The following is a 56,317-nucleotide window of genomic DNA, read 5'->3' as shown; positions in this document are numbered from 1 at the left end:
CATGCTGCGTGGCGTGCCCGGCAGGCGGGTCTTGCGACACCAGCCCGTCGGCCGTGGCGGAACCGGACAGGAAAGCTGTGGCGGCGCGGGCGCCGATGGGGTGACGGAACAGGGAGGTGGCGGACGATTTCTGGCCCATGCATGACTCGCGCCGGTTGACATTACCGGCATTCCGCCATGCGGGCGTGACTGTGCCATGACAGTCACGAGACGTTCTTATTACGCCAGCTGCAGGGTGTTTAGCAATGAACGACGGGGCGTTGCGTAACCTGCCGTACGGAACCGCCGACCCTTGTCCGGCAAGGCGGTCGGGCCGGACGGGAGTCGCGGAGGCGAGGTGTTTTCGTCTGGTGAATGCGGCGCGTCAGCGCGGTATCGCGACGACGCGCGTGCGTGCGATCCGGTCGTGCGGAAACTGGCGGTCGGCGTGCAGTCGCGCGGCGCCGGCCCATACGGCGATCCATGCGGCGGTGAGCGCGAGCGTGACGGGTACCGACAGGCCAAGGAGCGGATGCAGCGCGAGCGGCGGCAGGAACCACAGCCAGCCGAGCGCATAGCGGACGAGCGCGTGGCCTGCGCTCAGCGGCCGGCCGCTCGACGATTCGAGCCGCAACCGCCAGGTCTTCATCGGCAGCGTCTGGCCGCCGTGGGTCCAGAACCAGACGAAGTACGCGCCGACCACGAGCGCGATCCACGCGGCGAGCAGGTTGTGATGGACGAGGCCGTTGCGTTCCTGCGTCGCGAGGCTGAACGCGAGCCCGGCGAAGAACACCACGCCGAACAGCAGCACACCTTCGTAGAGCAGCGCGGCGAGACGCCGTCGCACGGACGGCGCGGCGGCCGGGGTTTCAGGTGCGTGGGCGTTCGCCACGGGCGTTCAGGAGCCCTTGAACAGCGAGGGTGCGTCGGCGGGCGACACCGGCGCCACGGCAGCTGGCGCGGATGCGGTGCCGGCCGTCGACGATGCGGGTACCGGCGGCGCGACGGCGGCCGAGACCGGCGCCGGTGCGGTGGCCGGGCCGCTTGCCGGGTGTTCGTGCGAATTGACGAGGCGGCGTACGTCCCGGTCGGCGACGGTCGGCGGCGCGCTGACGACGCTCGGCCGGCGGCGGCGCTCGGCGGCAGCGAGACGTTCCTTCTGCTCTTCCGGGAGTTGCTGGTATGCCTTCCACGCACGCTCGCGCGCCTGCGCGGAAAGCTCCTTCGCACTCTGGTAGTTCTCGCGCGCGACGCGGCGCTGCTCGGGCGTCATCTTCGCCCATTCGGTCATCCGGTCCTGCAGGCGTTTTTGGTCATCGGGCGTCAACTTCGCGAAACGCGATGCGATCTTCAGCCATTTTCGCTTACGGGCGTCGCTGAAGCCGTCCCACTGGTCGGCAAACGGCGCCAGTGCCGCGTGTTGTGCCGGCGTGAGGCGTGCCCACGACAGCGGGCCGGTAGCGGCCGGCAGCGGCAGGGGAAGGGGCAGCGGGGGCAGTTCGGTGGTCAGCCCGGTCGCGGCCGATGCGGGCGCGGCAGGGCTGGTGGCCGCGGCGGTGGTCGTCGCGGGGGCCGGGTGGAATCGTGGGTACGTGGCGACGTAGGAAACGGCGATCGCGATTACGCATCCGAAAAATACGGCCAGGCCGCGCTTCTGACTCACCCGTGCGATCCCCTCGTTATTGTCTGTTAGTGAGCGCGCGACAGATACGCGTTGAACCCGTGATCGAGATACGCGTTGAGCGGCAGGTCGTCGCTGAGCATCGCCGCGTCGATGTCGGCGAGTTCGGCGGTGCGCTGCATGTCTTCCCAGTAGGCGATGCCGACGAGCCCCGCGAGCAGCAGCGCCAACGGCCACGCGCGCAGCAGGCGGCGCGCGAACGACGCCTGCGGGCGGCTCGCGGGCGCCGTGCCGTACGCACCGGCCGCGCCGGCGAAGGCCGGCACGAACACCGGCACGGTCGCTGCTTCGGGCTTCTTGCGCGCGAGCGCAGCCCGGCGGGCGACGGCCAGGCGGTCGGTGGTCGCGGCAGGCAGGTCGGCCGCGCGCTCGTCCAGCGCGCGGCGAACCTTCAACGCGAATTCGTGTTCTCGATTTGCGGGAGCGGAGCTCATAGCGTGATTCCTTTGGCCTTGAGCGCGTGCGCCAGCGTGTGGGTGGCCCGTGAGCAGTGCGTCTTCACGCTGCCCTCGGAGCACCCCATTGCGGCGGCAGTCTCGGCGACATCCATATCTTCCCAATAACGCATCAGGAACGCTTCCCGTTGACGCGCCGGAAGTTTCTGGATTTCTTCGTCGATCAGGGCCAGAACCTGCTCACGTTCGAGGCGGTGCTCGCTGCTTTCGACGCCCGCGTTGTCGTCCGCGGATTCGAGGGTTTCGAGCGGGTCGAAGTCTTCGTCGTCGCTGTTGTTCAGCGACGAGAAGAGCGTGACCCATGTGTTGCGGACTTTCTGCCGGCGGAACCAGTCGTGGATCGCGTTCTGCAGGATCCGCTGAAAAAGCAGCGGGAGCTCGGCCGCCGGCCGGTCGCCGTACTTCTCCGCAAGCTTGATCATCGCGTCCTGCACGATGTCGAGCGACGCATCGTCGTCACGCACGGCGTACGCAGCCTGCTTGAACGCGCGCCTTTCGACGCCCGCCAGAAAGTCGGCGAGTTCCTTGTCTGATGCCATTCCGTGAAGGTATGCGCTGCGGGCCGCTGCGTGGTGTAAAAGGTCGAAAAATTTCGTAAAACCCGCGGATGCTATCAAATTTTCGCGCCGCTTGGCACCGGGTTGGGCGCCGTACGTTGCGCGCGAGCCGCGGCGGCGGGGTGCCGGGCGGCGCGCATGATGCGGTGCGGGATATTTTGCTTGACGGCCCAATCACGACCCGCTATCGTCAATGATTCGCAACATGAAGTGATGGTCTCATTTGAGGCTGGCCCAAGAAGCCTGCCCTTCAAACTGGACGCGCCGCTTGAACCCGAGCCACAAGCCCGGCAGAGAGCACCCGATCAATTTTTTGCCGAAAATTCGAAAGGTCAAAATGAACATGCCCAGCGCGGAATTCTCCACGTCGGAACCCCTTTCCCCTCCCGATAGCGACTCCATCGGCGGTACCGTGCTCATGAAGGCACTGGCCGATGAAAACGTCGAATTCATCTGGGGCTACCCCGGCGGCTCGGTACTCTACATCTACGACGAGCTTTACAAGCAGGACAAGATTCAGCACGTGCTGGTGCGCCACGAACAGGCGGCCGTGCACGCAGCCGATGCGTATGCGCGTTCCACCGGCAATGTCGGCGTCTGTCTCGTGACGTCGGGCCCCGGTGTCACCAACGCGGTGACCGGCATCGCCACGGCGTACATGGATTCGATTCCGATGGTCGTGATCAGCGGCCAGGTGCCCACGGCCGCGATCGGCCAGGATGCCTTCCAGGAGTGCGACACCGTCGGCATCACGCGTCCGTGCGTGAAGCACAACTTCCTCGTGAAGGACGTGCGCGACCTCGCGGAAACCGTCAAGAAGGCGTTTTATATCGCCCGCACCGGCCGTCCGGGCCCGGTGCTGATCGACATCCCGAAGGACATCTCGAAGACGCCGTGCGAATACGAGCCCGTCAAGAGCGTGTCGCTGCGTTCGTACAACCCGGTCACGAAGGGCCATTCGGGCCAGATCCGCAAGGCCGTGTCGCTGCTGTTGACGGCGAAGCGTCCGTACATCTACACGGGTGGCGGCATCATCCTCGCCGACGCATCGCGCGAACTGAACCAGTTCGCGGACCTGCTCGGCTACCCGGTCACGAACACGCTGATGGGCCTCGGCGGCTATCGCGCGTCGGACAAGAAATTCCTCGGCATGCTCGGCATGCACGGCACCTACGAAGCGAACATGGCGATGCAGCACTGCGACGTGCTGATCGCGATCGGTGCCCGCTTCGATGATCGCGTAATCGGCGACCCGGCGCACTTCGCGTCGCGTCCGCGCAAGATCATCCACATCGACATCGACCCGTCGTCGATCTCGAAGCGTGTGAAGGTCGACATCCCGATCGTCGGCGACGTGAAGGAAGTGCTGAAGGAGCTGATCGAGCAGCTGCAGACGGCCGAGCATGGCCCCGACACCGAGGCGCTCGCGCAATGGTGGAAGGACATCGAGGGCTGGCGCGCGAAGGACTGCCTGAAGTACGACCGCGAAAGCGAGATCATCAAGCCGCAGTACGTGGTCGAGAAGGCGTGGGAGCTGACGGACGGCAATGCGTTCGTGTGCTCGGACGTCGGCCAGCACCAGATGTGGGCGGCGCAGTTCTACCGTTTCAACAAGCCGCGTCGCTGGATCAACTCCGGCGGCCTCGGCACGATGGGCTTCGGCCTGCCGGCAGCGATGGGCGTCAAGATGGCGCACCCGGACGACGACGTGCTGTGCATCACGGGCGAAGGCTCGATCCAGATGTGCATCCAGGAACTGTCGACCTGCCTGCAGTACGACACGCCCGTGAAGATCATTTCGCTGAACAACCGCTATCTCGGCATGGTTCGCCAGTGGCAGCAGATCGAATACAGCAAGCGCTATTCGCATTCGTACATGGATGCACTGCCTGATTTCGTGAAGCTCGCCGAAGCGTACGGCCATGTCGGCATGCGGATCGAAAAGACCTCGGATGTGGAGCCGGCGCTGAAGGAAGCGCTGCGCCTGAAGGACCGCACCGTGTTTCTCGACTTCCAGACCGATCCGACCGAAAACGTCTGGCCGATGGTACAGGCCGGCAAGGGCATCACCGAGATGCTGCTCGGATCGGAAGATCTGTAACGGCGCGACGCGCGCCTGAGCCCGCTGCGGCCGCCTTCACGAAGGGCGGCGCGGCACGCGGCAGCGCGCGGCGCGAGGGAATCGACACGGACACATTCTGGAAGAAGCGAACATGAGACACATCATTTCCGTCCTGCTGGAGAACGAACCGGGCGCGCTGTCGCGCGTGGTCGGTCTGTTTTCCGCACGCGGCTACAACATCGAAACCTTGACGGTGGCGCCGACCGAAGACCAATCGCTGTCGCGGCTCACCATCGTTTCCATTGGCTCCGACGACGTGATCGAACAGATCACGAAGCATCTGAACCGCCTGATCGAGGTGGTGAAAGTGGTGGACCTGACCGACGGTGCACACATCGAACGCGAGCTGATGCTGATCAAGGTACGTGCAGTGGGCAAGGAGCGCGAAGAAATGAAGCGGATGGCGGACATTTTCCGCGGCCGCATCATCGACGTGACCGAAAAGACCTACACGATCGAATTGACGGGCGCGAGCGACAAGCTCGACGCATTCATCCAGGGGCTGGACGCGGGCGCGATCCTTGAGACCGTGCGCACCGGCAGCTCCGGCATCGGACGCGGCGAGCGCATCCTGAAGGTGTGATGCCAGACAGGCACGCCGGGTGCGCCGTCATGTCCCGGCCCGCAGTACTCCATCCGAACGAATTGTTGAATTTTTGAATTAGCGAAGGAACCATCATGAACGTTTTCTACGACAAAGACGCTGACCTCTCCCTCATCAAGGGCAAGCAAGTCACGATCATCGGCTACGGCTCGCAAGGCCATGCACACGCGCTGAACCTGAAGGACAGCGGCGTGAACGTGACGGTCGGCCTGCGCAAGGGCGGCGCGTCGTGGAGCAAGGCCGAAAACGCAGGCCTGTCGGTCAAGGAAGTCGCGGAAGCGGTGAAGAGCGCCGACGTCGTGATGATGCTGCTGCCGGACGAGCAGATCGCCGACGTGTACGCGAAGGAAGTCCACGCGAACATCAAGCAGGGCGCGGCGCTGGCATTCGCGCACGGCTTCAACGTCCACTACGGTGCGGTGATCCCGCGCGCCGACCTCGACGTGATCATGATCGCGCCGAAGGCACCGGGCCACACGGTTCGCGGCACGTACTCGCAAGGTGGCGGCGTGCCGCACCTGATCGCGGTTGCGCAGAACAAGTCGGGCGCGGCACGCGACATCGCGCTGTCGTACGCGGCAGCGAACGGCGGCGGCCGTGCAGGCATCATCGAAACCAACTTCCGTGAAGAAACCGAAACCGACCTGTTCGGCGAGCAGGCCGTGCTGTGCGGCGGTACCGTCGAGCTGATCAAGGCGGGTTTCGAGACGCTGGTCGAAGCAGGCTACGCGCCGGAAATGGCGTACTTCGAGTGCCTGCATGAACTGAAGCTGATCGTCGACCTGATCTACGAAGGCGGCATCGCGAACATGAACTACTCGATCTCGAACAACGCCGAGTACGGCGAGTACGTGACGGGCCCGCGCATCGTCACGGAAGAGACGAAGAAGGCGATGAAGCAGTGCCTGACCGACATCCAGACGGGCGAGTACGCGAAGAGCTTCATTCTCGAGAACAAGGCAGGCGCGCCGACGCTGCAGTCGCGCCGCCGCCTGACGGCCGAGCACCAGATCGAGCAGGTCGGCTCGAAGCTGCGCGCGATGATGCCGTGGATCGCGAAGAACAAGCTCGTCGACCAGTCGAAGAACTAAGCACCGCGTGCTGTTCCGGCCCCTCGAATAGAGGGCCGGTACCAAAAAGCCGCCCGAAGGCAGCAGTGCCCCGGGCGGCTTTTGCTATCCTACGGGCTTTGCAATTCACCGAACACAGAACGAATCCATGAACTATCCTCATCCGATCATCGCGCGCGAAGGCTGGCCGTTCATCGCGATTGCAGCCGTCATCGCGCTGTTGATCCATGCTGTCGGGGGCTTCGGCTTCGCGTGGCCGTTCTGGCTGCTGCTCGTCTTCGTCGTCCAGTTCTTCCGCGACCCGCAGCGCCCGATCCCGGCGCAGCCGAACGCGGTGCTGTGCCCGGCGGACGGCCGCATCGTCGCGGTCGAGACCACGCAAGATCCGTACGCGAACCGCGAAGCGCTGAAGATCAGCGTGTTCATGAATGTCTTCAACGTCCATTCGCAGCGTTCGCCGGTCGATGGCGCGATCTCGAAGGTCGAGTACTTCCCGGGCGCGTTCCTGAACGCGGCGATCGACAAGGCGTCGACCGAGAACGAGCGCAATGCGGTCGTGATCCAGACGGCGAGCGGCAAGACCGTGACCGCCGTGCAGATCGCCGGCCTCGTCGCACGCCGGATCCTCTGCTACGTGCGCGCGGGCGAACCGCTGTCGCGCGGTCAGCGCTACGGTTTCATCCGCTTCGGTTCGCGCGTCGACGTGTACCTGCCGCTCGGCAGCCGCGCGAAGGTGTCGATCGGCGAGAAGGTCTACGCGTCGTCGACGATCCTCGCCGAGCTCGAACAGTAAGCGGCGGGGCGCACGATGGCCGCATTCAAACCGCGTCGGCCGCGCAACGGCGCCGGCCAGACGCCACGCCCGTTCCGGCGCAACAAGGTGATGGCGCCCGATGCGGCGCCGCTCGAAAGCCGCCGTGCCGCGCGCCAGCGGTTCCTGAAGACGCGCGGCATCTATCTGTTGCCGAACGCGTTCACGACCGCCGCGCTGTTCTGCGGCTTCTTCGCAGTCGTGCAGGCGATGAACGTGCGCTTCGAGATTGCCGCGATCGCGATTTTCGTCGCGATGGTGCTCGACGGGATGGACGGGCGCGTGGCACGCATGACGCATACGCAGAGCGCGTTCGGCGAGCAGTTCGACAGCCTGTCGGACATGGTGTCGTTCGGCGTCGCGCCGGCGCTCGTGATGTACGAGTGGGTGCTGAAGGATCTGGGCCGCTGGGGCTGGCTCGCCGCGTTCGTGTATTGCTCGGGCGCCGCGCTGCGCCTCGCGCGCTTCAATACGAACATCGGCAGCGTCGACAAGCGTTTCTTCCAGGGGCTGCCGAGCCCGGCCGCCGCCGCACTGATCGCGGGCTTCGTGTGGCTCGCCACCGACAACCGCGTGCCGATGAAGCTCGGCTGGCTGCCGTGGGTCGCGTTCGCGCTGACGATCTATGCGGGCGTGACGATGGTGTCGAACGCGCCGTTCTACAGCGGCAAGGCGCTCGACGTGCGGCACCGCGTGCCGTTCGCGGCGATCCTGCTGGTCGTCGTCGCGTTCGTGCTCGTGTCGTCCGATCCGCCGCTGATGCTGTTCTGCCTGTTCGTGCTGTACGGGCTGTCCGGCTACGTGTTCTGGGGCTACATGGCGATCCGCGGGCGCGCGAATCCGGCGCGCTCGTCGCAGCGCGATCACTGACGCACGCGCATTCCTTGCCCGGAAACGGCGGCCTCGAGGCCGCCGTTTTCATTTGTCCCTCGTTCGACCCGGGCCGCCGGAAACCCCGGGTGCCGTCCGATTGCGCACCCAACGGAATGCCGCTATAGTCTTTGGCATGACTGCATTTTCCCGCCTCTCCCTCCTTCTAGCCGGTGCGCCGCTACGCGCGCTAGCTTTGGCGCGCCTGCCGCGCTGACCGTTCTCGCCCCCCGTCAAGCTTCGTCTGTTGTCGAGCGTCGCCAGCGGTGGCGCGATCTCGTTACGTTTGACTTCCGTATAAAGAGCCCTGGAGCCCCCCATGACAGACAAGCTGATCATTTTCGATACGACGTTGCGTGACGGCGAACAATCGCCCGGTGCGTCGATGACGAAGGAAGAGAAAATCCGCATCGCGAAGCACCTCGAGCGGATGAAGGTGGACGTGATCGAGGCCGGCTTCGCCGCCAGCTCGAACGGCGATTTCGACGCGATCCACACGATCGCCGGTCTCGTGAAGGACAGCACGATCTGCTCGCTGGCGCGCGCCAACGACAAGGACATCCAGCGCGCCGCTGACGCGCTGAAGCCGGCCAACAGCGCGCGGATCCACACGTTCATCGCGACGTCGCCGCTGCACATGGAGAAGAAGCTGCGGATGACGCCGGACCAGGTGTTCGAGCAGGCGCGTCTCGCGGTGCGTTTCGCGCGCAAGTTCACCGACAACGTCGAATTCTCGCCGGAAGACGGCAGCCGCTCGGATCTCGACTTCCTGTGCCGTGTGCTGGAAGCCGTGATCGCGGAAGGTGCGACGACGATCAACATCGCCGACACGGTCGGCTACGGCGTGCCGGAGCTGTACGGCAACCTGGTGAAGACGCTGCGGGAGCGCATTCCGAACTCGGACAAGGCGATCTTCTCGGTGCATTGCCACAACGACCTCGGGATGGCGGTGGCGAACTCGCTCGCCGGCGTGAAGATCGGCGGTGCGCGCCAGATCGAGTGCACGATCAACGGCCTCGGCGAGCGCGCGGGCAACACGTCGCTCGAAGAAATCGTGATGGCCGTGAAGACCCGCAAGGACTACTTCGGCCTCGACGTCGGCATCGACACGACGCAGATCGTGCCGACGTCGAAGCTCGTGTCGCAGATCACCGGCTTCGTCGTGCAGCCGAACAAGGCGGTGGTCGGCGCGAACGCGTTCGCGCATGCGTCGGGCATTCACCAGGACGGCGTGCTGAAGGCGCGCGACACCTACGAGATCATGCGCGCGGAAGACGTGGGCTGGACCGCGAACAAGATCGTGCTCGGCAAGCTGTCGGGCCGCAACGCGTTCAAGCAGCGCCTGCAGGAGCTCGGCGTGGCGCTCGACAGCGAGAGCGAACTCAATGCCGCGTTCATGCGCTTCAAGGATCTGGCCGACCGCAAGGCCGAGATCTTCGACGAAGACATCATCGCGATCGTGTCCGAGGAGTCGGCGCTCGCGCACGAGCAGGAGCACTTCAAGTTCGTGTCGCTGTCGCAGCGTTCGGAGACGGGCGAGCAACCGCAGGCGAAAATCGTGTTCGCGGTCGAAGGCAAGGAAGTGACCGGTGAAGCGCGCGGCAACGGCCCGGTCGACGCGACGTTCAATGCGATCGAGGGCGAAGTCGGCAGCGGGTCGGAGCTGCTGCTGTACTCGGTGAACGCGATCACGACCGGCACGCAGGCGCAGGGCGAAGTGACCGTCCGGCTGTCGAAGAGCGGACGGATCGTCAACGGCGTCGGCACCGATCCGGACATCGTCGCCGCATCCGCGAAGGCGTACATCTCCGCACTGAACAAGCTGCATTCGAAGGATGACAAGGTCAATCCGCAGCGCGCATAAGCGCAGCGCGCTGCGCATCACCGAAACGCCCCGTGCGGCCCTGCGCCGCCGGGGCGTTTTTCATGCGCCGCTCATTGACCGCTCATTCGGCGGCCGGCGCACGGAACAGCCAGCGGCGCGCGGCCGTGCGCGGCGCCGGGCTGCGCCGCCGGAACTCGACCGCGATGCCGCGTCGCGGCGCATCGGCGACGAACGCGTCGAGCAGTTCGAGCACGTCGTGATCGATATAGTCGGCGCGCGTCGCGTCGATGATCACCGCGGCCCGGTCGGGAATGTGTCGCAGGTGATGCTTGACCTGCACCTTGCCGAGAAACGACACATCCTTGCGGAACGACAGCAGGAAGTGGTCGTCGTGCTGCGCGAGCGTGACGGGGCTCTTCAGGTTCGCGACGGCGACCGCCAGCACGCTGCAGGCAAGGCCGAGCGCGATGCCGAACAGCAGGTCGACCGCGAGCACGCCGGCAATCGTCGCGGCGAACGGCACGAACGCGGCTGGCCCCTGTTTCATCACCGAGCGGAACAGAGCCGGTTTCGCGAGCTTGAAGCCGGTGTGGATCAGGATCGCGGCCAGGCTCGCGAGCGGGATCAGGTTGATCAGGCCGGTGAGCGCGAACACGCTCGCGAGCAGCAGCATCCCGTGCACGATCGCCGACATCCGGCTTTGCGCGCCTGCATTGACGTTCACCGAGCTGCGCACGATCACCGACGTAATCGGCAGCCCTCCGACCGCGCCGGCGACGAGATTGCCGACGCCCTGGGCCTTGAGCTCGCGGTCAGGCTGGGTCGGCCGGCGCTTCGGGTCGATCTGCTCGACCGCTTCGAGGCTCAGCAGCGTCTCGAGGCTTGCGACGACCGCAAGCGTGATCGCGACGCGCCACACGTCCGGATTGACCAGCTGCGCGAAGTTCGGGCCGAGCTCCGCATGCTTGAGCGACGCCGCGAAGGCTGCGAACGATCCGAGTTCGGGCAACGTCACGCGGTGGGCGGCGCCCGGTGCAACTGACGGCGCGACGACGCCCAGCACGAGCGTGGCGCCGATGCCGAGCACGACCACGGCGAGCGGGGCCGGCACTGAACGCACGAACGCGAAGCGGCGCAGCGCGGGCGTGTCCCACGCGACCAGCAGCGCGAGCGAGGCGAGCGCGATGGCCGTCGCGGCCCACGCGACAGGCAGGCCCGGCCAATTTGCAAACGATTGCGCAGCCGACCCGCCGATACCGAAGGCGAACGGAATCTGCTTCACGATCAGCAGGAGGCCGATCGCGGCGAGCATGCCCTTGATGACGGGCGACGGCACATAGGCGGCGAAGCGGCCGGCGCGCAGCATGCCGAACCCGAACTGCAGTACGCCGGACAGCAGCACCGCGAGCAGGAACGCGGAGAAGCTGCCGAGTTGCGCGATGCCTTCTACGACGATCACGACGAGACCGGCGGCCGGCCCGCTGACGGACAGCGACGAGCCGCTCAGCAATGCGACGACGATGCCGCCGACGATGCCGGACACGAGCCCGGCGAATGGCTCGACGCCGGACGCATTGGCGATGCCGAGGCACAGTGGCAGCGCGACGAGGAAAACGACGACGCCGGCGACGATGTCGCGCGGCAGGGTGGACAGGCGCTCGTTCAGTTTCATGGTTGGGGCGATTTCATTGGCTTTGGGGGCGGGTAGGTCAGCCGAGCGCATCGGCCGTTGCGGCCTGTACCGGTTCGACGTCGGCGGGCGGAGTCGTATAGCCGGAATCGAGCTCGAGCAGGCGGCCGTCGGCGAGCGAAAAGATCCAGCCATGCACGAGCGGCGGACGTTCGCGGCCCTGCACGATCGGGGACGCGCGCAGCAGCCGCACCTGTTCGAGCACGTTGAGTTCGGCGAGGCGGTCGGCGGCGGCCGTGTCGTCGAGCCCGTCGAGCGTGTCACGATGGCGTCGCGCGAGCGCGCACAACGGTGCGATGCGGCGCGCGACGTGCGGCAGGTCGGACGGCGGCGGCAGCAGCGATGCGCGTACGCCGCCGCAACCGTAGTGCCCGCACACGATCACGTGGTCGACCTGCAGTACGCGTACCGCGTACTCGAGCACGCTGGCGGAATTGTCGTCGTCGGGATGGAACAGGTTCGCGATGTTGCGATGGACGAACAACTCGCCGGGCGCGCTGTGCGTGATGGTCTCGGCCGGCACGCGGCTGTCGGCGCAGCCGATCCACAGCACGCGCGGATTCTGGCCGCGCGCGAGCGCGTCGAAGAAGCCGGGCGTGTGTTCGCGCGTTTCGCGGGCCCAGGCGATGTTGGCAACCAGCATGCTCTTGGGGCGATTCATGAGGACTCCTTTGTGATAAGGGCAAGCGAATATCGGCAAAAATGTCGCAACAGCATTCTTTCTAAATTGAAAGGTTTAGTTTCGACTGATATTAGGGGTATGCCCTAGCACTTCGGGTGTGCTGAAACAATTTGTTTCAAATTGATTTGGCGTAGTGCATTGCGTGCACCAATTCGCCGCATGACATGCACTGCGCGTGCCTGTTTCCCCGTTAAGCCCCGCATGACGGGGATGTCAGCGTATTGCCATCGGTATGTCATCGATCGGAAAAGATTTCCGTCGCATTTTCCGAATTAATGGGGAAGCGGAAAAAAGGAAATGGCCATTCACGCAATGATTCGTGAATGGCCATGGTGAAAATTGCGCTTGAATGTTTAATCGGTCAGAACAGGTTGCGGCGGTCGGGATCGTGCAGCGGGTCGGGTGTTTTCTGCGTCGTGCGCAGGATGCCCTGCGGATCGAAATAGAAGCTGTACATCATGTACCAGACATTGTCTTCGAGATACCGGTAGGTCCATACCTCGCGCTTCATCAGTGGGAAGTAGGACGTCTCGACGGGGCGTCCGAAGTTGACGAGGACGTCGGTCTTCGTCCATTTGCCGATCTCTGCGCGATAGAACTCGTTCGGCTGCAGGACCTGGCGCACGTTGACGATCTTGTGGGCCGCGTCGATGTCGGCCGCGATGGTGATTTCACCCATCGGCTGGGTCGGCCACATCAGGCGCTTGCCGCCGCCGGGCAGGTCGTAGATCTCGCGCGGCGGGCCCATGCGTGCGACGATCGCCGACTCGTCCTGGCCGGCCTGGTATTGCTGCCACGGTTGCGCGCAGCCGGCCAGCAGCGTGGCGGCGCTGGCGACCAGTACCGGCAGGCGCGCGGAAATGCGAATGCGCATGGGGATTCTCCAGAACACGGAAACAGGTGCCGTTTTATCACGGACGGCGCGCGACCGCGCATCGTGCGGAAAAAATCGGTGCGGATCGCCGGGCGCGCCGCGCTTGCGGGCGGCGGGGGCGCCGGCCTATGATCCGCGCTTCTCGGGCAGATTGAAGGGCAGGTGGCCGATGCGGGGATGGAAGCGGGGCGCGCTCGCGTTGAGTGCGGGATGGATGCTGGTGTCGTCGGCGTTTGCCGGCGGCGAGCCGGTGCGGATCGCGCTGATCGAAGGCATGTCGGGCCCGTTCGCGAATGCGGGCGCGGCGGTCGAGCGCAACTTGCGCTTCGGCGTCGAGCAGGTCAACGCGGCGGGCGGCGTGAAGCTGCGCGACGGTGCGCATCCGCTCGAACTCGTCGTGCTCGACAGCAAGGGCAGCCCCGAGGAGGCACTCGTGCAGTTGCGCGCGGCCGCGGACCGCCATATCGGATTCGTCACGCAGGGCAACAGTTCGGCCGTCGCGGCCGCGCTTGTCGCGGCGCTCGACAAGCTGAACGCGCGCGATCCGGACAACCGGATGCTGTTCCTCAACTATTCGGCCGACGACCCGGCGCTGACCGGTGCGCGCTGCAGTTTCTGGCATTTCCGCTTCGATGCGCACGCGGGCATGCGGATGGCCGCGCTCGCGGACGTGATGGCGCGCGACCGCGCGCTCCACAAGGTCTACCTGCTGAACCAGGACTACAGTTTCGGCCGCGACGTCAGCATGCTCGCCCGGCAGGCGCTGGCTGCGCGGCGCCCGGACGTGACGATCGCCGGCGACGAATTCCACCCGATCGGCCGGATCAAGGATTTCTCGCCGTACGTCGCGAAGATCCGTGCGAGCGGCGCCGACGCCGTCGTGACCGGCAACTGGGGCAACGACCTCACGCTGCTCGTGAAGGCGGCGCGCGAGCAGGGGCTGAATGCGAAGTTCTATACCTTCTACGGCAATAGCCTCGGTGCGCCGGCCGCACTCGGCGACGCCGGTGTCGGGCGGGTCGTGGCCGTGGCGGACTGGCACCCGAACGCGGGCGGCGCGAAATCCGACGCGTTCTACCGCGCGTTCCGGAACCGTTTTCCGGCCGCCCAGGACGACTATCCGGTGCGACGAATGAGCCTGATGATCGAGATGCTGGCCGCCGCGATGAACCGCGCGGGTTCGGCCGATCCCGTGGCGGTCGCGCGTGCGCTCGAGGGCTTGTCGTTCGACGACGGCTTCCACGCGTCGCGGATGCGCGCGCAGGATCATCAGTTGATCCAGCCCCTTTACGTGATGGAGATGGACAAGGCGGGCGCGCCGGGCGTGCGCTTCGACAACGAGGGCTCGGGCTACGGCTTCCGGACGGTGCTCGCGGTGCCAGCGCAGCGCACGGAGATGCCGTCTACCTGCTCGATGACGCGTCCGTGACAGGAGGCGGTAAGAACGGCGCGGAGTTGTGCTACAATACGCGCCGGTTGTAAATCACGGCACGGCCATTCTTCCGTGTCCGCCTGTTCAGTTAGAAAGGAAATCACATGTCTGTTGCAGATATCAAGAAGTCGGAAGTTGTTGCTCAGTTCGCCCGCGGTACCAACGACACGGGGTCGCCCGAAGTCCAGGTCGCACTGCTGACCGCACGTATCGTCGAACTGACGGGTCACTTCAAGACCCACGCGAAGGATCACCACAGCCGCCGCGGCCTGCTGCGCATGGTGAGCCGCCGCCGCAAGCTGCTCGACTACCTCAAGGGCAAGGATGCCGACCGTTACCGCGCACTGATCGAGAAGCTGGGTCTGCGTAAGTAATCGAGGCGATTGCCGCCAGCAAGATGCCTGTGTCAGTCCGCTGATACAGGCATTTTGTTTTTGCGCGGTGCGTAGCGTCACGCGCACCGCAGGCTGTTCCGGCACGGTTGTGCCGGGCTGCCGCAACGACTGATACCGGGGCAGGATTTGTGTCATTCCAGCGCGTCGCTGCATGAGCGCCGCGCTGGAATGGCATAAAAAACACACCTTGCTCCGGGTGATTCGGTCGGGACGCCGCCGCGCGGGATGGCCGGCGCGGCGAATGAAATGCATGAATTCAAAGGAGCAACCATGTCCATGTTCAACAAGGTCGTGAAGGAATTCCAGTGGGGCCAGCACAAGGTGCGCCTCGAAACCGGTGAAGTCGCTCGCCAGGCAAGCGGCGCCGTGATCGTCGACGTGGAAGACACCGTCGTGCTGGCAACCGTCGTCGGCGCGAAGTCGGCGAAGCCGGGTCAGGATTTCTTCCCGCTGACCGTCGACTACCTCGAGAAGACCTACTCGGCCGGCAAGATCCCGGGCGGCTTCTTCCGTCGCGAAGGCCGTCCGTCGGAGCACGAGACGCTGACGTCGCGCCTGATCGACCGTCCGCTGCGCCCGCTGTTCCCGGAAGGCTTCTACAACGAAGTCCAGGTCGTGATCCACGTGCTGTCCGTGAACCCGGAAATCCCGGCGGACATCCCCGCGCTGATCGGCGCATCGGCTGCGCTCGCCGTGTCGGGCCTGCCGTTCAACGGCCCGGTCGGTGCCGCACGCGTGGCCTACATCGACAACGCGTACGTGCTGAACCCGACGCGTGACCAGATCAAGGCATCGAGCCTCGACCTCGTCGTCGCAGGTACGGAACGTGCCGTGCTGATGGTCGAATCGGAGGCCGATCAGCTGTCGGAAGACGTGATGCTGGGCGCCGTGGTGTTCGGCCACGAGCAAATGCAGGTCGCGATCGACGCGATCCACGAACTGGTGCGCGAAGGCGGCAAGCCTGAGTGGGACTGGCAGCCGGCGCCGAAGAACGAAGCGCTGATCGCGCGCGTGACCGAGCTGGCACAGAACGACCTGCTCGCTGCTTACCAGCTCCGCGACAAGCAGGCGCGCTCGACGAAGCTGAAGGAAGTCTACGCAGCAACCTCGGCGAAGCTCGAGGAAGACGCGCTGGCGGCCGGTACGGTCGCAGCCGACAAGGCAACGGTCGGCAACGTGCTGTTCGACATCGAAGCCAAGATCGTCCGTTCGCAGATCCTGAACGGCGAGCCGCGCATCGACGGCCGCGACACGCGCACCGTGCGCCCGATCGAAATCCGCACCGGCGTGCTGCCGCGTACCCACGGCTCGGCGCTGTTCACGCGCGGCGAGACGCAGGCGCTGGTCGTCGCGACGCTCGGCACGAAGGGTGACGAGCAGATCATCGACGCGCTCGAAGGCGAGTACCGCGAGCGCTTCATGCTCCACTACAACATGCCCCCGTTCGCGACCGGCGAAACGGGCCGCGTCGGCTCGCCGAAGCGCCGCGAAATCGGCCACGGCCGCCTCGCGAAGCGTGCACTGGTCAAGTGCCTGCCGAGCGCCGACGAATTCGGCTACTCGATCCGCGTCGTGTCGGAAATCACCGAATCGAACGGTTCGTCGTCGATGGCATCGGTGTGCGGCGGCTGCCTCGCGCTGATGGACGCCGGCGTGCCGATGAAGGCGCACGTCGCGGGTATCGCGATGGGCCTGATCCTCGAAGGCAACAAGTTCGCGGTGCTGACCGACATCCTCGGCGACGAAGATCACCTCGGCGACATGGACTTCAAGGTGGCCGGCACGGAACAAGGCGTGACGGCACTGCAGATGGACATCAAGATCCAGGGCATCACGAAGGAAATCATGCAGGTCGCGCTCGCGCAGGCGAAGGAAGGCCGCATGCACATCCTCGGCAAGATGACGTCGGCGGTTTCGGGTGCGAACACGCAACTGTCGGAATTCGCGCCGCGCATGATCACGATCAAGATCAACCCGGAAAAGATCCGCGACGTGATCGGCAAGGGCGGTTCGGTGATCCGCGCGCTGACGGAAGAGACCGGCACGACCATCGACATCTCCGACGACGGCGTCGTGACGATCGCGAGCACGAGCAGCGACGGCATGGCCGAAGCGAAGAAGCGTATCGAGCAGATCACGGCCGAGATCGAAGTGGGTCAGGTGTACGAAGGCACGGTTCTGAAGCTGCTCGATTTCGGTGCGATCGTGAACCTGCTGCCGGGCAAGGATGGCCTGCTGCACATCTCGGAAATCGTCAATGAGCGTGTGAAGGACATCAACGACTACCTGAAGGAAGGCCAGCAAGTGAAGGTCAAGGTCATCCAGACGGACGAAAAGGGTCGTGTGCGTCTGTCGGCGAAGGCGCTGCTGAACGAAGCAGCGGCGGCGTCGCAGTCGGACACGCCGCCGCAGCAGTAAGCGGATAGGCGGACCAACGGCCGGCAGTGCGAAAGCGTGCCGGCCGTTTTTTCTGTAGCATCGTTGTGCGGCGCAGCAGCGCCGGCAAGGCGTCCGTGCCATATGCGGGCGCGCCATCCGATTCCGATCCTGGAGCGACCATCACCATGAAAGCCATCGAAATCACCGAGTTCGGCGCCCCCGACGTGCTGAAGCTTGCGGAGCGTCCGCGCCCCGAACCGAAGCGCGGCGAAGTGCTGATCAAGGTGGCGGCTTCCGGCGTGAACCGGCCTGACGTGTTCCAGCGCAAGGGCGCGTATGCGCCGCCGCCGGGTGCGTCGGATCTGCCGGGCCTCGAGGTCGCGGGCGAGATCGTCGGAGGCGACCTGTCGGACGCCGCGCTGAACCCGTTCGGCCTGAAGCTCGGCGATCGCGTGTGTGCGCTGCTCGCGGGCGGCGGCTATGCGGAATATGCGGTCGCGCCGCTGCCGCAATGCCTGCCGGTGCCCGACGGGCTCACCGATATCGAGGCCGCGTCGCTGCCCGAGACGTTTTTCACCGTGTGGAGCAACGTGTTCGACCGTGCGCAGCTCGGCGCGGGCGAGGGCGGCGAGCAGGAAACGCTCCTCGTGCAGGGCGGCTCGAGCGGCATCGGCGTGACGGCGATCCAGATCGCGCATGCGCTCGGCTTTCGCGTGTTCGCGACGGCCGGCACCGCCGATAAATGCCGCGCGTGCGAGGCGCTCGGCGCGGAACGTGCGATCAACTACAAGACGGAAGACTTCGTCGAGGTCGTGAAGTCGCTGACGCACGATCGCGGCGTCGACGTGATCCTCGACATGGTGGCGGGCTCGTACGTGCCGCGCGAACTGTCCGCGCTCGCGGATGGCGGCCGCCTCGTGCTGATCGCGCTGCTTGGCGGCGCGAAGGCCGACGTCAATCTGAGCGAGATCCTGCGTCGCCGGCTGACCATCACGGGCTCGACGCTGCGCCCGCGTCCGGTCGAGTTCAAGGCGCGGATCGCCGCGCAGCTGAAGTCGCGCGTGTGGCCGCTGCTTGCCGACGGCCGCATCAAGCCGGTGATCTATCGCGTATTGCCTGCTGCGGACGCCGCGCAGGCACATGCGCTGATGGAAAGCAGCGAGCATACCGGCAAGATCGTGCTCGATTGGGGTACGAACGCCTGACGGCCCATGTGGCCGGGCTTGACATGCGCGGTTTGACCGGTTCAAGCCGCGCGCAGTAAAATCGCCGGTTTGCTTCGCCAGATCAAACCTGACGGCCGGTTTCCGGCGCGTTAACGACCAAGCGGTGACGAGACAGACACGATGTCGAAACAGAGAACTAAGCGTGTGATCGGCAACTGGAAGATGCATGGCCGGCTGGCCGGCAACCAGGCATTGCTGAACGAAGTGGTGCAGGGCGCGGGCGCGGTGGCGGCCGAAACGTCGGTCGGCGTGTGCGTGCCGTTCCCGTATCTCGCGCAGGTTCAGGCGCAGCTCGACGGTGGCCGTGTCGCCTGGGGCGCGCAGGACGTGTCGGCGCACGAGCAGGGCGCGTTCACCGGTGAAGTCGCGGCCGCAATGGTGGCGGAGTTCGGCGCACGCTATGCGATCGTCGGTCACTCGGAGCGCCGCGCGTATCACGGCGAACGCAACGAGACGGTCGCGGCGAAGACGCAGCGCGCGCTCGCAGCGGGGCTCACGCCGGTCGTGTGCGTCGGCGAGACGCTCGACGAGCGCGAGTCGGGCGCGACCGAGCAGGTAGTCGGTGCGCAGCTCGACGCAGTGCTGGCCGTGCTGACGGCCGACGAGGCCGCGCGGATCGTCGTCGCGTACGAGCCGGTCTGGGCGATCGGCACGGGCAAGAGCGCGACGTCGGCGCAGGCGCAGGACGTGCACGCGTTCCTGCGTGCGCGTCTCGCGGCAAAGGGCGCGGCGGACGTGTCCGTGCTGTACGGCGGCAGCGTGAAGCCGGACAACGCGGAAGAGCTGTTTGCGCAGCCGGACATCGACGGTGGCCTGATCGGCGGCGCGTCGCTGAAGGCGGAAGATTTCCTGGCGATCTGCCGGGCCGCGCGCTGAGCGGTCCGAGATCGAATTGAACCATGACGGCGGCCGGTCGGTCCGGTCGCCCGATCCATTCGGGTGGGTGTGATGCTGTTATTCAAGACGCTGATTATTGTGGTGCAGGTGTTGTCTGCACTTGGTGTGATTGGTCTCGTGCTGTTGCAGCACGGCAAGGGTGCCGACATGGGCGCCGCGTTCGGCAGCGGCGCGTCGGGCAGCCTGTTCGGTGCAACGGGCTCGGCGAACTTCCTGTCGCGTACGACGGGCATTCTCGCGACGATCTTCTTCGTCGCGACGCTCGCGCTGACGTACCTCGGCTCGTACAAGTCGACGCCGTCGGCGGGCGTGCTGGGTGCGGTGGCGACCGCGCCGGCATCGGCGCCTGCAGCATCGGCGCCGGCTGTCGCGGCATCTGCTGCCGCAGGTTCGGCTGCAAGCGCGCCGGGCCAGGACGTCCCGAAATAAAAAGTTAAATTTTTTGCGGTTGTGCGTTGAACAAATCCCGAAGTCGGGTTAGAATTTAATTCTTGAAGCGATTCGCGGGAAACAAGTAGTTACAACCCCGGTTGCATGCAGTGCCGACGTGGTGAAATTGGTAGACACGCTATCTTGAGGGGGTAGTGGCGAAAGCTGTGCGAGTTCGAGTCTCGCCGTCGGCACCAAAGTTACTCAATGCCAGCCGCTTCTAGTGGCTGGCATTTTTCATTTCTGGGGTGTGCTTGCGGTTGTCTTGCGATCGCATGCACTCCGAAATGATTCCTTCCGCCGGAAGTGGTATTCTCCGGACGCTCAGAACCAACCGATAGAGGATTGCCTTGAACCTCGCAGCCTATTACCCCGTCTTGTTGTTCCTCCTCGTGGGCACTGGTTTAGGTATAGCGCTGGTCAGCATCGGCAAGCTCCTTGGTCCCAACAAGCCGGACGTCGAGAAGAACGCACCGTACGAGTGCGGCTTCGAAGCCTTTGAAGACGCCCGGATGAAATTCGACGTCCGGTACTACCTCGTCGCCATCCTGTTCATCATCTTCGATCTCGAAACCGCATTCCTGTTTCCGTGGGGCGTCGCGCTCCGGGATATCGGCTGGCCGGGTTTCATCGCAATGATGATTTTTCTGCTCGAATTCCTGCTGGGCTTTGCCTATATCTGGAAGAAAGGCGGCCTCGACTGGGAGTGATGGGTTAATCGCCGGTTTGCATGGGCGGCCACGCTCGGTCGCTCGTCTGGAGTGGAAAGCAAATGAGTATCGAAGGGGTCTTGAAGGAAGGGTTTGTCACCACGACGGCTGACAAGCTGATCAACTGGACGCGTACCGGCTCGCTGTGGCCGATGACGTTCGGGCTCGCGTGTTGCGCCGTCGAAATGATGCATGCGGGCGCGGCCCGTTACGACCTGGACCGGTTCGGCGTCGTGTTCCGCCCGAGCCCGCGCCAGTCGGACGTGATGATCGTCGCCGGCACGCTCTGCAACAAGATGGCACCCGCACTGCGCCGCGTGTACGACCAGATGGCGGAGCCGCGCTGGGTGATCTCGATGGGATCGTGCGCGAACGGCGGTGGCTACTACCACTACTCGTACTCGGTGGTCCGCGGCTGCGACCGGATCGTGCCGGTCGACGTCTACGTGCCGGGCTGTCCGCCCACGGCCGAGGCGCTGGTCTACGGCGTGATCCAGCTTCAGGCGAAGATCCGCCGCACCAATACCATCGCCCGTCAATAAAGCCCCGAGCGTCCCCTCAATATGGCAAGCAAAATCGAGACCCTGAAGGCAAACCTCGAAGCCGCGCTCGGCGCGCGCGTGGTGAGCCTCACCGAAGCGATCGGTGAACTGACGCTCGTCGTGAAGGCGAGCGATTACCTCGAAGTCGCAAAGACGCTGCGCGACGATCCGAAGCTCCGTTTCGAGCAGCTGATCGACCTGTGCGGCGTCGACTACCAGACCTTCGGCGACGGCGCCTACGACGGCCCGCGCTTCGCGGCCGTGTCGCACCTGCTGTCGGTCACGAACAACTGGCGCCTGCGCCTGCGCACGTTCGCGCCTGACGACGACCTCCCGATCGTGGCATCGCTGGTCGACATCTGGACCTCCGCGAACTGGTACGAGCGCGAAGCGTTCGACCTGTACGGCATCGTGTTCGAAGGCCACCCCGACCTGCGCCGCATCCTCACCGACTACGGCTTCATCGGCCACCCGTTCCGCAAGGACTTCCCGGTGTCGGGCTATGTCGAAATGCGTTACGACCCGGAAGAGAAGCGGGTCGTGTACCAGCCGGTGACGATCGAGCCGCGCGAAATCACGCCGCGCGTGATCCGCGAGGATCGCTATGGCGGTCTGAAACATTAAGGGGGCGTCATGGCAGAAATCAAGAACTACACGCTCAACTTCGGCCCGCAGCACCCGGCAGCGCACGGCGTGCTGCGTCTCGTGCTGGAGCTCGACGGCGAAGTCATCCAGCGTGCCGATCCGCACATCGGCCTGCTGCACCGCGCGACGGAAAAGCTCGCGGAATCCAAGACGTTCATCCAGTCCGTGCCGTACATGGATCGTCTCGACTACGTGTCGATGATGGTCAACGAACACGGCTACGTGCTCGCGATCGAAAAGCTGCTCGGCATCGAAGTGCCGGAGCGCGCGCAGTACATCCGCGTGCTGTTCGACGAGATCACGCGCGTGCTGAACCACCTGATGTGGATCGGCGCGCACGCACTCGACGTCGGCGCGATGGCCGTGTTCCTGTACGCTTTCCGCGAACGCGAAGACCTGATGGACGTGTACGAAGCGGTGTCCGGTGCCCGGATGCACGCGGCGTACTACCGTCCGGGCGGCGTCTACCGCGACCTGCCTGACGCAATGCCGCAATACAAGGCGTCGAAGATTCGCAACGAGAAGGCGCTCGCGAAGATGAACGAAGCGCGCAGCGGCTCGGTGCTCGACTTCATCGACGACTTCTTCACGCGCTTCCCGAAGTGCGTCGACGAATACGAAACGCTGCTCACCGACAACCGGATCTGGAAACAGCGTCTGGTCGGGATCGGCGTGGTCAGCCCGGAACGTGCGCTGCAGATGGGCCTGACGGGCCCGATGTTGCGCGGCTCGGGCATCGCCTGGGACCTGCGCAAGAAGCAGCCGTACGAAGTGTACGACCGCATGGATTTCGACGTGCCGGTCGGCGTGAACGGCGATTGCTACGACCGCTATCTGGTGCGCGTCGAAGAAATGCGCCAGTCGATCCGCATCGCGAAACAGTGTATTGAGTGGCTCCGCAAGAATCCGGGCCCGGTGATGACGGACAATCACAAGATTGCCCCGCCGTCGCGCGTCGGCATGAAGACCAACATGGAAGACTTGATTCACCACTTCAAGCTCTTCACCGAAGGTTTCCATGTGCCGGAAGGCGAAGCGTACGCGGCGGTCGAGCATCCGAAGGGCGAGTTCGGCATCTACCTCGTGTCGGATGGTGCGAACAAGCCGTATCGCCTCAAGATTCGCGCACCGGGTTTCGCGCACTTGGCGTCGCTCGACGAAATGGCGCGCGGTCACATGATCGCCGACGCCGTCACGATCATCGGTACGCAGGACATCGTGTTCGGCGAAATCGATCGCTAATGGTTAGCGCCGCCCGCGCGAGCGGGCGGCGAGCAGCAAGTCACACGCGATGCGCGCTGAACCGGCGCGGCTTCGCAAGCTGTCAACAGTGAGCGCCAGGTCTGCCGTCCATGCACCCCAGTGTGCGGCAGGTTGTTCGTTCGGTAGGAATTGAAAGAGTCGTGTCTGAAAATGATCTCAGCTGAAGGCCTGAAGGAAATCGATCGAGCGTTGACGAAGTATCCCGCCGATCAGAAACAGTCCGCCGTGATGTCGGCGTTGGCCGTTGCTCAGGAAGAGCACGGCTGGCTGTCGCCCGAACTGATGCAGTTCGTCGCGGACTATCTCGGCATGCCGGCCGTTGCCGTGCAGGAAGTCGCGACGTTCTACACGATGTACGAGCTCAAACCGGTCGGCAAGCACAAGATCACGCTCTGCACGAACCTGCCGTGCCAGCTCGGCCCGGACGGTGGCGCGGAAGCGACTGCCGACTACCTGAAACAGAAGCTCGGCATCGGCTTCGGCGAGACCACGCCCGACGGCAAGTTCACGCTGAAGGAAGGCGAGTGCATGGGCTCGTGCGGCGATGCGCCGGTGCTGCTGGTGAACAATCACAGAATGTGCAGCTTCATGAGCCGCGAGAAGATCGACCAGCTGCTTGAGGAGCTCTCGAAATGACGTCCCTCCACGACCGTCACATCAAACCGCTGATCCTCGCTGGTCTGAACGGCGAGAACTGGCACCTCGAAGATTACGTTGCGCGCGGCGGCTACAAGCAGCTGCGCCGCATTCTCGAAGAAAAGATTCCGCCCGAGCAGGTGATCGCCGACGTCAAGGCGTCGGGCCTGCGTGGCCGTGGCGGTGCGGGCTTCCCGACCGGCCTGAAGTGGAGCTTCATGCCGCGCCAGTTCCCGGGGCAGAAGTACCTCGTCTGCAACTCGGACGAAGGCGAGCCGGGTACGTTCAAGGATCGCGACATCCTGCGCTGGAACCCGCACGCGCTGATCGAAGGCATGGCCATCGGCGCGTACGCGATGGGCATCACCGTCGGCTACAACTACATCCACGGCGAAATCTTCGAAGTGTATCGACGCTTCGAAGCCGCGCTCGATGAGGCGCGCGCTGCCGGGTTCCTCGGCGACAACATCATGGGCTCGGAATTCTCGTTCCAGCTGCACGCGCACCACGGTTACGGCGCGTACATCTGCGGCGAAGAAACGGCGCTGCTCGAGTCGCTCGAAGGCAAGAAGGGCCAGCCGCGCTTCAAGCCGCCGTTCCCGGCGAGCTTCGGCGTGTACGGCAAGCCCACCACGATCAACAACACAGAGACGTTCGCCGCGGTGCCGTTCCTGCTGTCCATCGGGCCGCAGAACTACCTCGAGATCGGCAAGCCGAACAACGGCGGCACGAAGATTTTCTCGGTGTCGGGCGACGTCGAGCGTCCGGGCAACTATGAAGTGCCGCTCGGCACGCCGTTCGCGACGCTGATGGAGCTCGCCGGCGGGATGCGCGGCGGCAAGAAGATCAAGGCCGTGATTCCGGGCGGTTCGTCGGCACCGGTGATCCCGGGCGACATCATGATGCAGACGGATCTCGACTACGATTCGATCGCGAAGGCGGGCTCGATGCTCGGTTCCGGCGCGGTGATCGTGATGGACGAGACGCGCTGCATGGTGCGCTCGCTGCTGCGCCTGTCGTACTTCTACTACGAGGAATCGTGCGGCCAGTGCACGCCGTGCCGTGAAGGCACCGGCTGGCTGTATCGCGTCGTGAACCGTATCGAGCACGGCGAAGGCCGCCAGGAAGATCTGGACCTGCTGAACTCGGTTGCCGAGAACATCATGGGCCGCACGATCTGTGCACTCGGCGATGCGGCGGCGATGCCGGTACGCGGGATGCTCAAGCACTACTGGGACGAATTCGCGTACCACGTCGAGCACAAGCACTGCATGGTCGGCGGCCACGCGCACGCGGCGGCAGCCTGAAGCGAACCCGGTTGCGGAATTTGAGCGCACGGTCGGGCGAAGGCGCGAACGGGCGGAAATAGGTTAAGGACCATTCACCATCATGGTTGAACTTGAAATAGACGGCAAGAAGGTCGAGGTGCCCGAAGGCAGCATGGTGATCCAGGCTGCGCACAAGGCGGACAAGTACATTCCTCACTTCTGCTATCACAAGAAGCTGTCGGTTGCGGCCAACTGCCGGATGTGTCTCGTCGAAGTCGAGAAGATGCCGAAGGCCGTGCCTGCCTGCGCGACCCCCGTGTCGGCCGGCATGATCGTCCATACGCAATCCGACAAGGCCGTGAAGGCGCAGCAGTCGGTGATGGAATTCCTCCTCATCAACCACCCGCTCGACTGCCCGATCTGCGATCAGGGCGGCGAATGCCAGCTGCAGGATCTGGCGGTCGGCTACGGCAAGTCGTCGTCGCGCTACTCGGAAGAGAAGCGCGTGGTGTTCCACAAGAACGTGGGCCCGCTGATCTCGATGGAAGAAATGTCGCGTTGCATCCACTGCACGCGCTGCGTCCGCTTCGGCCAGGAAATTGCCGGCGTGATGGAGTTCGGCATGCTGGGCCGCGGCGAGCACTCGGAAATCACGACGTTCGTCGGCAAGACGGTCGATTCCGAAATGTCGGGCAACATGATCGACCTGTGCCCGGTCGGCGCGCTGACCAGCAAGCCGTTCCGCTACAGCGCCCGTACGTGGGAACTGTCGCGCCGCAAGTCGGTGAGCCCGCACGATTCCGTCGGCGCGAACCTCGTCGTTCAGGTGAAGAACAACCGCGTGATGCGCGTGCTGCCGTTCGAGAACGAAGCCATCAACGAATGCTGGATCTCGGACAAGGATCGCTTCTCGTATGAAGGCCTCAACAGCGAAGAGCGCCTGACGAAGCCGATGCTGAAGCAGGGCGGCCAGTGGATCGAAACCGACTGGCAGACCGCACTCGAATACGTCGCGAAGGGCCTGAAGGGCATCGCCGCGGATCACGGCGCGAACGCGCTGGCGATGCTCGCGAGCGCGCACAGCACGGCCGAAGAGCTGTTCCTCGTGAAGCAGCTCGCCAACGAACTGAAGACGCCGAACGTCGACTTCCGTCTGCGTCAGCAGGATTTCTCGGCGCCGGTCCAGGGCGCACCGTGGCTCGGCATGCCGATCGCCGACCTGTCGAACGTGGACGCCGCGTTCGTCGTCGGTTCGTTCCTGCGCCGCGACCACCCGCTGTTCGCATCGCGCCTGCGTCAGGCCGCGAAGAACGGTGCGAAGCTGCACTTCCTGCACGCGACCGGTGACGACGCACTGATCCCGACTGCGCAGCGCATCGTTGCTGCTCCGTCGGCATGGCTCGACCAGCTGGCCGGTATCGCGGCGGCCGTCGCGCAACTGCGCGGTGTCGCACTGCCCGACACGCTCGCAGGCGTCACGGCATCGCCGGCCGCGCAGGCTGTCGCCCAGTCGCTCGCGAACGGCGAACGCCGCGCGGTGCTGCTCGGCAACGTCGCGGTCCGCCATCCGGAATTCGCCAAGCTGCACGCCGTCGCCAAGTGGATCGCCGACAACACCGGCGCCACGTTCGGCTTCCTGACGGAAGCGGCGAACACGGTCGGCGCGCACGTCGTCGGCGCACTGCCGGGCGAAGGCGGGCTGAACGCGCGCGAAGCATTCGCGCAGCCGCGCAAGGGCTACGTGCTGCTGAACGTCGAACCGGAATTCGATACCGCCGATCCGGCGCAGGCGCTTGCCGCGCTGAACCAGGCCGAGATGGTCGTCGTGATGTCGCCGTTCAAGCACGGCCTCGACTACGCCGACGTGCTGCTGCCGGTTGCGCCGTTCACGGAAACGGCCGGCACGTACGTGAATGCGGAAGGCACCGTGCAGAGCTTCAACGGCGTCGTGCGCCCGCTCGGCGACACGCGTCCGGGCTGGAAGGTGCTGCGCGTGCTCGGCAGCCTGCTCGGCCTGCCGAACTTCGAATACGAGACCGCGGAAGAAGTGCGTCTCGCCGCGCTCGGCGACGCCGGCGTCGCGGGCCGTCTGTCGAACCACACGTCGGTCGCACCGGTTCGCGTCGCGGCGAATGCCGCGAACGGCGGTTTCGAGCGCCTGGCCGATGTGCCGATCTATCACGCCGACGCACTCGTGCGCCGCGCAGGTGCGCTGCACCTGACGGCCGCTGCGAAGGCGGCGAATGCCGCGGCACTGCCGGCTGCGCTGTTCGACAAGCTGGGCTTGAAGGAAGGCGACGCCGTGCGCGTGCGCCAGGGCGAGCGTGCGGTGCAGTTGCCGGCCGTGCGCGACGCGAATCTTGCGGAGACCGTCGTTCGCGTATCGGCGGCGACGCCTGCCGGCGCAGCGCTCGGTGGCCTGTCCGGTGAACTGGTGGTGGAGAAGGCGTAAATGAGCTTGTTCGATACGATCAACGCGGGCGGGTCCCAGCTTCTCGGCTTCGCATGGCCGACGGTGTGGGCAATCGTGCGCATCCTCGTCGTCTCCGTCGTCATCCTGCTGTGCGTCGCGTACCTGATTCTGTGGGAACGCAAGCTGATCGGCTGGATGCACGTGCGTCTCGGTCCGAACCGCGTCGGCCCCGGCGGCCTGCTGCAGCCGATCGCCGACGTGCTGAAGCTGCTGCTGAAGGAAGTCATTCAGCCGAGCGCCGCCAGCCGCTGGCTGTACCTGATCGCGCCGGTGATGACCGTCGTGCCGGCGTTCGCCGTGTGGGCCGTGATCCCGTTCCAGGCCGAAGCGGTCCTCGCGAACGTGAACGCGGGCCTGCTGTACGCGATGGCGATCTCGTCGATCGGCGTGTACGCGGTGATTCTCGCAGGCTGGGCATCGAACTCGAAGTACGCGTTCCTCGGTGCGATGCGCGCCGCGGCACAGATGGTGTCGTACGAAATCTCGATGGGCTTCGCGCTGGTGCTGGTGCTGATGACGGCCGGCAGCCTGAACCTGTCGGAAATCGTCGGTTCGCAGCAGCACGGCTTCTTCGCGGGCCACGGCGTGAACTTCCTGTCGTGGAACTGGCTGCCGCTGCTGCCGGCGTTCGTCGTGTACTTCATCTCGGGCATTGCCGAAACGAACCGCCACCCGTTCGACGTGGTGGAAGGGGAGTCGGAAATCGTTGCCGGCCACATGATCGATTACTCGGGTATGGCGTTCGCGCTGTTCTTCCTCGCCGAGTACATCAACATGATCGTGATCTCGGCGCTGACCGCGACGCTGTTCCTCGGCGGCTGGGATGCACCGTTCGAATTCCTGTCGTTCATTCCGGGCATCTTCTGGCTGGTGCTGAAGATATTCGCGCTGCTGTCGGTGTTCATCTGGGTTCGCGCGACGTTCCCGCGTTTCCGTTACGACCAGATCATGCGCCTGGGCTGGAAGGTATTCCTGCCCGTCACGGTGGTCTGGGTGGTCGTGGTCGGCTTCTGGATGATGTCGCCGCTCAACATCTGGGTGAAGTAATCGGACGAAATCATGAGCGCAATCCAACACTTCTTTAAGACCTTCTTCCTGACCGAGCTCCTGCAGGGGCTCGCGCTGACCGGTCGTTACACGTTCAAGCGCAAGGTCACCGTGCAGTTCCCGGAAGAAAAGACGCCGATTTCGCCGCGTTTCCGCGGGCTGCACGCGCTGCGCCGCTACGAAAACGGCGAAGAGCGCTGCATCGCGTGCAAGCTGTGCGAGGCCGTATGCCCCGCGATGGCGATCACGATCGAATCGGAAACGCGCGCGGACAACACGCGCCGCACGACGCGCTACGACATCGACCTGACGAAGTGCATCTTCTGCGGTTTCTGCGAAGAGAGCTGCCCGGTCGATTCGATCGTCGAGACGCAGATTCTCGAGTACCACGGCGAAAAGCGCGGCGACCTGTATTTCACCAAGGAAATGCTGCTCGCGGTGGGCGATCGCTACGAGAAGGACATCGCCGCGGCGAAGGCTGCCGACGCGCCGTATCGTTGATTGTGTTTGCAGTGCCGGCCCGAAGCCAGGGCCGAGCCGCCGCGACGGGTGCGGCACGCGAGAGCGTCCCGCAAGCCGCGCCTGACTATGGCCTAACGATGAACCGGTAATCATGGAATTCACGACCGTACTGTTCTACATCTTCGCGCTGCTCCTGGTGGTATCAGGGCTGAAGGTGATCACTTCGCGCAACCCGGTGGCGTCTGCGCTTTTCCTTGTGCTGGCGTTCTTCAACGCCGCCGCGATCTGGATGCTGCTGGAAGCGGAGTTCCTCGCGATCCTGCTGGTGCTGGTCTACGTGGGCGCCGTGATGGTGCTGTTCCTGTTCGTCGTGATGATGCTGGACATCAACATCGACTACCTGCGCCGTGACTTCAAGCGCTTTGTGCCGATGGCGACCGTGGTCGGCGCGATCATCGTGATCGAAACGGCGCTGATCCTGTGGCGCGGCTACGGCGACACGCAGACGGTGCACGCGATGGCCACCGGCGAGATGGCCAACTGGTCGAACACGCGCCTGATCGGCAAGGTGATCTACACCGACTACATCTTCGCGTTTGAAATCGCAGGCCTCGTGCTGCTGGTCGCGATCATTGCCGCGATCGGGCTGACCGAGCGCAAGGGCAAGGACAGCAAGCGCCAGCGTGTGTCGGATCAGGTCAAGGTGCGCCGCAACGACCGCGTGCGCCTCGTGAAGATGGAAGCGGACAAGCCGCAGCCGGAAACGGCGCAGAGCGAAGCCGGTTCGGGCACCAACGGCTAAGCGGAGGAAAAGAAAACATGCTGACTCTTGCTCATTACCTCGTGCTCGGCGCGATCCTCTTTGCGATCGCGATCGTCGGGATTTTCCTGAACCGCCGCAACGTCATCATCATCCTGATGTCGATCGAACTGATGCTGCTGGCGGTGAACACCAACTTCGTCGCGTTTTCGCATTACCTCGGCGATGTGCACGGCCAGATTTTCGTGTTCTTCGTGCTGACCGTCGCCGCAGCGGAAGCCGCGATCGGTCTCGCGATTCTGGTGACCCTGTTCCGTAAGCTCGACACGATCAATGTCGAGGATCTCGATCAGCTCAAAGGTTAATTTCAGGCAACGCTGTTATGTCAACGACACTCAATGAAAACCTGCTGCTGGCGATTCCGCTCGCTCCGCTGGCCGGCTCGCTGATTGCGGGGCTGTTCGGGAACGCAGTCGGGCGCAAGGGCGCACACCGGATCACGATCCTCGGCGTAATGATCGCGTTCCTCCTGTCGGCGAAAGTCTTCTTCGACGTGATGGGCGGCGCAAGCTTCAACGCGACCGTCTACGAATGGATGAACGTCGGTTCGCTGAAGCTCGAAGTCGGCTTCCTCGTCGATTCGCTGACCGCGATGATGATGGTCGTCGTGACCTTCGTCTCGCTGATGGTGCACGTGTACACGATCGGCTACATGGCGGAAGAAGACGGCTACCAGCGCTTCTTCTCGTACATTTCGCTGTTCACGTTCTCGATGCTGATGCTCGTGATGAGCAACAACTTCCTGCAGCTGTTCTTCGGCTGGGAAGCGGTGGGTCTGGTGTCGTACCTGCTGATCGGCTTCTACTTCACGCGTGAGAGCGCGATCTACGCGAACATGAAGGCGTTCCTCGTGAACCGCGTGGGCGACTTCGGCTTCCTGCTCGGCATCGGCCTGCTGCTCGCGTTCGCCGGCTCGATGAACTACGGCGAAGTGTTCGCAAAGCGCGCGGAACTCGCGAGCCTGCACTTCCCGGGCACCGACTGGGGCCTGCTGACCGTTGCCTGTATCTGCCTGTTCATCGGCGCGATGGGTAAATCGGCCCAGTTCCCGCTGCACGTGTGGCTGCCGGACTCGATGGAAGGCCCGACCCCGATCTCCGCGCTGATTCACGCGGCGACGATGGTCACCGCCGGCATCTTCATGGTGTCGCGCATGTCGCCGCTGTTCGAGCTGTCGGATACCGCGCTGTCGTTCATCACGGTGATCGGCGCGATCACGGCACTCTTCATGGGCTTCCTCGGGATCGTCCAGAACGACATCAAGCGTGTGGTCGCGTACTCGACGCTGTCGCAGCTCGGCTACATGACCGTCGCGCTCGGCGTGTCCGCTTACCCGGTCGCCGTGTTCCACCTGATGACGCACGCGTTCTTCAAGGCACTGCTGTTCCTCGGCGCCGGCTCGGTCATCATGGGCATGCACCACGACCAGGACATGCGCAACATGGGCGGCCTGCGCAAGTACATGCCGATCACGTGGATCACGTCGCTCGTCGGTTCGCTCGCGCTGATCGGTACGCCGTTCTTCTCGGGCTTCTATTCGAAGGACTCGATCATCGACGCGGTGAAGCTGTCGCACCTGCCGGGTTCGGGCTTCGCGTACTTCGCGGTCGTCGCGAGCGTGTTCGTCACGGCGCTGTACTCGTTCCGCATGTACTTCCTGGTGTTCCACGGCGAAGAGCGCTTCCGCAAGCCGAAGCATCCGGAATCGCCGATGGGCATGGCGGCTGCGCACGGCCACGACGACCACGGCCATGGCCACGGTCATGACGACCACGCGCACGAACCGCACGAGACCCCGTGGGTCGTGTGGGTTCCGCTGGTCCTGCTGGCGATCCCGTCGGTCATCATCGGTGCGATCGCGATCAGCCCGATGCTGTTCGGCGACTTCTTCCAGCACGGCGTTGCATTCGACAAGGTGATCTTCATCGGCGAAAACCATCCGGCCCTGGCCGAGATGGCCGAGGAGTTCCACGGCTGGGTGGGCATGGGCCTGCACTCGGTGTCGGGTCTGCCGGTCTGGCTCGCGCTTGCCGGTGTCGTTGTCGCCTGGTTCCTGTACCTGAAGCGTCCGGAACTGCCGGCGTCGATCCGCCGCGCGTTCGGCCCGATCTACACGCTGCTGGACAACAAGTACTACATGGACAAGATCAACGAAGTGGTGTTCGCCCGTGGTTCGGTGGCGATCGGCCGCGGCCTGTGGAAGGAGGGTGACGTCGTGGTGATCGACGGCCTCGTCAATGGCAGCGCCCGGTTCATCGGCTGGTTCGCCGGCGTGATCCGCTTCCTCCAATCCGGTTACATCTATCACTACGCGTTCGCCATGATCATCGGCATGCTGGGGCTCCTGACCCTGTTTGTAACGCTCGGCGGCAAATAAGGCGGGGGACAACTTAATGCACGCTTTTCCGATTCTCAGTACCGCGATCTGGCTGCCGATCGTTTTCGGCCTCCTCGTGCTTGCGGTGGGTAACGACAAAAATCCGGGGACGGCCCGCTGGATCGCGCTGATCGGTTCGCTGCTCGGCCTGGCGGTCACGATCCCGCTGATCACGGGCTTCGACTCGAGCACGGCTGCGCTGCAGTTCGTCGAGAAGTCGACCTGGATCGAACGCTTCGACATCGCGTATCACCTCGGCGTCGACGGCATCTCGATGTGGTTCGTCGTGCTGACCGCGCTGATCACGGTGATCGTCGTGATCGCCGCATGGGAAGTGATCACCGAGAACGTCGCGCAGTACCTCGCGGCGTTCCTGATCCTGTCCGGGATCATGATCGGCGTCTTCTCGGCGGCCGACGGCCTGCTGTTCTACGTGTTCTTCGAAGCGACCCTGATCCCGATGTACATCATCATCGGCGTGTGGGGCGGCCCGAACCGCGTGTATGCGGCCTTCAAGTTCTTCCTGTACACGCTGGCCGGCTCGCTGCTGATGCTGGTTGCGCTGATCTACCTGTACACGGAAACGCATTCGTTCGACCTCGCGACGTGGCAGAACGCCAAGATCGCGATGACGCCGCAGATACTGTTGTTCATTGCGTTCTTCCTCGCGTTCGCGGTGAAGGTGCCGATGTGGCCGGTCCACACCTGGCTGCCGGACGCGCACGTGGAAGCGCCGACGGGCGGCTCGGTCGTGCTGGCTGCGATCATGCTGAAGCTCGGTGCCTACGGTTTCCTGCGTTTCTCGTTGCCGATCACGCCTGACGCGAGCCATTTCCTGGCGCCCGTCGTGATCACGCTGTCGCTGATCGCGGTGATCTACATCGGCCTCGTCGCGATGGTGCAGGCCGACATGAAGAAGCTGGTCGCGTATTCGTCGATCGCGCACATGGGCTTCGTCACGCTCGGCTTCTTCATCTTCAACCAGCTCGGCGTCGAAGGCGCGATCATCCAGATGATCTCGCACGGCTTCGTGTCGGGCGCGATGTTCCTCTGCATCGGCGTGCTGTACGACCGCGTGCACTCGCGCCAGATCGCCGACTACGGTGGTGTCGTCAACGTGATGCCGAAGTTCGCGGCCTTCGCGATGCTGTTCTCGATGGCCAACTGCGGCCTGCCGGGTACGTCCGGTTTCGTCGGCGAGTTCATGGTGATTCTCGCTGCCGTCCAGTACAACTTCTGGATCGCATTCGGCGCGGCATTCACGCTGATCCTCGGCGCGGCCTACACGCTGTGGATGTACAAGCGCGTGTACTTCGGCGCGGTTGCGAACGATCACGTCGCCAAGCTGAAGGACATCGGCCGTCGCGAATTCCTGATGCTGGCCGTGCTCGCCGCGTTCACGCTGCTGATGGGCCTGTATCCGAAGCCTTTCACCGACGTGATGCACGTTTCCGTGGAAAACCTCCTCTCCCACGTCGCGCAGTCGAAGCTGCCGCTGGCCCAGTAATCGCGAGCGGAGGAACTCAAGATCATGCAAAACGCCCCTATGAATGTTCTGTTGCCTGACGCGCTGGTGCTAGCCGCCATCGTCGTCGCATGGCTGAACGACACCTTTACCGGCGCCTCCGGCCGCCGCCTGACTTATCTGATCGCGGTCGTATCGTCGGTCGTCGCCGGCGTGTGGTTCGCGGTGCAGGCACTCGACCCGCAGCAGTACTACTTCTTCTCGAAGATGGTCGTCGTCGACTCGTTCGCGAGCATGATGAAGGCCGTCGTGTCGTTCGGTTTCGCGGTCTCGCTCGTCTATTCGCGCAAGTACCTCGAAGATCGCGACATGTTCCGGGGTGACGTGTTCCTGCTCGGCATGTTCTCGCTGCTCGGTCAGCTGGTCATGGTGTCGGGCAACAACTTCCTGACGCTGTATCTCGGTCTCGAACTGATGTCGCTGTCGCTGTACGCCGTCATCGCGCTGCGCCGCGATGCCGCACAGTCGAGCGAAGCGGCGATGAAGTACTACGTGCTGGGCGCGCTCGCGTCGGGTTTCGTGCTGTACGGCATCTCGATGCTGTACGGTGCGACCGGCTCGCTCGAGCTGGGCGAGGTGTACAAGGCGGTCGGCGGCAACACCGACGCGGCCGTGCTGATGTTCGGCGTGGTCTTCATCGTCGCCGGTATCGCGTTCAAGCTCGGCGCAGTGCCGTTCCACATGTGGGTGCCGGACGTCTACCAGGGTGCACCGACCGCGATGACGCTGTTCGTCGGCGGCGGCCCGAAGGTTGCCGCGTTCGCGTGGGGCCTGCGCTTCCTGGTGATGGGCCTGCTGCCGCTCGCACAGAACTGGCAGACCGCGCTCGTGATCCTGGCCGCGCTGTCGCTGATCGTCGGCAACATCACGGGTATCGTCCAGCGCAACATCAAGCGGATGCTTGCGTACTCGGCGATCTCGAACATGGGCTTCGTCCTGCTCGGCCTGCTCGCAGGCATCGTGAAGGGCGACGCAACGGCACCGGCGAACGCATACAGCTCGGCGATGTTCTACGCGATCGTCTACCTGATCACGACGCTCGGCTCGTTCGGCGTGGTGATGCTGCTCGCACGCCGCGATTTCGAAGCCGAAACGATCGACGACTTCAAGGGCCTCAACAAGCGCAGCCCGGTGTTCGCGTTCGTGATGATGGTCATGATGTTCTCGCTGGCCGGTATTCCGCCGACCGTCGGCTTCTACGCGAAGCTCGCCGTGCTCGAGGCGACCGTCAATGCGGGCCTCACGTGGCTGGCCGTGCTGGCCGTGATCACGTCGCTGTTCGGCGCGTTCTACTACCTGCGCATCGTGAAGCTGATGTACTTCGATGCACCGCAGGATACGACGCCGATCTCGGGCGATTTCTGCAAGCGCACGATCCTCGTGCTGAACGGCCTCGCGGTCGTCGCGCTCGGCCTGATCCCGAGCCCGCTGCTGACGGCCTGCCTGCAGGCAATTCGTCACACGCTGCCGCTGTAATGTCGGCAGCCGGCTGGTTTATCGTGCTGTTGGCGCTCGTCTGCGCCAACCTGCCGTTCCTGAACCAACGCCTCTTCGCCGTCGTGCCGTTCGGCGCGGCGAAGAAGAGCGGGTGGGTGCGGATCGGCGAGCTGATCGTGCTGTACTTCATCGTCGGCGCGCTCGGCTTCTGGCTCGAGTCGCGCGCCGGTAACCGCTTCGAACAGGGCTGGCAGTTCTACGCGATCACGTTCAGTCTTTTCGTCGTGTTCGCGTTTCCCGGCTTCACGTTCCAGTATCTCGTCAAACGACGCTGACGGCTTCGGCCGTCGCGCTCATTCCCGGAGCCGCCGATGGCCGAACTACCCAATCACGACGCCGCACTGACCGAAACCTGCCTCGAAAGCGAGGCGATTTTCGAAGGCTCGTTCCTCAAGCTCAAGCGCGATACCGTCCGCCTGCCGGATGGCAAGAAAGCCACGCGCGAATACGTCCAGCATCCGGGCGCGGTGATGGTGATCCCGCTGTTCGACGATGGCCGCGTGCTGATGGAAAGCCAGTATCGCTACCCGATCGGCAAGGTGATGGCCGAATTCCCTGCCGGCAAGCTCGATCCGAACGAAGGCGCGCTCGCATGCGCGGTGCGCGAACTGCGCGAAGAAACCGGCTACACGGCACGCGAGTACGTGTTCCTGGCCCGGATTCACCCGATCATTTCCTATTCGACCGAATTCATCGACCTGTACCTGGCGCGCGGGCTGACGGCCGGCGAGCGCAAGCTCGATGAAGGCGAATTCCTCGAGACCTTCACTGCGACGCAGGCCGATCTGCAGGAATGGGTGCGCACGGGCCAGATCTCCGACGTGAAGACGATCATCGGCACGATGTGGCTCGACAAGGTGCTGTCCGGGACGTGGCCGCTCGGGCCGGTCCTGACGCCCTGAGCGCGGCGTCAGCAGCCGGTGGGGCGCCGCGTTACAATCCGGTGACGCGGCGCCCTCGCGTCGCGCGATCGATATTTAGCACGACCGTTCACAAAACCGCTTTTTGCGCTACACTCGCCACACGCCCTGATTCAGCATGAAGGTCCTCGATTTACAGTGCCCGCACGGTCATCGGTTCGAAGGCTGGTTCGCTTCCGCCGATGAATTCGAAGCGCAGTTGTCCCGCAAGCTGGTCGAATGTCCGGTGTGCGGAACGACCGAGGTCAACCGTCTGCCGTCGGCGCCGCGCCTGAACTTGTCGGGCGCGGCGCAGGCCCAGCCGGTCGATTCGCGTGCACTGCAGGCGCAGGTAATGCGTGCGCTGCGCGAGGTGCTGGAGAAAACCGAGAATGTGGGCGAGCGCTTCGCCGAGGAAGCGCGGCGCATCCATTACAACGAGGCGCCGGCACGCAGCATTCGTGGCGTCACGACGCCCGAAGATGCGCAATCCTTGGCCGAAGAAGGCATCGACGTGATGCCGCTGCCGATTCCTGCCGCGCTCAAAGAACCGCTGCAATGAAACATGCAGTGAGTCCTTGCCGGGCCGGACGGCTGCGGACAGGAGACACTGCGCATGGATCTGGATTATTCCCCCTCGGACGACGCGTTCCGCGTCGACGTCCGCGCCTGGCTTGAGGCCAACCTGCCTCACGCACTGCGCGCCAAAGTACTCGATCACAAACGGCTCGATCGCGAGGATTTCGCGAGCTGGCACCGGATTCTCGGCCAGCGTGGCTGGTCTGCGCCCGCGTGGCCGGTCGAATACGGCGGCCCGGGCTGGAACGCGACGCAACGACACATCTGGGACGAGGAGTGCGCGCGGATCGGCGCGCCGACCGTGCTGCCGTTCGGCGTATCGATGGTTGCGCCGGTGTTGATGAAATACGGCAGCGAAGCGCAGAAACGTCATTATCTGCCGCGCATTCTCGACGGGTCGGACTGGTGGTGCCAGGGCTACTCGGAGCCGGGTTCGGGGTCCGACCTCGCATCGTTGCGCACGCGCGCGGAGCGTCAGGGCGACCACTACGTCGTCAATGGCCAGAAGACCTGGACGACGCTCGGCCAGTACGCAGACATGATGTTCTGTCTCGTGCGTACCGATCCCGCAGCGAAGAAACAGGAAGGCATCTCGTTCCTGCTGATCGACATGAAGACGCCCGGCATCACGGTGCGCCCGATCGTCATGCTCGACGAGGACCACGAGGTCAACGAGGTGTTCTTCGAGGACGTGAAGGTGCCGGTCGAGAATCTCGTCGGTGACGAGAACCGCGGCTGGACCTACGCGAAATACCTGCTTGGCCACGAGCGTACCGGCATCGCGCGCGTCGGCGCGTCGAAGCGCGAGCTTGCGTTCCTGAAGCGCGTCGCGTCGAACCAGCGCAAGAACGGCAAGCCGTTGCTCGCCGATCCCGTGTTCGCTGCGAAGGTCGCGGCGCTCGAGGTCGAACTGATTGCGCTCGAGGTGACGGTGCTGCGCGTCGTCAGCCGCGAGACGAGCGGCAAGGGCCCGGGCCCCGAGGCGTCGATGCTGAAGATCAAGGGCACGGAAGTGCAGCAGGCGCTCACCGAGCTGATGGTCGACGCGATCGGCCCGCTCGCCGCACCGTTCGACGTACCGTTCCTCGACGGGCAGCGCGAGCACAGCATCGCCGGCGACGACGATGCGGCACCGCTTGCCGCGTACTACTTCAATTACCGGAAGACGTCGATCTACGGCGGTTCGAACGAGATCCAGAAGAACATCATCGCGCAGATGATTCTGGGGCTGTGATCAGGGAACGGAGACAACCATGGATTTCAGCTTTACCGATGAGCAGCAGCAGTTTGCCGACGCGCTGCGCCGTTATCTCGGCGAGCAATACGGCTTCGAAGCGCGCCAGGCAATCGTGCGCAGCGACGCGGGCGTGTCGGACACACAATGGAGCGCATTTGGCGAACTGGGGTTGACCGCGCTGCCCGTGCCGGACGCGCAGGGTGGCTTTGGCGGCGGCCCGGTCGACATGCTGGTCGTGATGCAGGAACTCGGCCGTGCGCTCGTGATCGAGCCATACTGGGCAACCGTGGTGGGCGTCGAGGCGTTGCGCATCGCCGGTTCCGGCGCTGGCGAGGATGCGGCGCTGCTGGAGGCGATCGCGCAGGGGCAGAAGCGCGTGGCTGTTGCATTCCACGAACCGCATGCGCGCTACGACCTGTTCGAACTCGACACGCATGCACGCGAGCAAAGCGGCACGTATCGGCTGACCGGCACGAAATCGGTCGTTCAGCATGGCGCACAGGCGGATGCGTGGATCGTGCCGGCGCGCGTCGATGGTGGCGGCATCGGCCTCTTCGTCGTCGAACGGGATGCCGCGAACGCGAAGGTGGTCGACTACCGGACGATCGACGGCCAGCGTGCCGCGACGATCGGGTTCGATGAAACGCCGGCGCGACTGCTGACGGGCGGTGCGCGCGACGCTGCGGCCCTCGAGCAGGTTGCCGATTACGCGACGTTCCTGCTGTGCGCGGAGGCGGTCGGCGTGCTCGACGAACTGAATCGAGCGACGGTCGAATACACGAAGACGCGCGAACAGTTCGGCGTGCCGATCGCGCGTTTCCAGGCGCTGCAGCACCGGATGGTCGACATGCTGATCCATGCCGAGCAGGCGCGTTCGCTGACCTACCTGGCAGCCGTACGCTACGCGAGCGGCGATGCCGATGCGCGGCGCAAGGCCGTGTCGGCCGCGAAAGCGCGCGTCGGCGCCGCCGCGCGCTTCGTCGGCCAGCAGGCCGTCCAGCTGCACGGCGGCATGGGCGTGACCAACGAGGTCGCCGCCGCGCACCTGTTCAAGCGGCTGACGATCATCGAGACGACGCTCGGCGACACCGATCATCATCTCGCCCGCATCGCGGCGCTGCCCGATTTCGCGCAGACCGACGCGGCATGACGGCGACGCGAGAGCGCACCAGACAAGGAGACACCTAGTGGGCATCAGTTACGAAGACCTGGTGGTCGGCAGCACCACCGAAGTGGGCCGCTACACGTTCGAACCCGACGACATCAAGGCGTTCGCGCAACGCTACGACCCGCAGCCGTTCCACCTCGACGAAGAAGCCGGGAAAGCATCGCATTTCGGCGGGCTCGTCGCGAGCGGCTGGCATACGTGTTCGGTGTTCATGAGCCTGCTCATCAAGAAGCTCGGGTCGGACTCGACGAGCATGGGCTCGCCCGGCATCGACTCGATCCGCTGGCTCAAGCCGGTGCGCGCCGGCGACACGATCACGATGTACCAGAAGGTCCACGACAAGCGCGTGTCGGAGAGCAAGCCCGACCGCGGCATCGTGTCGACGGAGTGGGTCGGCGTGAACGGCGCCGGCGAGACGGTGATCACCGTGCATACCAAGGTGATCTTCGGGCTGCGCCATCCGGGAGGCACGCACGCATGACCGACGTGACCTTGCCGCTGATCGCATCGGCGCAGGCGCTGCAGGCGCGAGTCGGCGCAGAGCCGCTCGCGAGCGGCTGGATCGCGATCGACCAGCGTCGTGTCGATGGCTTTGCCGATGCGACCGGCGATCATCAATGGATTCACGTCGATCCCGAACGTGCACGGCGCGAGTCGCCATTCGGCGGCCCGATCGCGCACGGGTTCCTGACGCTGTCGCTGATTCCCGCGTTGATGGCCGATGCGATGCGTTTCGAGCAGAAGATGGGGGTGAACTACGGACTGAACCGCGTGCGGTTCCTGAAGCCGGTGCCAGTGGGTGCGCGTGTGCGTGCGTTGTTTGCGGTAAAGGAAACCGCCGAGGCCGCGCGAGACGGTGTGCAGGTGACGTGGTCGGTGACGATGCAGGTCGAGCGTCCCGATGTGCCGCTGCCAGTCTGCGCGGCGGAATTCATCACGCTGCATTACTTCTGAAGCGGGAAGCGGCATGCACGGAAGCCGCTCCGCCCGTCACATGTGTGTCAGTGCTTCGCGTATTGCGTTGCACCGAACAGCACCTCGCGTGCCTTGTCGTCCTGCAGCGCCTTGCGCATCGACGCGAGCACTTCGACACCGCGTTGCACGGCCGGTCGCGCGGCGATCGTGTCGTACCAGCGCTTCACGTTCGGCAATTCGTCGAGCACGATGCCCTGGTTCTGCCACGAGCGCGTCCACGGGAACGTCGCAATGTCCGCGATCGTGTACGCGTCGCCCGCGAGATATTCGGATTCGCCGAGACGCTTGTCCATCACGTTGTACAGGCGCTTTGCCTCGTTCGTGTAGCGGTTGACCGCATACTCGATCTTCTCCGGCGCATACAGGCGGAAATGGTGCGCCTGTCCGAGCATCGGGCCGACGCCGCCCATCTGGAACATCAGCCATTCGAGCGTCGCGTAGCGTGCAGCCGGATCGGTCGGCAGGAACTTGCCGGTCTTCTCCGCGAGGTAGATCAGGATCGCGCCCGATTCGAACAGCGAGATCGGCTGGCCGCCGGGGCCGTCCGGATCGACGATCGCGGGAATCTTGTTGTTCGGGCTGATCTTCAGGAATTCCGGCTTGAACTGGTCGCCCGCGCCGATATCGACCGGATGGGCACGATAAGCGAGGCCCGTTTCCTCGAGCATGATGTGCACCTTGTGACCGTTCGGGGTCGCCCAGCTATAGACGTCGATCATCGTGAACTCCTATGTTGCATGCGCGAAAACGGCGCCGGCAGCGCCGCGACAGGCGGTCATTAGAGCATGGATCGATGTGGGCTGCTGGCGACGGGAATGTGCGTGCCGATGCGTGTGCGCGCGTGGTGCGCTACATGGCGCCGGAGGCGATTGCGTATCGTCCCGAGTCGTCGAGACAGAAGCGTCGCCGCGCCGCATCGGGTCGATGCGGCACGGCGACATGTCGATTCGAACGTGGGCGCGACCGTTCAGCGCTTGTAGCGGGGCGGGCGTTTCTCGAGAAATGCGGTGATGCCTTCGAGCCCGTCCGCATGATGGAGCGACGCGACGAAATGATCGCGCTCCGTGGCGAGATGCGCATCGAGTGGTTGCGTCGTCGCGTCGTCGAGCAGCGACTTGATGCGCGTGAGTGCGTTCGGCGAGATGCCGGCGAGCGCATCGGCCCATGCCAGTGCATCGGTCAGTGCCGCGCCGGGCACGGCGAGCCGGTTGACGACGCCGAGCGTGTGCAGACGTTCGGCTGCGACAGGCTTGCCCTCGAACAGGATCTCGGCCGCGATCGCTCGCGGCAGCGCGCGGGCAATGAACCACGAACCGCCTCCATCGGGCGTCAGGCCGACACGCGCGTACGACATCACGAACTTCGCGTCGTGCGCGGCGACGATCAGGTCGCACGCGAGCGCGAGCGAGAAGCCCGCGCCGGCCGCGGCGCCTTCCACCGCTGCGATCACCGGCTTCGTCGAAGCGTGGATCGCCGTTACCCATGCGCCGAGCTGGTCGATGCTGTCGGCCTGGTAGGACGGATCCTTCGAGCGGTTGTCGAGCAGCCGGTTCAGATTGCCGCCAGCACAGAAAAAGCGATCGGCGCCGGTGAGCACGACCGCGCGGATCCCGGGATCCCGTTCGGCGGTGGCGAGCGCTTCGATGCCGGCCGCGTACATGTCGGGATGCAGCGCGTTGCGTGCGCCGGGATTGGACAGCGTGAGGACGAGCGTCGATTCGCTCTCGGGCGGACGTGAGGCCAGCAGTTCAGCACTCATGCGAGCGTGTCTCCATCGGATGGCAGGGCCGCGGCGCCCCACGCGTTGCGCGTGCTGATGCAGCCGATGCCGAAGCGGATGTAATGTTGTCGTGACGGACGAAAAACTTGCTTTAGACTAGCACGAACGTGCTTTTCAGCGCGATGAATCCGGATGCGGCCGACATCGATGCGGCCGCGCTTCAGCAAGGAAGGAGACTCCGATGCTACAGCTGTGCGGTATTCCGTTGTCCAACTATTACAACAAGGTGAAGTTCGTCCTGCTCGAGCACGACATTCCGTTCGAGGAGTCGGTATGTGGACTGCCGGTCAGCGATCCGGCGCAGCTAGCCGATTCGCCGCTCGGCAAGATTCCCTTTCTGAAGACCGAAGAAGGCGCGCTGTTCGAGTCCCAGGTGATCATCGAGTACCTGGCGGCGCGCTATCCCGAAAAAGGCATTTTCCCGGCGAGCCCGTTTGCGGCCGCGAAGGTGCGCGAACTCATCGAGACGCTCGAACTGTATCTCGAATGGATGTCGCGCGAGGTTTACACCGAAGCGTTTTTCGGCGGCAAGGTCAGCGACGGGATGAAGGCGCACGTCGAGAAGCGCCTGCCGCGCGCGATCGATGCATTCAAGCAGATGACGCAGTTTTCGCCGTATGTGCTCGGCGAGTCGTTCGGCCTCGCGGACATTGCCGCGTGGGTCCATCTGCCGGTTATCGGCATGGCGACGAAAGCCGTATTCGGACGCGATTTCCTGCTCGATGCAGGCATCGACTGGAAGACGCATGCGAAGAAGGTGGGCGAGCGCCCTGCCGCACTGCGCGTGGCGGCCGAGCGCAAGGCGTATATCGACGCGACGAGCGTCGCGCGTTCGTAAGCGCGATTCCCGCAGGGCGGTGTGCGACCGCCCGTGCGGGTCTTACAGGCGTGCGAGCCGTTCGAGCGCGGACGCGAGCGTGCTTTCCTGCTTCGCGAAGCAGAATCGGACGACGCCCGATTCGTGCGGCTCGTGATAGAACGCCGACACCGGAATGGCGGCCACGCCGATCTCCGACGTGAGCCACTTCGAGAATTCCGCTTCCGGCAGGTCGCTGATCGCCGAATAATCGACGCACTGGAAGTACGTGCCCGTGCAGGGCAGCAGCTTGAAGCGCGTGCGCTCGAGGCCGGCCCGGAAGTAGTCGCGCTTCTTCTGGTAGAAGTCGGCAAGCGTCAGGTACGGCGCCGGGTCGCGCAGGTAATCGGCGAGCCCGATCTGCATCGGCGTGTTCACCGTGAACACGTTGAACTGGTGGACCTTGCGGAATTCCGCGGTCAACGAGGCAGGCGCCGCGACATAGCCGACCTTCCAGCCCGTCACGTGATAGGTCTTGCCGAAGCTCGACACGATGAAGCTGCGCGCGGCGAGTTCCGGATAGCGCGCGACGCTCTCGTGGCGCGCGCCGTCATAGACCATGTGCTCGTAGACCTCGTCGGACAGGATCAGCACGTTGGTGCCGCGCACGATCTCCTCGAGCTTGCGCATGTCCGACTCGCGCCACACGGTGCCCGTCGGGTTATGCGGCGTATTGATCAGGATCATGCGCGTTTTCGGCGTGATCGCGGCCGCGAGGCGGTCGAACGGGATCGCGTAGTCGGGTGCTTCCAGCGTGACGAACACGGGCCTGCCGCCCGCGAGTTCGATCGACGGCAGGTAGCTGTCGTAGGTCGGTTCGACGACGATCACTTCATCACCCGGATGCACCGTGCACATGATCGCGGTCAGCAACGCCTGCGTCGCGCCGGCCGTGACGGTGATTTCGGTCGCCGGATCGTAACGCCGGCCGTAGACCTGCGCGATCTTGTCTGCGATCGCGTCGCGCAGCGGCGCGACACCGGCCATCGGCGGATACTGGTTGTGCCCGTTGCGCATCGCGGCGGCAACCGCATCGATGATGCGCGGATCGCAATCGAAATCCGGAAAGCCCTGGCCGAGGTTCACCGCGCCTTTTTCTGCGGCAAGCGCGCTCATGACCGTGAAGATCGTCGTGCCGACGTTCGGCAGGCGCGAGGGGAAAACAGGAGTCGTTGGCATGTCTGAAGGAGCGTTCATCGATACGGTCGAAATCGGGTGGTGCGGCCTAGGTCAGGCCGGCGTGGTCGTCGTGTCCGGCGCGGCGTCGAGCGAGCAGGCCTCGGTAAATGGCGCGGGCTGCGCGATCCGGAAGCCGAAGTCGCGTGCGGTGCGCTTCGCGAGCTTCAGCAGCGCTCGGTCTTTCGACACGAGCCAGTCGGCCTGCGCGGCGCGGGCGAGTTCCAGAAACTTCTGGTCGTCTCGGTCCTTGCACTTCGGCAGCGGCGGCGCGTTGGCGTCGACGGGCGGCGGCTCGACGAGACTCGCGAGCCGGGAGACGGTCGCGAGTGCGGCCGCCTTGTCGATGGCGCGCGACTGGAACTGCGGATAGTCGAGCACGTATTCGAGCTCGGTCAGGCAGCGGCAGTCGATCACGGCGGCCAGCGCGCCGCTTTCCAGCGCGGCCCGGATCGGGCGCGTGGCGGGGTCGTCGAATACGAGGATGTCGATCCAGACGTTCGAGTCGAGCACGACGCGGTGCGCGGCGTGCGGGGCGAGAGAGCGGGTCATTCGTTACAATCGGTGGTTTTCGTCTGACCGCAAGGCACGGCGTGCCAGCGAGCCTCTATGATAATCGTTCTCTCTCCAGCCAAATCCCTCGACTACGATACGCCCGCGCACGTCCAGTCTTACACGAAGCCTGCATTCGTCGACGACGCGTCCGAGCTGATCGACGGCCTGCGCAAGCTGTCGCCGCAGGACATCGCGACGCTGATGGATATTTCCGATCCGCTCGCACGCCTGAATTTCCAGCGCTACGCGGACTGGTCGCGAACCTTTACCCCGGCCAACGCGAAACAGGCTGTGCTCGCGTTCAACGGTGACGTCTATGAAGGATTCGACGCCAAATCGCTGTCGTCCGCCGATCTCGACTATGCGCAGCAGCACGTGCGCGTGCTGTCGGGCCTGTACGGGCTGTTGCGTCCGCTCGACCTGCTGCAGCCGTACCGGCTCGAGATGGGTACGCGCTTCGCGAACGCGCGCGGCAAGGATCTGTACGCGTTCTGGGGCGACCGCATCACGCGGGCGCTGAATGAACAGCTCGAAACGCGCAGCGGCGCGGCGCGCGTGCTGGTCAACTGCGCATCGACCGAATACTTCAAGTCGGTCAAGCCGAAACTGCTGGCCGCGCCCGTCATCACGCCGGTGTTCGAGGACTGGAAGGGCGGCCGCTACAAGATCATCAGCTTCCATGCGAAGCGTGCGCGCGGCCTGATGGCGCGTTTTATCGTCGAGAACCGTATTGCCGACCCGAAGGCGCTGAAGGATTTCACGACGGAAGGCTATGCGTTCGATGCAACCGCGTCGAACGATTCGACGTACGTATTTCGCCGGCGAGTCGGCGAGTGACCCTGTCGGCCGTTCACGAGACGGCCGGTGCATGCATGAGGCCGGACAAGTGCTACACGGCCTGTTCCGGTCGCCAGCTTTACATGGGACCGGCGTAAGCGCTAAAGCGCTAACGCCGGTCGACAAAGGAGAGACAGATGGCCCTTTCGATCACCAGCAATTTCGACGCAGGCGCAATCGACGTCGTGTCGTGCGACAGTCCCGATGCGATTCGGCTGCGCGTGCGCGGCGACACCCGCTCGGAATTCGCGCAATGGTTTTACTACCGCTTGACCGGTGCGCGCGGCCAGCGCTGCGTGATGACGTTCGAGAATGCTGCCGAATGCGCGTATCCGTCGGGCTGGCGCAATTACAGCGCGGTGGCGAGCTATGACCGGGTCGACTGGTTCCGCGTGCCGACGACGTTCGACGGCAAGACGATGACCATCGACCATACGCCGGATTTCGACAGCATCTACTACGCGTATTTCGAACCGTACTCGGAAGAGCGTCACGCGGCGTTTCTCGGCGCGGTCCAGCAGTTGCCGCAGGCGAGCGTCGTCGAACTCGGCCGGACGGTTGAAGATCGCCCGATGTCGCTGCTGACGCTCGGTACGCCGGAAACCGACGGCGCGCCGAAGAAGAAGGTGTGGATCATCGCACGCCAGCATCCCGGCGAGTCGATGGCCGAGTGGTTCGTCGAGGGCCTCGTCAAGCGGCTCGCCGGATGGGGCGACTGGGCTGGCGATCCGGTCGCGCGCAAGCTGTACGATCGTGCGACGTTCTATATCGTCCCGAACATGAACCCCGACGGCAGCGTGCATGGCAACCTGCGCACCAATGCGGCAGGCGCGAACCTGAACCGCGAGTGGATGGCGCCCGATGCCGAGCGCAGCCCCGAGGTGCTGGCCGTGCGCGATGCAATCCATGCGATCGGCTGCGACATGTTCTTCGACATTCATGGCGACGAAGATCTGCCTTATGTGTTCGTTGCCGGCTCCGAGATGCTGCCGAGCTTCACCGAGCAGCAGGGCAAGGAGCAGACCGCGTTCATCGAGGCATTCAAGGTCGCGAGCCCCGACTTCCAGACGGAGCACGGCTACGCCGCAAGCAAGTACAAGGAGGACGCGCTCAAGCTCGCGTCGAAGTACATCGGCCACCAGTTCGGCTGTTTGTCGCTGACGCTCGAGATGCCGTTCAAGGACAACGCGAACCTGCCCGACGAACGCGTCGGCTGGAACGGCGAGCGAAGCGCGGCGCTTGGTGCGGCGATGCTGGCGGCGATCCTGGTGCACGTCGACACGTTCGCGTAAGCGTAGCGCGTCGCCGAATGAAAAAAGCCGGGGCATCTCAGGATGCCCCGGCTTTTTTTGCTTATGTCGATGTCGCTTCGGCGGATCAGGACTTCTTCGCGGTCTTCTTCACGACCTTCTTCTGGCCGCTCGACTTTTTCGTTGCGACGGCCTTCTTGCTGCCGGTACGGCCCGATGCCTTTGCCTTGCCCTTGCCTCGGTGCGACTTGCCCTTGAATTTCTTCGTCGAGGACGAGGAGCGCTCGACGCGCGGCCTAAGCGGCGGAACCGGGTCGTTCCAGCTGAACGCGAGCATCTGCTGACCGACATAGCCGCATCGGAATTTCAGCGGCGTCGGGTCGCTGCCGTCGCTGTGGATGCCGAGGCCGTCGACAGTGACGATATTGTCGACCTTCACGCGCTGCTTGCCCTGGTCGAACGAGTCGTTCCATGGCGTGATCGTCGCGTTGCCGCTGTCGAATGCGTTCGGCGCGAAGTCGACGCGGTCGAAGGCCGACGACGTGCTGGCGATGAAGCTGCCGTGCGCTGCACAATCGGCGGCGAGCGGATCGGCATGCATTTCGTTGACGAATTTGTTGATCAGTTCGGAGCGCTGGTCGAGCAGATCGGCGAATGCCGGTGTCGGAAGCGCAAGCGACAGGCCCGCAATACAGGCTGCCAGCTTGCCGAGCGCCCGGAAAATCCGGAGCGACGCAGGAGAGCTGTCCATCTGGTTATTGGTGAGGAGCGAATGAGACATCGGGCACGTATAGATGCCCAATGAAGAACCGGAGTTCAATCTTAGCGTAAAAAAGTTGTGCGGCAGTAGATGTCGCATTCTGCCGTACTGAACGAGAGACTGTCGGCTCGTGATGACGGCGGCGCCGCCGGAGGGTAATTCAGGCGCGCGGGCCGCCGAGACGGTAGCGCCGAACGTCGAAGGTCGTGACCCATGCGGGACGATAGACGGCGATGAGTGCGGTCGCCATGCCGGTGAACCACGCTTCGCCGAGTGCGAGCAGCGCGGTGTTCAGCAGATAGCCGGCGGGAATCACGACGGGAGCGCCATCCGCGAGTGCGAGCTGAACCCCGGCAGCGGCAGCGGCGACCGTGATGATCGCGATTGCCGGCGACAGGAATCCCTGGCCGGTAATGAACGACGCGAGATTGTGCGGCAACCATGCGAGTGCGGCGCGCTGCAGCAATGCCGACACGGCAACCGGCAGCGCGCCGTAGATCAGATAGGTCAGGCCGATGCCTTGCCAGGGCGCATCGAAGATGATCGCGGCGACCGCCGTGACGGCGCCCATCGCGATCAGTGCGAGTGTCCAGTCGAATAGCGTGACGAGCAGCGTCGCGCCAAGCAGATGCATGACGATGCCATCGTCGAGCCACGCATTCGAGGCCCAGAGGACCGCAATGGCGGTGACGAGCGCGAGCCACACGTGCTGGAGCGTGGCGTCCTGCAGGCGCACGAAGGGACGATTCCAGATCGCGAGCGCGAGCAGGGCCACGGCGGCGATCCAGCCACCGATGCCCACCCAGAGCGGAAGCGGTGTGAAAAGAAAACCCATGCGTCCATATTACTCGTTGAGCATCAAAGGTGGGAATCCGCACACGTCGACCGTCGCAATATCGAGACTGTTTGACTAGCGTCCGCGCCGGAACCGCGCTGGCGGCTCGGCGGCGATCGGCAGGTCCTGCGCGCTATCGATCGGCGCCGGCAACGGGTACGGCCGGTCGCTCCGTTGCATACGCAGCGGAACTGGGCCGTGCTCGCCGATGGGCGGCTTGCGCGCGCGATTGCGGTTCGCCAGCAGCACCTCGAGATGGGGCGACAGCCAGCCGTTGTAGATCGCGACCGCGGCGGCGCGGTTGGCGGCGCCAAGCTGCTGGAAGATGCTGGCTAGGTGGATTTTGACGGTGCCTTCGCTGATGCCGAGTGTACGAGCGATCATCTTGTTGGTGTTGCCCATGTGGACGAAGCGCATGATCTGCGCTTGCCGCGGCGACAGGAGGCCGCTCGCCCGCCGCCGGGGAAGCGACTCGGCGAGCGTCTGGAAATGGGCGTCGTAGCGCGCCGCAGCAGTAGAAGGCAGCAGGCGGAGCGCGATCGGCGGAATGTAATGCCCGCCCAGCAGCACGATCTCGAGCGCACGTACGATCAACTGCGGCCGCGTGGAATGCGGGATCACGCCGGCGACACCGTAGTTGAAGAAGCGCTGGATGGCTTCGGGCGATGTTTCGTCGACCAGGACGGCGACGGGTGTCGGCGAGCACGCGCTGCAAATCGCCTGAAGCTCGCTGAGCCGGCCTACGTCGAGCCAGTCGATCGCGACGAGGTCGAAACGCTGGTTACGCAGCAGCCTGCGCGCCTGAAAACTGTCGTGCGCATCGTTGATGCCGGCGTGACGGTCGATCTGTCGCAACAGGGCCTTCAGTCCGTCACGCCGCTCGGCGTCTGAATTGAGTATCAGGAACCGCATATTCAACCTCCTTGATGTGAGCCATTCATATCTGCCGTCTGGCATGTCTTGGGTCTGATGATGACAAAGACCTTACACGATGTCTGCTTGGCTGAAAGGCTTAGGAAAAGTATGAAATTTCGGGTGGCGGGAGGGCGGACAAGTAAAAAGCCGCTCCGGCGGGAACCGTGAGCGGCTTCAGATGGGCAGGCTGTCAGGGCCTGCTGTGCTGCGAGTTAGTGGAAGTGCGGCTGGGCGGGTGACGCGTCTTCCGGCATTTCGGCGTGGACGATTTCGCCTAGCGGATCTGCGTAGAGCGGCACGCCGCAGTCATCGCAATATTCGGGTTCGAAGCGGCCCGCGTGCCGCCTGACGTCGGTTACGCCGCATTCCTTCAGCAGATTCACGATTTCCTCGACCGGTCCTTCGATCGGCGCTTCGCCTTCGAGCGTCGCCCCGTCGATCGACAGGTCGCCGTTTTCGCGACCGTACAGCGGCCACACGACGCCGTAGATTACGTCGTTGCTGGCACGCCGTGTGAAGCCGACACGGTACTCGTCGATACGGCGTTCGCCGAAGCCGGCGACCACCGCGCGCAGCTCTTGCGGTGCTGCACCAAGTGTGTCGAATAGATAACGAATGGCCGTTCGGACCGTATGTGGACGGATGCGTTCGTCCGCATCCCGGCAAGCCGAATAGTACGCGTCCGGAAGCAGGCATTCGAATTCGCAGCCGGGCAGCGCGATCGACAGGTTCGGGCCGCCCTGGGTCGTCCATTGCTCGAGGCACTGGCCGCGTTCGATCCGGCTGCCGTTTTCTTCTTCCTGCCAGCGGAACAGCGGTGCGCCGGCGGGGGCTGCGACGACGGCGAGCAGGAAGCGCGGGTCGGCCAGGATCGGCGAGGTTTCGGGCAGGTCGCCGAAGCTGAGCTTGGGCGTATGCTGGCTGATCGCCGCGTGCGAGAGCTGCTGGGCAAGCCGGTAGGTCTCGACGTGATGCCGCGGTAGCTGGTCGATGCTGTAGAGGAACGGGGCAAGCCCGACGAGGGTCCCGTTCGCAAGGACGTGTGCCTGCAGGTGCGTTCGCAGCGCGTCGGCAACGTCGCCCTTGAGCGGGCCCGATGGAATCATGTAGCGCGTCCAGGCGAGAACCGGGACGGCGACGAGCAGCGCATCGAACGGTTGGCCGTCATGCTCGATCACCATCGACTCGCTGTGCGTCTCGGCCATGTCGGCGAGCGCGCCATAGGTGTCGGGATGATTCTGCTGCAGATGGTCGAGCGCTGCGTCGAGCGTGGTCTGGTTGCCGTTGCGGACAATCTTGGCGAGCAGCGCGTCGAGCTTCGCTTCCCAGAAGCGGTCCTCGATGCGGCTGCCCGAGGCGAAGAGCGCAAGCGACAGACCGACCAGTTTGTCGGCATCGGGGGGGAGGCGTTTGGCGATTCGCTGGCGCATATTAAAGACGTATATAGAAAGAGGCGAAGAACCTCACATTCTAGTCCGTTCTTTGCACCATAAGCGGTCTCGTGCCGACTCGTGGCCGGCCGGCCAAATTGCAGCTTTTGGAAAAGAATTGCTTCAAACCCCTTGCGCAGATCGAAGCGGGTGCCTACAATCACGCCTCTTTCGCGCTAACGGAAACGCGGCGCGGGAGAGGGAAGCAAGGTTGGTGGAGCGCAGCAGTCTGTAGCGCGCAGCCGGCCTGGAAGTTGAGCCCCGCAGTCGCAACGATGTAGTGTAAAAAGTTGTTGACGAGCTGCGAAACACGGTTCATAATCTCGCTTCTCTGCTGCTGAAAACGCAGCGCTGCCGGGAAACACGAAGTTCCTCGCAGAATGCTCTTTAAAAATTAACAGCCGATAAGTGTGGGCGCTTGATGGCAGCGAGCTGATCCTCGGATCAGATAGCGAAAGTATCAAGAGTCTCACACTAAAGTAAGTCAGGTTTATGAAGTAATTCATTTACCTGTCAGCTTTGAGTGAGCGACCGGTTCTTAACTGAACCGAAAACAGTAACAGGTTTAAACTGAAGAGTTTGATCCTGGCTCAGATTGAACGCTGGCGGCATGCCTTACACATGCAAGTCGAACGGCAGCACGGGTGCTTGCACCTGGTGGCGAGTGGCGAACGGGTGAGTAATACATCGGAACATGTCCTGTAGTGGGGGATAGCCCGGCGAAAGCCGGATTAATACCGCATACGATCTACGGATGAAAGCGGGGGACCTTCGGGCCTCGCGCTATAGGGTTGGCCGATGGCTGATTAGCTAGTTGGTGGGGTAAAGGCCTACCAAGGCGACGATCAGTAGCTGGTCTGAGAGGACGACCAGCCACACTGGGACTGAGACACGGCCCAGACTCCTACGGGAGGCAGCAGTGGGGAATTTTGGACAATGGGCGAAAGCCTGATCCAGCAATGCCGCGTGTGTGAAGAAGGCCTTCGGGTTGTAAAGCACTTTTGTCCGGAAAGAAATCCTTGGCTCTAATACAGTCGGGGGATGACGGTACCGGAAGAATAAGCACCGGCTAACTACGTGCCAGCAGCCGCGGTAATACGTAGGGTGCGAGCGTTAATCGGAATTACTGGGCGTAAAGCGTGCGCAGGCGGTTTGCTAAGACCGATGTGAAATCCCCGGGCTCAACCTGGGAACTGCATTGGTGACTGGCAGGCTAGAGTATGGCAGAGGGGGGTAGAATTCCACGTGTAGCAGTGAAATGCGTAGAGATGTGGAGGAATACCGATGGCGAAGGCAGCCCCCTGGGCCAATACTGACGCTCATGCACGAAAGCGTGGGGAGCAAACAGGATTAGATACCCCGGTAGTCCACGCCCTAAACGATGTCAACTAGTTGTTGGGGATTCATTTCCTTAGTAACGTAGCTAACGCGTGAAGTTGACCGCCCGGGAGTACGGTCGCAAGATTAAAACTCAAAGGAATTGACGGGGACCCGCACAAGCGGTGGATGATGTGGATTAATTCGATGCAACGCGAAAAACCTTACCTACCCTTGACATGGTCGGAATCCCGCTGAGAGGTGGGAGTGCTCGAAAGAGAACCGGCGCACAGGTGCTGCATGGCTGTCGTCAGCTCGTGTCGTGAGATGTTGGGTTAAGTCCCGCAACGAGCGCAACCCTTGTCCTTAGTTGCTACGCAAGAGCACTCTAAGGAGACTGCCGGTGACAAACCGGAGGAAGGTGGGGATGACGTCAAGTCCTCATGGCCCTTATGGGTAGGGCTTCACACGTCATACAATGGTCGGAACAGAGGGTTGCCAACCCGCGAGGGGGAGCTAATCCCAGAAAACCGATCGTAGTCCGGATTGCACTCTGCAACTCGAGTGCATGAAGCTGGAATCGCTAGTAATCGCGGATCAGCATGCCGCGGTGAATACGTTCCCGGGTCTTGTACACACCGCCCGTCACACCATGGGAGTGGGTTTTACCAGAAGTGGCTAGTCTAACCGCAAGGAGGACGGTCACCACGGTAGGATTCATGACTGGGGTGAAGTCGTAACAAGGTAGCCGTATCGGAAGGTGCGGCTGGATCACCTCCTTTCCAGAGCTATCTCGCGAAGTTGAGCGCTCACGCTTATCGGCTGTAAATTTAAAGACAGACTCAGGGGTCTGTAGCTCAGTCGGTTAGAGCACCGTCTTGATAAGGCGGGGGTCGTTGGTTCGAATCCAACCAGACCCACCATTGTCTGGCGGTAGGTACCTGAGGTCATCTGTACTCAATGGGGGCATAGCTCAGCTGGGAGAGCACCTGCTTTGCAAGCAGGGGGTCGTCGGTTCGATCCCGTCTCGCCTCCACCAATCTTCAATGACAAACATTCGAATGACGATTGTTCGAGTCTTTGTCATTGGCGATTGAGCCAGTCAGAGGATATCAAGCATGATATCGGCTGTCGTTCTTTAACAATCTGGAAGAAGTAAGTAATTTGGATAGCGGAAGCGTCTTGAGATGGACGTGAAAGTTATCCGGGTTGTGATTGTATCGATGTATCTCAAGATGATTCGAACTCTATGTTCGACTTAAATTGGAATACGGCACAACGCGAGAACTCAACCTGTAGCGACTGTCGATGAGACAGACTCGTTATAGGGTCAAGCGAACAAGTGCATGTGGTGGATGCCTTGGCGATCACAGGCGATGAAGGACGCGGTAGCCTGCGAAAAGCTACGGGGAGCTGGCAAACGAGCTTTGATCCGTAGATGTCCGAATGGGGAAACCCACTCCTTTTGGAGTATCCATGGCTGAATACATAGGCCATGCGAAGCGAACGCGGTGAACTGAAACATCTAAGTAACCGCAGGAAAAGAAATCAACCGAGATTCCCAAAGTAGTGGCGAGCGAAATGGGATGAGCCTTGCACTCTTTATTTGTATTGTTAGCCGAACGCTCTGGAAAGTGCGGCCATAGCAGGTGATAGCCCTGTAGGCGAAAACAGTATGAAAGAACTAGGTGTGCGACAAGTAGGGCGGGACACGTGAAATCCTGTCTGAAGATGGGGACCATCCTCCAAGGCTAAATACTCGTGATCGACCGATAGTGAACCAGTACCGTGAGGGAAAGGCGAAAAGAACCCCGGGAGGGGAGTGAAATAGATCCTGAAACCGCATGCATACAAACAGTCGGAGCCTCGTAAGGGGTGACGGCGTACCTTTTGTATAATGGGTCAGCGACTTACGTTCAGTAGCAAGCTTAACCGTATAGGGCAGGCGTAGCGAAAGCGAGTCCGAATAGGGCGTTCAGTTGCTGGGCGTAGACCCGAAACCAGGTGATCTATCCATGGCCGGATGAAGGTGCGGTAACACGTACTGGAGGTCCGAACCCACTAACGTTGAAAAGTTAGGGATGAGCTGTGGATAGGGGTGAAAGGCTAAACAAACCTGGAAATAGCTGGTTCTCTCCGAAAACTATTTAGGTAGTGCCTCGTGTCTCACCTTCGGGGGTAGAGCACTGTCATGGTTGGGGGGTCTATTGCAGATTACCCCGCCATAGCAAACTCCGAATACCGAAGAGTGCAATCACGGGAGACAGACATCGGGTGCTAACGTCCGGTGTCAAGAGGGAAACAACCCAGACCGCCAGCTAAGGTCCCCAAATATAGCTAAGTGGGAAACGAAGTGGGAAGGCTAAAACAGTCAGGAGGTTGGCTTAGAAGCAGCCACCCTTTAAAGAAAGCGTAATAGCTCACTGATCGAGTCGTCCTGCGCGGAAGATGTAACGGGGCTAAGCTATATACCGAAGCTGCGGATGCGTGCTTAGCACGCATGGTAGGAGAGCGTTCCGTAAGCCTGCGAAGGTGCCTTGTAAAGGGTGCTGGAGGTATCGGAAGTGCGAATGCTGACATGAGTAGCGATAAAGGGGGTGAAAGGCCCCCTCGCCGTAAGCCCAAGGTTTCCTACGCAACGTTCATCGGCGTAGGGTGAGTCGGCCCCTAAGGCGAGGCAGAAATGCGTAGCTGATGGGAAGCAGGTCAATATTCCTGCACCATTGTTAGATGCGATGGGGGGACGGATCGCGGAAGGTTGTCCGGGTGTTGGAAGTCCCGGTCGCTGCATTGGAGAAGGCGCTTAGGCAAATCCGGGCGCGGAATTCAAGGGTGTGGCGCGAGCTCCTTAGGGAGCGAAGCAATTGGAAGTGGTTCCAAGAAAAGCCTCTAAGCTTCAGTCTAACGATGACCGTACCGCAAACCGACACAGGTGGGCGAGATGAGTATTCTAAGGCGCTTGAGAGAACTCGGGAGAAGGAACTCGGCAAATTGGTACCGTAACTTCGGGATAAGGTACGCCCTTAGCTTGACTGGCTTGCGCCAGAAGGGTGAAGGGGTTGCAATAAACTGGTGGCTGCGACTGTTTAATAAAAACACAGCACTCTGCAAACACGAAAGTGGACGTATAGGGTGTGACGCCTGCCCGGTGCCGGAAGATTAAATGATGGGGTGCAAGCTCTTGATTGAAGTCCCGGTAAACGGCGGCCGTAACTATAACGGTCCTAAGGTAGCGAAATTCCTTGTCGGGTAAGTTCCGACCTGCACGAATGGCGTAACGATGGCCACACTGTCTCCTCCCGAGACTCAGCGAAGTTGAAGTGTTTGTGATGATGCAATCTACCCGCGGCTAGACGGAAAGACCCCATGAACCTTTACTGTAGCTTTGCATTGGACTTTGAACCGATCTGTGTAGGATAGGTGGGAGGCTATGAAACCGGAACGCTAGTTTCGGTGGAGCCGTCCTTGAAATACCACCCTGGTTTGTTTGAGGTTCTAACCTTGGCCCGTGATCCGGGTCGGGGACAGTGCATGGTAGGCAGTTTGACTGGGGCGGTCTCCTCCCAAAGCGTAACGGAGGAGTACGAAGGTACGCTAGGTACGGTCGGAAATCGTGCTGATAGTGCAATGGCATAAGCGTGCTTAACTGCGAGACCGACAAGTCGAGCAGGTGCGAAAGCAGGTCATAGTGATCCGGTGGTTCTGTATGGAAGGGCCATCGCTCAACGGATAAAAGGTACTCTGGGGATAACAGGCTGATACCGCCCAAGAGTTCATATCGACGGCGGTGTTTGGCACCTCGATGTCGGCTCATCTCATCCTGGGGCTGTAGCCGGTCCCAAGGGTATGGCTGTTCGCCATTTAAAGAGGTACGTGAGCTGGGTTTAAAACGTCGTGAGACAGTTTGGTCCCTATTCTGCCGTGGGCGTTGGATATTTGAAGGGGCTGCTCCTAGTACGAGAGGACCGGAGTGGACGAACCTCTGGTGTACCGGTTGTCACGCCAGTGGCATCGCCGGGTAGCTATGTTCGGAAGAGATAACCGCTGAAAGCATCTAAGCGGGAAACTCGCCTTAAGATGAGATATCCCTGGGGACTAGATCCCCTTGAAGGGTCGTTCGAGACCAGGACGTTGATAGGTCAGGTGTGTAAGCGCAGTAATGCGTTCAGCTAACTGATACCAATTGCCCGTAAGGCTTGATCCTATAACAAGTCTGCCTTGTAGATCGGCGCCGTGCGACAGCACTGGCTGCGATCCAAAGCGATAAGTTGATTCTCGTGTGTGATACACACAACTCAAGATTACTGCTTCTTCCAGGATTGGTTGTGCTGCGAAGCCAGCGCAACAACCCCTTTTGCCTGATGACCATAGCGAGTCGGTCCCACCCCTTCCCATCCCGAACAGGACCGTGAAACGACTCTACGCCGATGATAGTGCGGATTCCCGTGTGAAAGTAGGTAATCGTCAGGCTCCCTAAGCCAGAGACCCCCGCCCGAAAGGCGGGG

At 63.2% G+C, this 56,317-nt stretch carries 53 protein-coding genes, 3 tRNA genes and 3 rRNA genes (1 of these 59 cut by a window edge); 42 read left to right on the top strand and 17 right to left on the bottom strand.

From position 1 onward, the window contains the following. The 5 genes from LXE91_RS00295 to LXE91_RS00275 form a co-directional block, all read right to left on the bottom strand. Positions 1-139: the start of a UDP-2,3-diacylglucosamine diphosphatase gene (locus tag LXE91_RS00295; RefSeq protein WP_039370541.1), read on the bottom strand. Its footprint begins 800 nt before the window's first position; 139 of the gene's 939 nt are visible here — the first part of the coding sequence; it begins with the start codon at positions 137-139; its stop codon lies off the left edge, out of view. 225 nt (positions 140-364) lie between these two features. Continuing rightward, entirely contained in the window at positions 365-871 is a 507-nt protein-coding gene (locus LXE91_RS00290; protein WP_039370544.1) for an RDD family protein, read from the bottom strand. A 6-nt stretch (positions 872-877) separates the two neighbouring features. Next, a complete protein-coding gene (locus tag LXE91_RS00285) occupies positions 878-1,642 on the bottom strand; it encodes a DUF3106 domain-containing protein (protein WP_039370548.1) in 765 nt (254 codons plus the stop codon). A gap of 26 nt (positions 1,643-1,668) precedes the next feature. Beyond that, positions 1,669-2,094: a DUF3619 family protein gene (locus LXE91_RS00280; RefSeq protein WP_039370552.1), complete on the bottom strand. Its 426-nt coding sequence runs from the start codon at positions 2,092-2,094 to the stop codon at positions 1,669-1,671. Further along, positions 2,091-2,654: an RNA polymerase sigma factor gene (locus LXE91_RS00275; RefSeq protein WP_039370555.1), complete on the bottom strand. Its 564-nt coding sequence runs from the start codon at positions 2,652-2,654 to the stop codon at positions 2,091-2,093. Before LXE91_RS00275 ends, LXE91_RS00280 begins: the two co-directional genes overlap by 4 nt. 355 nt (positions 2,655-3,009) lie before the next feature. On the opposite strand from LXE91_RS00275, the gene LXE91_RS00270 reads away from it, so the two are divergent. The 6 genes from LXE91_RS00270 (at position 3,010) to LXE91_RS00245 (ending at position 10,013) form a co-directional block, all read left to right on the top strand. Further along, positions 3,010-4,773, top strand: a complete 1,764-nt coding sequence (locus tag LXE91_RS00270; protein WP_039370559.1) for an acetolactate synthase 3 catalytic subunit — start codon at positions 3,010-3,012, stop codon at positions 4,771-4,773. Between the two features lie 112 nt (positions 4,774-4,885). Beyond that, positions 4,886-5,377: an acetolactate synthase small subunit gene (gene ilvN / locus LXE91_RS00265; RefSeq protein ID WP_011352712.1), complete on the top strand. Its 492-nt coding sequence runs from the start codon at positions 4,886-4,888 to the stop codon at positions 5,375-5,377. A gap of 95 nt (positions 5,378-5,472) precedes the next feature. After that, on the top strand, positions 5,473-6,489 hold the full coding sequence (gene ilvC, locus LXE91_RS00260; protein WP_039370562.1) for a ketol-acid reductoisomerase: 1,017 nt from the start codon (positions 5,473-5,475) through the stop codon (positions 6,487-6,489). Positions 6,490-6,616: 127 nt separating this feature from the next. Then, positions 6,617-7,261 (top strand): phosphatidylserine decarboxylase, encoded by a 645-nt coding sequence (locus LXE91_RS00255; protein ID WP_039370565.1) that lies wholly within the window; start codon positions 6,617-6,619, stop codon positions 7,259-7,261. 15 nt (positions 7,262-7,276) lie between these two features. Continuing rightward, positions 7,277-8,149 (top strand): CDP-diacylglycerol--serine O-phosphatidyltransferase, encoded by an 873-nt coding sequence (gene pssA / locus LXE91_RS00250; protein WP_039370569.1) that lies wholly within the window; start codon positions 7,277-7,279, stop codon positions 8,147-8,149. Between the two features lie 319 nt (positions 8,150-8,468). Further along, positions 8,469-10,013, top strand: a complete 1,545-nt coding sequence (locus LXE91_RS00245) for a 2-isopropylmalate synthase (protein WP_039370571.1) — start codon at positions 8,469-8,471, stop codon at positions 10,011-10,013. Positions 10,014-10,095: 82 nt separating this feature from the next. Here LXE91_RS00245 and LXE91_RS00240 read toward each other — a convergent pair whose 3' ends face one another. From LXE91_RS00240 to LXE91_RS00230, 3 genes are all read right to left on the bottom strand, one after another. After that, complete coding sequence (locus LXE91_RS00240; protein ID WP_039370574.1) at positions 10,096-11,646, bottom strand: SulP family inorganic anion transporter; 1,551 nt, start codon at positions 11,644-11,646, stop codon at positions 10,096-10,098. A 37-nt stretch (positions 11,647-11,683) separates the two neighbouring features. Next, entirely contained in the window at positions 11,684-12,325 is a 642-nt protein-coding gene (locus tag LXE91_RS00235; protein WP_039370576.1) for a carbonic anhydrase, read from the bottom strand. A 382-nt stretch (positions 12,326-12,707) separates the two neighbouring features. Continuing rightward, a complete protein-coding gene (locus LXE91_RS00230; protein ID WP_039370580.1) occupies positions 12,708-13,220 on the bottom strand; it encodes a hypothetical protein in 513 nt (170 codons plus the stop codon). A 169-nt stretch (positions 13,221-13,389) separates the two neighbouring features. Here LXE91_RS00230 and LXE91_RS00225 point away from each other — a divergent pair, with 169 nt between their 5' ends. From LXE91_RS00225 to LXE91_RS00090, 28 genes are all read left to right on the top strand, one after another. After that, positions 13,390-14,649: a branched-chain amino acid ABC transporter substrate-binding protein gene (locus tag LXE91_RS00225; RefSeq protein ID WP_039370583.1), complete on the top strand. Its 1,260-nt coding sequence runs from the start codon at positions 13,390-13,392 to the stop codon at positions 14,647-14,649. A gap of 107 nt (positions 14,650-14,756) precedes the next feature. Continuing rightward, the gene (gene rpsO / locus LXE91_RS00220) at positions 14,757-15,026 is read left to right on the top strand and encodes a 30S ribosomal protein S15 (protein WP_006398792.1); all 270 of its coding nucleotides are present in this window, start codon (positions 14,757-14,759) and stop codon (positions 15,024-15,026) included. 291 nt (positions 15,027-15,317) lie between these two features. Then, a complete protein-coding gene (gene pnp, locus LXE91_RS00215; protein WP_039370587.1) occupies positions 15,318-17,465 on the top strand; it encodes a polyribonucleotide nucleotidyltransferase in 2,148 nt (715 codons plus the stop codon). 146 nt (positions 17,466-17,611) lie between these two features. Then, a complete protein-coding gene (locus LXE91_RS00210; protein ID WP_039370590.1) occupies positions 17,612-18,631 on the top strand; it encodes an NAD(P)H-quinone oxidoreductase in 1,020 nt (339 codons plus the stop codon). A 141-nt stretch (positions 18,632-18,772) separates the two neighbouring features. Further along, the gene (gene tpiA, locus LXE91_RS00205) at positions 18,773-19,528 is read left to right on the top strand and encodes a triose-phosphate isomerase (protein WP_034184885.1); all 756 of its coding nucleotides are present in this window, start codon (positions 18,773-18,775) and stop codon (positions 19,526-19,528) included. A 72-nt stretch (positions 19,529-19,600) separates the two neighbouring features. Then, positions 19,601-19,978 (top strand): preprotein translocase subunit SecG, encoded by a 378-nt coding sequence (gene secG / locus LXE91_RS00200; RefSeq protein WP_031401913.1) that lies wholly within the window; start codon positions 19,601-19,603, stop codon positions 19,976-19,978. A gap of 112 nt (positions 19,979-20,090) precedes the next feature. Continuing rightward, positions 20,091-20,175, top strand: a tRNA-Leu gene (locus tag LXE91_RS00195). Positions 20,176-20,328: 153 nt separating this feature from the next. Then, positions 20,329-20,688 (top strand): NADH-quinone oxidoreductase subunit A, encoded by a 360-nt coding sequence (locus LXE91_RS00190; protein WP_006398798.1) that lies wholly within the window; start codon positions 20,329-20,331, stop codon positions 20,686-20,688. Between the two features lie 62 nt (positions 20,689-20,750). After that, entirely contained in the window at positions 20,751-21,230 is a 480-nt protein-coding gene (locus tag LXE91_RS00185; RefSeq protein ID WP_006398799.1) for a NuoB/complex I 20 kDa subunit family protein, read from the top strand. Between the two features lie 21 nt (positions 21,231-21,251). Then, a complete protein-coding gene (locus LXE91_RS00180) occupies positions 21,252-21,854 on the top strand; it encodes an NADH-quinone oxidoreductase subunit C (protein WP_039370593.1) in 603 nt (200 codons plus the stop codon). A gap of 9 nt (positions 21,855-21,863) precedes the next feature. Continuing rightward, positions 21,864-23,117 carry an NADH-quinone oxidoreductase subunit D gene (locus LXE91_RS00175; RefSeq protein WP_039370596.1) on the top strand — a complete coding sequence of 418 codons (1,254 nt, stop codon included), beginning with the start codon at positions 21,864-21,866 and terminating at the stop codon, positions 23,115-23,117. A 171-nt stretch (positions 23,118-23,288) separates the two neighbouring features. Then, a complete protein-coding gene (gene nuoE / locus LXE91_RS00170; protein ID WP_039370599.1) occupies positions 23,289-23,774 on the top strand; it encodes an NADH-quinone oxidoreductase subunit NuoE in 486 nt (161 codons plus the stop codon). Next, complete coding sequence (gene nuoF, locus LXE91_RS00165; protein WP_006478267.1) at positions 23,771-25,081, top strand: NADH-quinone oxidoreductase subunit NuoF; 1,311 nt, start codon at positions 23,771-23,773, stop codon at positions 25,079-25,081. The genes nuoE and nuoF overlap by 4 nt, the downstream gene beginning before the upstream one ends. Before the next feature lie 82 nt (positions 25,082-25,163). Further along, entirely contained in the window at positions 25,164-27,494 is a 2,331-nt protein-coding gene (gene nuoG / locus LXE91_RS00160) for an NADH-quinone oxidoreductase subunit NuoG (RefSeq protein ID WP_039370603.1), read from the top strand. Further along, complete coding sequence (nuoH, locus tag LXE91_RS00155; RefSeq protein WP_011352696.1) at positions 27,495-28,562, top strand: NADH-quinone oxidoreductase subunit NuoH; 1,068 nt, start codon at positions 27,495-27,497, stop codon at positions 28,560-28,562. Between the two features lie 12 nt (positions 28,563-28,574). Beyond that, positions 28,575-29,063, top strand: coding sequence for an NADH-quinone oxidoreductase subunit NuoI (gene nuoI / locus LXE91_RS00150; protein WP_011352695.1), 489 nt, complete (start codon positions 28,575-28,577; stop codon positions 29,061-29,063). A gap of 112 nt (positions 29,064-29,175) precedes the next feature. Next, positions 29,176-29,826 (top strand): NADH-quinone oxidoreductase subunit J, encoded by a 651-nt coding sequence (locus tag LXE91_RS00145; protein ID WP_021162815.1) that lies wholly within the window; start codon positions 29,176-29,178, stop codon positions 29,824-29,826. Between the two features lie 17 nt (positions 29,827-29,843). Continuing rightward, the gene (gene nuoK / locus LXE91_RS00140) at positions 29,844-30,149 is read left to right on the top strand and encodes an NADH-quinone oxidoreductase subunit NuoK (RefSeq protein WP_006478272.1); all 306 of its coding nucleotides are present in this window, start codon (positions 29,844-29,846) and stop codon (positions 30,147-30,149) included. Positions 30,150-30,166: 17 nt separating this feature from the next. Next, positions 30,167-32,221, top strand: coding sequence for an NADH-quinone oxidoreductase subunit L (nuoL, locus tag LXE91_RS00135; protein ID WP_039370608.1), 2,055 nt, complete (start codon positions 30,167-30,169; stop codon positions 32,219-32,221). Positions 32,222-32,237: 16 nt separating this feature from the next. Beyond that, positions 32,238-33,728 carry an NADH-quinone oxidoreductase subunit M gene (locus tag LXE91_RS00130; RefSeq protein WP_021162817.1) on the top strand — a complete coding sequence of 497 codons (1,491 nt, stop codon included), beginning with the start codon at positions 32,238-32,240 and terminating at the stop codon, positions 33,726-33,728. 39 nt (positions 33,729-33,767) lie between these two features. Next, on the top strand, positions 33,768-35,222 hold the full coding sequence (gene nuoN, locus LXE91_RS00125) for an NADH-quinone oxidoreductase subunit NuoN (protein WP_039370611.1): 1,455 nt from the start codon (positions 33,768-33,770) through the stop codon (positions 35,220-35,222). Continuing rightward, the gene (locus LXE91_RS00120; RefSeq protein ID WP_039370614.1) at positions 35,222-35,518 is read left to right on the top strand and encodes a DUF2818 family protein; all 297 of its coding nucleotides are present in this window, start codon (positions 35,222-35,224) and stop codon (positions 35,516-35,518) included. The genes nuoN and LXE91_RS00120 overlap by 1 nt, the downstream gene beginning before the upstream one ends. Positions 35,519-35,554: 36 nt before the next feature. Further along, positions 35,555-36,145, top strand: coding sequence for an NUDIX domain-containing protein (locus LXE91_RS00115; RefSeq protein WP_011352689.1), 591 nt, complete (start codon positions 35,555-35,557; stop codon positions 36,143-36,145). A 136-nt stretch (positions 36,146-36,281) separates the two neighbouring features. Next, positions 36,282-36,704 (top strand): DUF1178 family protein, encoded by a 423-nt coding sequence (locus tag LXE91_RS00110; RefSeq protein ID WP_039370616.1) that lies wholly within the window; start codon positions 36,282-36,284, stop codon positions 36,702-36,704. Positions 36,705-36,758: 54 nt separating this feature from the next. Next, entirely contained in the window at positions 36,759-37,955 is a 1,197-nt protein-coding gene (locus tag LXE91_RS00105; protein WP_039370618.1) for an acyl-CoA dehydrogenase family protein, read from the top strand. A 19-nt stretch (positions 37,956-37,974) separates the two neighbouring features. After that, complete coding sequence (locus LXE91_RS00100; protein ID WP_039370620.1) at positions 37,975-39,108, top strand: acyl-CoA dehydrogenase family protein; 1,134 nt, start codon at positions 37,975-37,977, stop codon at positions 39,106-39,108. A 37-nt stretch (positions 39,109-39,145) separates the two neighbouring features. Then, the gene (locus LXE91_RS00095; RefSeq protein ID WP_039370623.1) at positions 39,146-39,607 is read left to right on the top strand and encodes a MaoC family dehydratase; all 462 of its coding nucleotides are present in this window, start codon (positions 39,146-39,148) and stop codon (positions 39,605-39,607) included. Further along, positions 39,604-40,080 (top strand): MaoC family dehydratase, encoded by a 477-nt coding sequence (locus LXE91_RS00090; protein WP_039370625.1) that lies wholly within the window; start codon positions 39,604-39,606, stop codon positions 40,078-40,080. The genes LXE91_RS00095 and LXE91_RS00090 overlap by 4 nt, the downstream gene beginning before the upstream one ends. Before the next feature lie 47 nt (positions 40,081-40,127). Here LXE91_RS00090 and LXE91_RS00085 read toward each other — a convergent pair whose 3' ends face one another. The 3 genes from LXE91_RS00085 to LXE91_RS00075 all read right to left on the bottom strand — a co-directional run bounded on the left by LXE91_RS00085 (position 40,128) and on the right by LXE91_RS00075 (position 42,048). Continuing rightward, a complete protein-coding gene (locus LXE91_RS00085) occupies positions 40,128-40,820 on the bottom strand; it encodes a glutathione binding-like protein (protein ID WP_039370627.1) in 693 nt (230 codons plus the stop codon). Between the two features lie 248 nt (positions 40,821-41,068). Then, positions 41,069-41,860, bottom strand: a complete 792-nt coding sequence (locus LXE91_RS00080; RefSeq protein WP_039370630.1) for an oxepin-CoA hydrolase, alternative type — start codon at positions 41,858-41,860, stop codon at positions 41,069-41,071. Further along, complete coding sequence (locus tag LXE91_RS00075; RefSeq protein WP_135370777.1) at positions 41,857-42,048, bottom strand: hypothetical protein; 192 nt, start codon at positions 42,046-42,048, stop codon at positions 41,857-41,859. The genes LXE91_RS00080 and LXE91_RS00075 overlap by 4 nt, the downstream gene beginning before the upstream one ends. A 14-nt stretch (positions 42,049-42,062) precedes the next feature. Here LXE91_RS00075 and LXE91_RS00070 point away from each other — a divergent pair, with 14 nt between their 5' ends. Further along, positions 42,063-42,719: a glutathione S-transferase family protein gene (locus tag LXE91_RS00070; protein ID WP_039370634.1), complete on the top strand. Its 657-nt coding sequence runs from the start codon at positions 42,063-42,065 to the stop codon at positions 42,717-42,719. A 42-nt stretch (positions 42,720-42,761) separates the two neighbouring features. Here the strand turns inward: LXE91_RS00070 and LXE91_RS00065 are convergent, their stop codons facing one another. Both LXE91_RS00065 and LXE91_RS00060 read right to left on the bottom strand, forming a co-directional pair. Next, complete coding sequence (locus LXE91_RS00065) at positions 42,762-43,934, bottom strand: pyridoxal phosphate-dependent aminotransferase (protein WP_039370637.1); 1,173 nt, start codon at positions 43,932-43,934, stop codon at positions 42,762-42,764. A 33-nt stretch (positions 43,935-43,967) separates the two neighbouring features. Then, on the bottom strand, positions 43,968-44,465 hold the full coding sequence (locus tag LXE91_RS00060; protein ID WP_039370640.1) for a putative toxin-antitoxin system toxin component, PIN family: 498 nt from the start codon (positions 44,463-44,465) through the stop codon (positions 43,968-43,970). Positions 44,466-44,522: 57 nt separating this feature from the next. Between LXE91_RS00060 and yaaA the strand changes: the two genes are divergently transcribed. Beyond that, entirely contained in the window at positions 44,523-45,305 is a 783-nt protein-coding gene (gene yaaA / locus LXE91_RS00055; protein ID WP_039370644.1) for a peroxide stress protein YaaA, read from the top strand. A gap of 137 nt (positions 45,306-45,442) precedes the next feature. Then, positions 45,443-46,597, top strand: coding sequence for a M14 family metallopeptidase (locus LXE91_RS00050; protein ID WP_039370646.1), 1,155 nt, complete (start codon positions 45,443-45,445; stop codon positions 46,595-46,597). A gap of 85 nt (positions 46,598-46,682) precedes the next feature. Here the strand turns inward: LXE91_RS00050 and LXE91_RS00045 are convergent, their stop codons facing one another. From LXE91_RS00045 to LXE91_RS00030, 4 genes are all read right to left on the bottom strand, one after another. Continuing rightward, complete coding sequence (locus LXE91_RS00045) at positions 46,683-47,336, bottom strand: BspC domain-containing protein (RefSeq protein ID WP_039370648.1); 654 nt, start codon at positions 47,334-47,336, stop codon at positions 46,683-46,685. 139 nt (positions 47,337-47,475) lie between these two features. Further along, positions 47,476-48,150, bottom strand: coding sequence for an energy-coupling factor ABC transporter permease (locus LXE91_RS00040; protein ID WP_039370651.1), 675 nt, complete (start codon positions 48,148-48,150; stop codon positions 47,476-47,478). A 75-nt stretch (positions 48,151-48,225) separates the two neighbouring features. Continuing rightward, positions 48,226-49,062 carry a response regulator transcription factor gene (locus LXE91_RS00035; RefSeq protein WP_039370653.1) on the bottom strand — a complete coding sequence of 279 codons (837 nt, stop codon included), beginning with the start codon at positions 49,060-49,062 and terminating at the stop codon, positions 48,226-48,228. 215 nt (positions 49,063-49,277) lie between these two features. After that, positions 49,278-50,495, bottom strand: coding sequence for a DUF2863 family protein (locus tag LXE91_RS00030; RefSeq protein ID WP_039370656.1), 1,218 nt, complete (start codon positions 50,493-50,495; stop codon positions 49,278-49,280). Between the two features lie 567 nt (positions 50,496-51,062). Here LXE91_RS00030 and LXE91_RS00025 point away from each other — a divergent pair. From LXE91_RS00025 to rrf, 5 genes are all read left to right on the top strand, one after another. Continuing rightward, a 16S ribosomal RNA gene (locus tag LXE91_RS00025) occupies positions 51,063-52,594 on the top strand. Positions 52,595-52,658: 64 nt separating this feature from the next. Beyond that, positions 52,659-52,735, top strand: a tRNA-Ile gene (locus LXE91_RS00020). Between the two features lie 39 nt (positions 52,736-52,774). Then, positions 52,775-52,851 (top strand) — tRNA-Ala (locus LXE91_RS00015). Positions 52,852-53,140: 289 nt separating this feature from the next. After that, positions 53,141-56,016: ribosomal RNA gene (locus LXE91_RS00010) — 23S ribosomal RNA — on the top strand. 153 nt (positions 56,017-56,169) lie between these two features. Continuing rightward, positions 56,170-56,282 (top strand): 5S ribosomal RNA (gene rrf, locus LXE91_RS00005). The 16S, 23S and 5S rRNA genes sit together here with 2 tRNA genes alongside, the layout of an rRNA operon. The last annotated feature ends 35 nt before the right edge of the window (positions 56,283-56,317 follow it).

The sequence above is a fragment of the Burkholderia contaminans genome (assembly GCF_029633825.1).
GTDB lineage: Bacteria > Pseudomonadota > Gammaproteobacteria > Burkholderiales > Burkholderiaceae > Burkholderia > Burkholderia contaminans.
Note: the sequence above shows the minus strand (reverse complement) of the source record. Positions and strands in the feature narration are given on the sequence as shown.

Bases quoted from the DNA above. Each gene is read 5' to 3' on its own strand.
- pnp (WP_039370587.1), top strand. From the start codon at position 15,318: ATGTCCATGTTCAACAAGGTCGTGAAGGAATTCCAGTGGGGCCAGCAC.
- LXE91_RS00275 (WP_039370555.1), bottom strand. From the start codon at position 2,654: ATGGCATCAGACAAGGAACTCGCCGACTTTCTGGCGGGCGTCGAAAGG.
- LXE91_RS00085 (WP_039370627.1), bottom strand. From the start codon at position 40,820: ATGATCGACGTCTATAGCTGGGCGACCCCGAACGGTCACAAGGTGCAC.
- LXE91_RS00040 (WP_039370651.1), bottom strand. From the start codon at position 48,150: ATGGGTTTTCTTTTCACACCGCTTCCGCTCTGGGTGGGCATCGGTGGC.
- ilvC (WP_039370562.1), top strand. From the start codon at position 5,473: ATGAACGTTTTCTACGACAAAGACGCTGACCTCTCCCTCATCAAGGGC.
- LXE91_RS00045 (WP_039370648.1), bottom strand. From the start codon at position 47,336: ATGTCTCATTCGCTCCTCACCAATAACCAGATGGACAGCTCTCCTGCG.
- LXE91_RS00100 (WP_039370620.1), top strand. From the start codon at position 37,975: ATGGATTTCAGCTTTACCGATGAGCAGCAGCAGTTTGCCGACGCGCTG.
- LXE91_RS00060 (WP_039370640.1), bottom strand. From the start codon at position 44,465: ATGACCCGCTCTCTCGCCCCGCACGCCGCGCACCGCGTCGTGCTCGAC.
- LXE91_RS00110 (WP_039370616.1), top strand. From the start codon at position 36,282: ATGAAGGTCCTCGATTTACAGTGCCCGCACGGTCATCGGTTCGAAGGC.
- LXE91_RS00065 (WP_039370637.1), bottom strand. From the start codon at position 43,934: ATGAACGCTCCTTCAGACATGCCAACGACTCCTGTTTTCCCCTCGCGC.
- LXE91_RS00070 (WP_039370634.1), top strand. From the start codon at position 42,063: ATGCTACAGCTGTGCGGTATTCCGTTGTCCAACTATTACAACAAGGTG.
- yaaA (WP_039370644.1), top strand. From the start codon at position 44,523: ATGATAATCGTTCTCTCTCCAGCCAAATCCCTCGACTACGATACGCCC.
- nuoI (WP_011352695.1), top strand. From the start codon at position 28,575: ATGAGCGCAATCCAACACTTCTTTAAGACCTTCTTCCTGACCGAGCTC.
- LXE91_RS00240 (WP_039370574.1), bottom strand. From the start codon at position 11,646: ATGAAACTGAACGAGCGCCTGTCCACCCTGCCGCGCGACATCGTCGCC.
- nuoH (WP_011352696.1), top strand. From the start codon at position 27,495: ATGAGCTTGTTCGATACGATCAACGCGGGCGGGTCCCAGCTTCTCGGC.
- ilvN (WP_011352712.1), top strand. From the start codon at position 4,886: ATGAGACACATCATTTCCGTCCTGCTGGAGAACGAACCGGGCGCGCTG.
- LXE91_RS00210 (WP_039370590.1), top strand. From the start codon at position 17,612: ATGAAAGCCATCGAAATCACCGAGTTCGGCGCCCCCGACGTGCTGAAG.
- LXE91_RS00245 (WP_039370571.1), top strand. From the start codon at position 8,469: ATGACAGACAAGCTGATCATTTTCGATACGACGTTGCGTGACGGCGAA.
- tpiA (WP_034184885.1), top strand. From the start codon at position 18,773: ATGTCGAAACAGAGAACTAAGCGTGTGATCGGCAACTGGAAGATGCAT.
- LXE91_RS00120 (WP_039370614.1), top strand. From the start codon at position 35,222: ATGTCGGCAGCCGGCTGGTTTATCGTGCTGTTGGCGCTCGTCTGCGCC.
- LXE91_RS00105 (WP_039370618.1), top strand. From the start codon at position 36,759: ATGGATCTGGATTATTCCCCCTCGGACGACGCGTTCCGCGTCGACGTC.
- nuoG (WP_039370603.1), top strand. From the start codon at position 25,164: ATGGTTGAACTTGAAATAGACGGCAAGAAGGTCGAGGTGCCCGAAGGC.
- secG (WP_031401913.1), top strand. From the start codon at position 19,601: ATGCTGTTATTCAAGACGCTGATTATTGTGGTGCAGGTGTTGTCTGCA.
- LXE91_RS00185 (WP_006398799.1), top strand. From the start codon at position 20,751: ATGAGTATCGAAGGGGTCTTGAAGGAAGGGTTTGTCACCACGACGGCT.
- LXE91_RS00280 (WP_039370552.1), bottom strand. From the start codon at position 2,094: ATGAGCTCCGCTCCCGCAAATCGAGAACACGAATTCGCGTTGAAGGTT.
- LXE91_RS00145 (WP_021162815.1), top strand. From the start codon at position 29,176: ATGGAATTCACGACCGTACTGTTCTACATCTTCGCGCTGCTCCTGGTG.
- LXE91_RS00230 (WP_039370580.1), bottom strand. From the start codon at position 13,220: ATGCGCATTCGCATTTCCGCGCGCCTGCCGGTACTGGTCGCCAGCGCC.
- nuoL (WP_039370608.1), top strand. From the start codon at position 30,167: ATGTCAACGACACTCAATGAAAACCTGCTGCTGGCGATTCCGCTCGCT.
- LXE91_RS00225 (WP_039370583.1), top strand. From the start codon at position 13,390: ATGCGGGGATGGAAGCGGGGCGCGCTCGCGTTGAGTGCGGGATGGATG.
- LXE91_RS00080 (WP_039370630.1), bottom strand. From the start codon at position 41,860: ATGAGTGCTGAACTGCTGGCCTCACGTCCGCCCGAGAGCGAATCGACG.
- LXE91_RS00130 (WP_021162817.1), top strand. From the start codon at position 32,238: ATGCACGCTTTTCCGATTCTCAGTACCGCGATCTGGCTGCCGATCGTT.
- nuoF (WP_006478267.1), top strand. From the start codon at position 23,771: ATGACGTCCCTCCACGACCGTCACATCAAACCGCTGATCCTCGCTGGT.
- rpsO (WP_006398792.1), top strand. From the start codon at position 14,757: ATGTCTGTTGCAGATATCAAGAAGTCGGAAGTTGTTGCTCAGTTCGCC.
- LXE91_RS00090 (WP_039370625.1), top strand. From the start codon at position 39,604: ATGACCGACGTGACCTTGCCGCTGATCGCATCGGCGCAGGCGCTGCAG.
- LXE91_RS00115 (WP_011352689.1), top strand. From the start codon at position 35,555: ATGGCCGAACTACCCAATCACGACGCCGCACTGACCGAAACCTGCCTC.
- LXE91_RS00035 (WP_039370653.1), bottom strand. From the start codon at position 49,062: ATGCGGTTCCTGATACTCAATTCAGACGCCGAGCGGCGTGACGGACTG.
- nuoK (WP_006478272.1), top strand. From the start codon at position 29,844: ATGCTGACTCTTGCTCATTACCTCGTGCTCGGCGCGATCCTCTTTGCG.
- LXE91_RS00030 (WP_039370656.1), bottom strand. From the start codon at position 50,495: ATGCGCCAGCGAATCGCCAAACGCCTCCCCCCCGATGCCGACAAACTG.
- LXE91_RS00180 (WP_039370593.1), top strand. From the start codon at position 21,252: ATGGCAAGCAAAATCGAGACCCTGAAGGCAAACCTCGAAGCCGCGCTC.
- LXE91_RS00050 (WP_039370646.1), top strand. From the start codon at position 45,443: ATGGCCCTTTCGATCACCAGCAATTTCGACGCAGGCGCAATCGACGTC.
- nuoE (WP_039370599.1), top strand. From the start codon at position 23,289: ATGATCTCAGCTGAAGGCCTGAAGGAAATCGATCGAGCGTTGACGAAG.
- LXE91_RS00270 (WP_039370559.1), top strand. From the start codon at position 3,010: ATGAACATGCCCAGCGCGGAATTCTCCACGTCGGAACCCCTTTCCCCT.
- pssA (WP_039370569.1), top strand. From the start codon at position 7,277: ATGGCCGCATTCAAACCGCGTCGGCCGCGCAACGGCGCCGGCCAGACG.
- LXE91_RS00235 (WP_039370576.1), bottom strand. From the start codon at position 12,325: ATGAATCGCCCCAAGAGCATGCTGGTTGCCAACATCGCCTGGGCCCGC.
- LXE91_RS00255 (WP_039370565.1), top strand. From the start codon at position 6,617: ATGAACTATCCTCATCCGATCATCGCGCGCGAAGGCTGGCCGTTCATC.
- nuoN (WP_039370611.1), top strand. From the start codon at position 33,768: ATGAATGTTCTGTTGCCTGACGCGCTGGTGCTAGCCGCCATCGTCGTC.
- LXE91_RS00175 (WP_039370596.1), top strand. From the start codon at position 21,864: ATGGCAGAAATCAAGAACTACACGCTCAACTTCGGCCCGCAGCACCCG.